A 57,671-nucleotide genomic window follows, 5' to 3' on the forward strand; every position below is an offset into this window, starting at 1 on the left:
TTATTAAAAAGCGCCCGCTTACCGAAAATCCGGTAGGCGGGCGCTTCTAGTTTATACAGAGACTTCTGTTTTTCTCTTATTACCGCTCCACTTGGTTTTCATTCTGTCAATTAAGAGATATACCAGCGGCACAATAACCAGCGTTAGTATTGTCGAAGTAATCAGACCGCCGACAAGTACCACACCCATGGATTGACGCAGTTCGGCACCGGCACCAATGCCTAAAGCGATTGGCATCATACCGAAGATCATAGCGGCTGTTGTCATGAGAATCGGGCGCAGCCGCACTGATCCTGCTTCAATTAAAGCCTCGGTAATGCCCAGGCCCTGCTCACGCAGGGTGTTGGTATAGTCAACCAACAAAATGGCATTCTTAGTTACCAGACCCATCAGCATAATCACCCCAATGAGTGACATAATATTGAGGGTTTGTCCGGCGATTAAGAGGCCCAAAATAGCGCCGATAAACGAGAACGGCAGGGATAGCATAATCGTGAGCGGATGGATGAAGCTTTCGAACTCAGCCGCCAGCACCATGTAAATCAGGGCAATGGCTAAAAGCAACGCACTGCCGATCTCCTTAAAGGAGTCCTGCATGGTTTGAGCTGAACCGACAAACTTATAAGAATAACCAATTGGCAGATTAAGGCTCGGCATCAGTTCCGTCACCTTATTGATCACGTCACCGGCTGATACGCCGATAGCATTGGAATATACAACAACCTGCCGCTGACGAGCTTCCCGGTTAATCTCGTTAGGTCCGGCCGATAGCTTGATATCAGCAATCTCACCTAACCGGACAAAGCTGCCGGTCTTGCCGGCAATCCGCAGGTTAGCCACATCATCCATGCTCATACGGCCCTCAGCCGCTACCTGCACGCGGATGTTGTAGTCACTGTCACCAGCGTTGTAACGGTTACGGGTAGTTGAACCCATAAAGGCCATCTGCACTGTATTCGCGACCGTGGCAGCATCTAAGCCAGCGTCACTGACTCGTGTAGGATTAAGCTGCACTTCCACCTCAGGCACCGACTGTTCTGTAGAAATGTCAACATCGGTCGTGCCTGGGATTGATTTAATCTTTTCAACAAGCACCTGAGCATTCTGCATCAGTACATTCAGATCAGGGCCGCGCAAGGCTACCTGCACCGGGCGCGAATCACCCCGGCCCACACCCTGTCCGGTCTGTACGGCAATTTTTAGGTTGCCGACAGTCTGGACCTTGAGACGGAGCTCATCCATAATTTTGTTCATCGAGCGCTTGCGTTCACTGGCAGGTTTAAGGCGAACCCCGATAGTAGCTTTGTTTGTCTGGTTGCCTGAACCGATAGTGATATAGGAGCTTTCCAATTCGGCAATTCCCAATACGTCCTGCTCAATCGGGATTGTCAGCTCCTTCATCTTATCCAGCGACGTGCCAGGTGGCGCTGACAGCACCACGCTAAACTCACCTGAGTCATAGGTGGGTTGGAACTCGGTTCCTAAAAACGGCAGCAGCAGGCCATTGATAAACAGAGACAATACCGCCAGTGCGACCAGCTTTTTAGGACGCTCAAGCGCCCAAGTCAAGGTCTTGCGATACCAGGCCTGGAGCGCCTGGAAGGCTTGTTCAAATCTGGTTAAACCGGCTTCCAGCCAGCGTCCCGGGCCTGAAGAAGCACCAATTCCATGTCCTGACTTAAGCCAGTACGCCGACAGGGTAGGTGTTAAGGTAAAGGCGACAAACAGCGAAAACGCAACCGCAAAGGCAACTGTCAACCCAAACTGCTTAAAGAATTGACCGATAATGCCGGTCATACTGCCTACCGGCACAAATACTGCCAGAATCGATAAGGTAGTCGCCATAACAGGCAGAGCAATCTCACTTGTACCATCGCGTGCGGCTACCAGCGCCGGCTTTCCTTGCTCCATATGACGGTAGATGTTTTCGATGACAACGATGGCATCGTCAATCAGGATACCGACCGCCAGGCTGAGCCCCATGAGCGACATGTTGTTAAGCGTAAAGCCCATTGTTTTCATCATGAAGAAAGTGGCAACAACTGAGGTCGGGATGGCTATCGCGCCAATGATGGTGGCGCGGATATTTTGCAGGAACAGAAAGGTGATAACAACAGCCAAGAGACCGCCGAAGACCAGCGACATCATAACGTCATGCACACTATCATTGATATACGTTGAGCTGTCACGGGTAATCTGCACCTTAATATCGGAAGGCAATGTTGTCTGCAGGTTGTTGATGGCCTTTTTTACCTTAGTGGCAACGTCAACGGTATTAGTGCCAGACTGCTTCTGCACCGACACCAATACACTGGGCTCGCCGTTGGCCCGGGCAATTGTCCGGACTTCCTCCCAGCCATCAACAACTTCAGCGACATCATTAAGCTTAATCAGGCGCCCATCCTGGTTGGCAACAATAATGTTTTTGATATCGTCAATGCTTTTATATTTACCTAAGGTACGGACTGTAAGATCCATGCCTTTTTCGATAACGTGGCCGCCAGGGGCATTAAGATTCTGGCTATTTACAGCATCCAGCACCTGCGGCATGGTAATCTTGTAGGCTTCCAATTTCTTATGGTCAAGTTGGATCTGAATTTCACGACCAGCCGCACCGTAAACACTAACATCGGCCACGCCGTCAATCCGCTGCAACTCGTCTTTGACAACATCAACCGCCAGCTTACGGATTTCGCCCGGACTTTTGGTGTCAGACGACAAACTCATAAACACGACTGCCTGTGCGCCAATGTCAAACCGTTGAATGACCGGTTCGTCAATCTGGTCAGGCAGACGTTTACGAACAGTAGCGACTTTTTCACGCACTTCGTTGGCGGCCAGCTTCGGATTTGTGCCAAACTCAAACTCAATGACAACCTGGGATACGCCCTCACGAGTAACTGAAGACAGGTTTTTAATCCCAGACAGTGAGCTGACAGCATCTTCAATTGGTTTGGTAATCAGGCTTTCCACCTCTTCTGGTGAAGCGCCGCTATAGCTTACAGATACTGTAACAATGGGAAAGTCAACATCAGGGTTGAGGTCAATACCAAGTGATGGGTATGCCTTAAGACCGAATACCACCAGCAGCATGACCAGCATGACGGTAAATACCGGCCTCCTGATAAAGGTGGCAATAGCGTTCATTACTTATCACCGCCTTGTACCGGCGTAATCGACATACCATCCTTAACCTTATTCTGACCAGCAACAACAATGGTCTCACCGGCACTAACACCGTCAAGCACCTCGGCCCAGCCGTCGCCCATATAGCCTAACTTGAGCGTCCGTTGTTGGACTTTGTTATCAGCGGTTACCACAAATACTGTTTTTTGATCTTCTTTGAGCACTAATGCACTTTCAGGAACGGCCACCACACCCTGGTGTACCTTAGCTGGCGCGGCTACTTTCGCAAACATGCCAGCCTTAATACTTCCCTGGTCATTAGGGATGGTAATTTCGGCAGCAAAAGTACGGGCCGGGGTAGATGCTACCGGTGACAGACGGGTAACCGTACCGGAAAACTCCTGACCGCCTAAGGCATCCACTTTCACCTTAACCACGGCGCCTACTGTCAAGTCATCGATTTGTGATTCGCCGACAGTAGCTTTAGCCAGCAGTGTGGTAGTATCAGCCACAGTAACAATGGCGGAACCAGCCCGGACGAAGGTCCCGGCCTGGAAAAAACGTTTAGTTACTACACCATGTTTGGGTGCAGTCACAGTAGCGTTACCTAGCTTTTCCTGTAGCAGCATTACATTGCCTTCCGCAGACCGGACCTGACCTGCGGAAAGGTCGCGCTTGGTACGGGCGGTGTCAAGCATCTGCGCAGATACAGCGCCCTGACCAGCTAGCGTCGAATAGCGCCAGTAATCAAGTTGTGCCTGCTCCAGGCTGGACTTAGCGGCCATCAGATTGCCCTCAGCCTGTACCACTTGAGCAGCCAGTTCACTGGTGTCAAGCTCGGCGATAACAGCGCCGGCCTCAATAATATCGCCTTCATTAACAGAAAGCACGTTTATCCGTCCGTCAACTTTTGCCGAGATATCAGCACTCCACACCGGCTCCAAGTTAGCAGGAAACACTAGCAAAGGCGTAATGTCCCGCCGGCCAACCGGCGCAACCTCAACGGCAGCGGCTTGTACCTTGGTCATTTGGCTGGCCCGGGCTTTATTGCCGGCAATATTAGCATAGATGCGATAGCCGACAACACCAGTTAACGCCACAACAACGGCTAGGCCGATGGCTAATCGCTTATTATTTGCAAACAGCATGGTATCATCCTTTCGCTATAATTTGTAAGGCAATCGTCAGACAAGGGCATCGTCCCCATGTCTTGCATTAATCAGGCTGACTATCCAACCAGATTTATAGTATATCAATTTATTACGAAAAATGATATACAAAAATAAAGAAACCGCTATACTAAATCAGCGGTTTCTTCTAGCATATATTATATTTTTTGTTAATGGCGGTATAATTCTCCATTCAAACACATACGCCATATAGTATAAGTGTCATTCGAGGGTGAGTAGTCTGTGAAGGAGAGGGGTTACCATGGCCATTATTACCAATACTTGCACTAGTACCTGCGATAGCACCAGTTCTACCTCTGACACCAATACTAGTAGCAGCAAAAGCACCAGCACCAGCGCCACTACCAGCACTACCACTGATAATATCTCACTCATCAATACCCTTTTAGCTGACATCAACGCCGTTATCCCCAACTATTCCTCACTTGTCGCTTCATACCGGCTGCTGGTAGGGGCATCCGAAGAAGTTCAGCGCACCCCGGGCGTACCGTTTGAAATATTCGAACGGGCAGTTATCCGCTATGACCGGGCCGGCACACTTATTGACATACTCAATGAGCTGTTATGCTGTAAGATAGCATTCAGCAGCGAGCTTTTAAGTATTACATGCGCCCCCATTGATATAGTAAAAATTGTGACTAACTGCATTACGTCATCAGCCGATGACCAGTGTGCCACTGCCGAACAGATTGTAGTGCTTGAAGCGCTCCGTCAAACATTGTTCCGCCGCTGCAACGGCACCTCCTGCTTCGGCCCACCGCCTGAAGGTATTACGCCACATCCTCCGCCTGAGAAGCGAGACGCGCCGCCACAAGCTACGCCTAGGCCTGTAGACATCGAAAGTGATCTTGAAACAACTGAGAAGCTTGAAACAGAAGTTACCCCTGTTTCCAAACCGAACAAGCTGCACAACGCTTCACCACAAGCAAAACCTCCGTCTGTCGACACCGAAAGTGATCTTGAAACAACCGAAGAGCCTGAAACAGAAGCTACCGCCCTTTCCAAACCGAACAAGCGGCACAAAAGCCCTTTAACCCGCAGGCACATATAGTCTTAACCAGCAGCCTTGGCCGCTCGGATAGTCCGCCAGCCCGCCATTAACCGAGCGAATACCGCATATATAGCACCTGTAATAATCATCACCGGCACTGTCGCCCCAACAACTAAGTCCAAATTGACAAACTGGTAATACATAACAACACCTACTATCCAAACAAGGACCGCGCCCCAGTTGACCAGCAATCCAGTGTCAACCTGCTGACGGCCTAAGAGAAAATAGTCGGTCAAGAGTATGGCAAACAACGGAGCAAACACCGAGCCAATGGCATATAAGAAGCTTTCATACTGCTCAATGTTAATGACAATCGCCAGTGCGGTTCCAACAACAGTCATGGCCAGCGCCATTTTACGTTCACTGGCTTTAGGCACAAGATTGGTGCAGGACACCCCGGCAGAATACGCATCAAGAAAGGTTGTTGTTACTGTCGACAATATAACAATCCCCAGTGCGGCCAGACCAAGGTTAGCCGCCAGCATCATACCCGCCGGGTCTGAGTCGCCAGTCACAATAGCCGCCCCCAGGCCAATTAGGTACATCCAGCAGCTGCCAGCAAAATAGCCGATCCAACTGCCCCACGCCCCCCCGGAGGTTGTTTTGGAAAAACGCGTATAATCGGCAATCAGCGGTAGCCAGGACAGCGGCATAATTACACTTAACTCCAGAGCCCCGCCAAAAGTCATCTCGCCTGCCGGCTGTTTGGTGAAAAGCTCACTATTAGTAAACACTACACCGCTTAAGATAACAGTAAGAGCAAATAACAGCACAACAGCTGCCGAGTTAAGCTTCTTCAACCCGTCTTTACCGGCGGCTATCCACAAAAAAATAAGTGCGCCGATCACAAGGCTCCACAGTGTCATATGATCAAACGACCATAGCATTTTGGTAATCTGGTTGACCGACCTCCCACCAGCCACAATCATAACTGCGGTCCAGCCGATTAACTGCATAATATTTAAGATAGCAAACAGATAGGAGCCATATACACCAAACGAAATTCTGGTCGTCACGATAGCCGGCAGCTTGGTCTGACTGCCAATAATGCCCCCCAAGACTAAAATTGTCGTACCTACAAGATGGCCAAGCACTATGGCAGCCGCCCCCTTGGCAAAACCCAGCGGCGCGAAAAGGCCTCCGGTAATAATCTCTGCAATTGATACTGCCGCGCCAAACCACAGCAGCATATAATTTATGCTAGTCATCTAACATCCCTGCCTTCTTGTATAAACTATAAAAATGATGGGTAGGCCCTACTCCCTTACCGATAGACAGCGAATGTTCAATCGCCACCGTGATGTACTCTTTGGCCGCCGTTACCGCAGCTGCCACCGGTAAGCCCCGGCCTACGCCGGCGGCAATGGCCGACGACAGCGTGCAGCCTGTACCATGAGTATTTTTTGTGGCAATCCGGCGTGATGGCAGATAAGTAAACTTTTCTCCATCAAATAAGATATCTGTCGAATCGCCGTTTAGATGCCCGCCTTTCATCAGCACACTCTTAGGGCCTAGTGCAAAGATAGCGCGCGCCGCCACTTCCATGTCGGCCAGGGTGGTAATTTTTTGTCCGGTGATGACCTCTGCCTCAGGAATGTTGGGGGTCACAATGGCTGCAAGCGGCAGCAGCTCCTCAATAAGCGTAACCTCTGCCGCCGGATTCAACAGATGATAGCCACTTTTGGATACCATAACCGGGTCAACAACAATATTTTCAGCCCCATATTCCCTTAACTTAGCGGCAATCGTTTTGATAGTTTCAACTTGGGACACCATACCGATTTTAACGGCAGCCACCTCAATATCATCGAAAATAGCGTCTATCTGTTTGGCAATTACCTCTGGCGTAACATCCTGCACAGCAAATACCCCCTGGGTATTTTGCGCAGTAATGGCTGTAATGACACTCATACCAAACACACCATGAGCAGCGAACGTTTTGAGGTCGGCTTGAATGCCGGCGCCGCCGCTAGAATCTGAACCGGCAATTGTTAATACATTTTTCATATCCTCACCTCACGACAAAAATAGGCACAAGTATATCCGTATAGGAATACTTGTGCCCTCGATACTGATGACAGCAAATTAGCTTCCCTACGCTGGTATTATCCAGAATCAGGTTAAAGGGTCAAAGATATCAAAGGATCTTTATCTCAGCTGGCCTATCCAGCCCCCCTAGCCCAAGTTATTAAGTTAATTGAATTTTAACATATTTTTCCTTAGAAGGCAAGCTTTTGCGGTTACCTATTCAGACATATAATCGGGGCTAAACTCGGTAACATACTGCCAAGCCTGTTCAGTAAAGCCTTCATGGCCAGCTTGCTGGGCTTCGCCCATAAGATATAACCAAACATAGTCCGGTGCTGTCATAACGCTCTCGTTAGCCATAGTGTGCCCTCCTTTTCTCGTAGGAAAATAAAAAGCCTTTGCATTTTTGCAGAGGCTTCATTGCCACAACTATTTAATTTGTTTTATTATATGTCGTTTCTTGTAAATATTCCACGAAATTTTAATTATTTAGAATTTCTTTTCCCTCTTTTACAAAAAGTGTCAGTATAAAGCCAAGTACCGGCAGGACAGCCAAAATGTCAAATACCACCGGCAGCGCCCAGATATCGGCCACCCGCCCCAAAGCAAGCACCCCCATTGAGCCTAAACCGACGCTAAAACCAAGTGTTAGGCCTGAAGCCATCCCAACATTACGGGGCATCATGCGCTGAGTAAGTACAAGGCAGCCGGCAAAGGCCGCTGAGAGTAAAGCGCTGGCAGCTGCCAACAGGGCAAAAACCACAGACCCTGAACTTATATTAAACAGAGCTAACAGTAAACTAATTGGCAGAATCGAATAAAGCATCACCCGCTTGCTGCCATACTTATCACTTAGCACGCCGCCAGCAAGCGTACCGGCTGCTCCGCCTGCTAAAAATATGGTAAGTAACCAACTGGCATAAACAGGATCACCATGTAGGTATGATACATAATAAAGCGGAATAAATGCTCCAATACTAGCGCTTACCGTGGCCCTGACCAGAGTAACACCCAGCAGGGCCATTAACGGCAAGGAGATCATCCCAACAAGATTTCCTAACGGCTGAGCCGGTTTACCTGTAGGTAAAGGTAAGCTCGCGGCCAATCGATACAGCGGCCAAACTGTTATCAAGCAGGGAATAATATACAGTCCTAACATTGCATCAGAACCAGTGGCTAACAGCACACCCATGATTAATGAGCCGCCAGCAAACCCGGCATTCCCCCCTACCACAAACATACTAACGCCCTTGCCCTTGGCCTCGCCACTCAGGCGATTCACCGTTTTAGCACCTTCCGGATGGAAGGCGGCAATCCCAAGACCAGTTAACGCAGTAGAGAAGACGAGCAGCCAGTAACTTGTCAGCATTAATGAAGCCAGCATACCCAGCCCAGAAATCAGACAGCCTGCCGCCATGAGCCAAGGGCGCGGGGTGCGGTCACTTAAGTAGCCGAACAAAGGCTGTATCACCGAAGAAGCGAGGTTTTGCGTTAAGGCAATAAGACTTACCTGGGTATAACTCAAGCCAAATTTGGCTTTAAAATAAGGCAACGCTACTAACAGCGCACCCTGAGAAAAATCAGTCACCATGTGGGCAGCTGCCACAAGTAATACCGCTTTAGGCACTGTTCTAAACATATTCAAGACCTCAAAACCTCCTTTGTGAACCAATTTCTATATAGTTTCCAATACAGATTTACAGGCGTGCTGTTAGCATAAGTGGAAGTCAAACGCCAGCGGTTGAGCGTTAAACAGCCCACCAAAAGCAAATCTTAATTAATTTCATATAGTTTATTTATAAATTCAGCCGGCGGCAGAGGCCGGCTAATCAGATACCCCTGAATGATATCGCATTTTTCCTGTGTAAGATATGATAACTGGCTCTCAGTCTCTACTCCTTCAGCAACAACAATCAATCCTATTTGATGCGCCAGATCAATAATACTACCGGTAATGGCCGCATCAATACCGCCGACGGCAATATCGTCAACAAAGGCTTTATCCATTTTGAGAACGGTAATAGGCAGCCTTTTTAAATAAGTCAGCGATGAGTAGCCGCTGCCAAAGTCGTCAAGGGCAATCCGTACACCCATGCTTCTTAACTCACCCAACTTGCGGACATTATCTTCGAAGCGCTCCATCAAGACACTTTCAGTAATCTCAATCTCCAGATGCTCAGGAGGCAACCCGGTCTCTGCCAGCACCCCAGCCACTATGTCAACAAAATCATCTTGAATTAACTGGACAACTGACACATTTACAGACGCCCCTAGCCTTGTTTGACTGCTCACATAAAGCTCCTGGCTAAACGCGCAGGCTGTCTTGAGCACCCACTTGCCGATGCCCACAATCAAACCGGTTTCTTCGGCTAATGGAATAAACTTAAACGGCGGCACTCTGCCGCACTCAGGACTTTCCCATCTGAGCAGTGCTTCAAAGCTCTCAATCCGGCCGTTTGCTATATTATACTGCGGCTGATAATGCAGCCGCAGTTCTTGATTAGCGAGGGCCTGCCTTAAACTGTCCTCCATGCGGGTCTTTTCAGCTACAGCCTCATACATTGTCTGATCAAAGAATTTATAGGTACGTCTACCGGAGCTTTTGGCAGAGTACATGGCCGTATCAGCATTTCGGAGAAGTTCATCAATGCTTGTTCCGTCCTCAGGGTACATCGCAACGCCCGCGCTTGCTGTAGCATAAAAACGACGATTATTTATGGCAAAAGGCTGTTCAAATACCTTCATTAGTCTATCGGTAAAATCGCTGACAACCGTCCGCGCGCCCATACCGTGTAAAAAAACAATAAGCTCATCACCGCCCAGTCTGGCTACAACCCCGCACCCCTCCACCAGCGACGATAGCCTGCCGCCGATCTCGATCAGCAGCTTATCGCCCCAGGAATGACCATATGTATCATTAATAACCTTAAAATTATCAATATCGATAAAAATAAGCGCACCTTTAGTCCCGTCAAGCTCGCTTGCGGCTAAGACCTCACAAACCTTTTCCGTTAGCAGCGTCCGGTTCGGCAAACCAGTGAGAGAATCATAGTATGCCATTTGCCTGATTCTTGTTTCCTTCAGCTTGCTGTCGGTAATATCGGTAAGCGAGCCGGCAATTCGGACCGCCTTGCCATCATAATCAAATAATGCCCGGCCCCGTGCTAAGACCCATTTGTATTCACCACAGGCTGTTTTTATCCGGTACTCGGAAGAATAATAAGGCGTTTTGCCCTGCAGGTATTCTTCCAGCTTTGCTATCGATACAGCAGCATCATCCGGGTGGAGACGGGCTTGCCATCTTTCCAATATCTTTACAGACTTACCAGCAAAACCAATAATCTCATGACAGCGGTCTGACATTATTCCTATGCCGCTATTCAAATCAACATCCCACAAACCATCATTAGAGCCCTCGGCAACAAGGCGATACATCTCTTCATTTTGCCTGATTTTTTCCTCATTGAGGTAGAGTTCATTAAAATTTTGCCTCAGTTCTTCTTCCTGTGCAGCGAGCTCTTCATGAACGCCTGTCATCGCTTCATGCTGCTGCTGCAGCAATCGCTCTGTCTTACGGCGCTGACTGATATTGACCAAAAGATAGATCACTGCCATTACAAGGAAAAGGATTAGCGCACTTACGCCAATAACATGCTCTCTATCTAGTTCGTAAAAAGAGAACTTCTTCTGAATGATGACACTCTCAGGTGTCAACACTTGCGCCAGCGCCGGCTGCATTGAACCCAAGGCCAGGCAGGTGAGAACAGCTATAGATACCCGAATTGACAACTTACAAAACATTGTGCACCAGCTTCCCGTAATATTGTGCAATTGAAATGTCGCATTTTGTCTCCAGATACCATTATACAATAATTCACATCTTTGTTTAGTCAGTTTCTTCAGCTATATTAATTAAATTTTCTTTGTAATTTCACAAAGTCAATTAAGGTCAAAAAGTCAGTAAAGGTGAGTGCGGCTACGTCCGCTTTATTTAATAGCCAAAAAATCAGCCTACCAGGCCTAAAATCACCTGTTATTGCCATTAATCCGACTCCAATTAAGAACAGTTTTCTGCTAATATTTAACTGTAGACTTTAATAATGCATATCTCTCCAGGTAACCTCACATAATTTTTCTAAGGAGGTATAAATCATGAACAGCGAAAAATATACGCAGAAAGCGGCCGCTGCCATACAGGAAGCGCAACAATTGGCCGCCTTACACTACCATCAGGAACTAACAGCCAAACACCTTGCCCTTGCACTTGTCAAAGAGGCAGAGGGCATTATGGCTTATCTCCTGGCCCAGTTATCGATTGATGTCCGTTTGCTCACCGTTAAGCTTGAGCAGTTATTAAAAACCATTCCGTCTGTACGCGGCCAGGATAGCGGCTTACGGATGAATACCGCCATGGTGCGGGTGTTGGCTTTAGCCGAAAAACACGCCAAAGCCATGAGGGACGAATATATTAGTGTCGAACATTTACTTATGGCGATCACTGACGATGGCGATGCCGATTTGGTGAAAGTCTGCCGCGATTTCGGTCTGACTAAAAACCGTATCCAAGAGGTTATTGCCGAGTTTCGGCGCGGCCAGAGCATTACAACCGATAACCCTGACGAAAACCTGCAGGCGCTTACAAAATACGGCCGAGACCTAACTGAACTGGCCCGCCAGGGCAAACTTGACCCGGTGATCGGCCGGGACGAGGAAATCCGCCGGGTTGTCGAAATTCTCTCCCGCCGCACCAAGAATAATCCGGTACTCATTGGCGAACCGGGTGTTGGCAAAACAGCCATTGTTGAGGGATTGGCCCGGCGCATTATCGCTGGTGATATTCCTGAAACCCTGAAAAATAAGGCTGTGTATTCGCTTGATTTGGGAGCTATGCTCGCCGGCGCTAAATACCGCGGCGAGTTTGAAGAACGCTTGAAGACAGTATTAGGTGAAATCTCCAAATCCGAGGGCAAGATCATACTGTTTATTGACGAATTGCACACGGTTGTCGGTGCCGGGGCTGCCGAAGGCGCCATGGACGCCGGAAATATCCTAAAACCAATGCTAGCCAGAGGCGAACTCAGGTGTATTGGCGCAACCACGCTGAATGAATACCGTAAGCATATTGAAAAAGATGCTGCACTAGAACGCCGCTTCCAGCCTGTCATGGTAGACCAGCCAAGTGCCGAAGATACCATTTCCATTCTACGCGGCTTGAGAGAACGCTATGAGGTACATCATGGCGTAAAAATAAAAGATGCGGCGCTTGTCGCTGCTGCGGTTCTGTCTGACCGGTATATCTCTGACCGGTTTTTGCCTGACAAGGCCATCGACCTAATCGATGAGGCTGCTGCCAAACTCCGTACGGAAATCGATTCGATGCCCACCGAACTGGATGAGGCGCTCCGCCGTATTATGCAGCTTGAAATCGAGGAACAGGCGCTCAAAAAAGAAACTGATCCCTCATCAAAAGATAAACTCGGCCGTATCGGCCTGGAACTGGCTGGACTCAAGGAACAAGCAGACGCCTTAAAGGCCCAGTGGCAATTAGAAAAACAGGCCATTATCCGTCTGCGCGACCTAAAAGAAGAAATTGAAACTGTCCGCACTCAGATGGAAGCAGCCGAGCGGGCTTATGATTTAAACCGGCTGGCTGAACTCAAATATGGCCGATTGCCTGAACTTGAGAAGAAACTCAAAACTGAAGAAGAACAACTGACTCACAACCGTTCTCATAAAACCATGCTCAAAGAAGAAGTCGATGAAGATGACATTGCCAAGGTGGTCAGCCGCTGGACTGGTGTACCGGTAACCAAGCTCATGACCGGCGAGCGGGAAAAATTGGTCAACCTTGAGGCCATCCTCCACCACCGGGTCGTAGGCCAAGATGCTGCCGTGACAGCCATCAGTGAGGCGATCATCCGGGCCCGGGCCGGTATCAAGGACCCTAACCGCCCGATTGGATCTTTTATCTTCCTGGGTCCAACCGGCGTTGGCAAAACCGAATTAGCCAAAACCTTAGCTGAAGTACTGTTTGACGATGAGCGCAGCATGATCCGCCTGGACATGAGTGAATATATGGAGAAACATGCTGTTGCCCGCCTTATCGGTGCCCCGCCTGGTTATGTCGGCTATGACGAGGGCGGCCAACTGACTGAAGCTGTCCGCCGGCGCCCCTATAGTGTCCTCCTGCTGGACGAAGTAGAAAAGGCCCACCATGATGTATTCAATGTCCTGCTGCAGATCCTGGACGATGGCCGTCTTACAGACAGCAAAGGCCGTACCGTTGATTTCAAAAATACCGTTATCATCATGACTTCCAATATCGGTTCTCACGAGATTCTGAACAATGAGTTTACCGCCGCCAAAGAACGCGTGCTGGAACTACTGAAACACAATTTCCGTCCTGAGTTCTTGAACCGCATTGACGATATCATTGTGTTTAACGCCCTTACCGCCGCGCAGGTGGGTTTCATCGCCGCCATTATGCTGGAAACCCTCAATAAACGCCTACAAAAGCAGCTCAATATCAGCTTGTCCTGGGAGGATAGCGCCCTGGAACTGTTGTCCAGAGAAGGCTATGATCCGCAATTCGGTGCAAGGCCCCTAAAACGCTTAATTAGCCGCCTGGTTGAAACCGAACTAAGCAAGATGATTATTAAGGGTGAAGTACCTGAGGGCAGCAAGGTTAAGCTAAGCACTAACGCTGGAAAAATAACTATTAAAGTCCTTTCATAGACACCCACTATATAAGCACCTTTAAATCAGTTCTACTACAATCCCCGCATACGCCGGGGATTTTTTTCTAGGACTTTTGCACTAAACCACCATGACTTTAGGCTGATTGCATTCCACAAAAATCAACTTTATACTTATATTGCCAATTGTATGGTTTTTTTACTTATATTAAAGGGAGCTGGTAGTGTGTCAACCAGGATGATCGCCGTCAAAGAGTTGGTTTCCGGCATGGTTATCGGCGAACCAGTCCTGTCGGCCAGCGGCAAAACCCTATTGGGGAAAGATGTGGTTATCACCCCCCGCACCATTTCATTGTTGCTCATGTGGGATGTCAACAAAATCGTTGTCGTCGACGAAAGTACTACTCCTACATCTGAAAGCACTCAGGAACAGCCTGCTGCAGTTGCCGATCAGGGCAGTGTGACGGAAGAGTTCATCACCTTCTTTAAAGAGTATGACAGCGTGGTAACAACGGCCACCCAGTCTTTTGATTTCATCCGAAACAAGAATCAGATTCCGGTACAGGAACTTAAGGATACCTCCTTTAGCATCTACTCTACTGTACTTTCTACAGGCCCGGCTATCATGGACTATCTCTTGGTAAGCGACTACAATCTGGCCGACAAAGTGGCCCGCCACTCGGTTATGGTAGCCTTTATCAGCAGCATCATCGGGCGCAAACTTAATTTGGCCGACGAACAGATACATGTGTTGATTCTGGCCGGTCTCCTGCATGACGTAGGAAAACTGGTAATTGCTAAAGAGGCTGACGATCACCCCCATTCGCATGTCATAAACGGCGCCAAACTTCTCCAGCATGTACCGTCCATGCCGCAGGAAGTCCTGCTGAGCATCTTACAGCATCATGAATGTATGGACGGCAGTGGTTGTCCCTTAGGCTCCGTCGGGGATAAAATCCACCCCTATGCCAGAATCATTGCTGTTGCCGATTTCTTTCACCAGCAGGCCTATACCGGCGAACACGCTAATCCATTCCCTGTTTTAGAGTCAATGTCCAAAGAAATGTTCGGTAAACTTGACCAAGGCGTCTGTCAGCCATTTATCGGCCACGTCCGCGACTGCCTAATAAATTCGCCTGTACTCTTAAGCGACGAGCGCACAGGCCAGGTAATTTTCTTTAATGCCAATAAACTTGACCAGCCAGTAATTAAAACCGATACCGGCACAATCATTGATCTTGCCGCAACCAAACATATTTTTATCAAACGTCTCGTTAATCAGGAGTATTTAGCCAACGCCAATTAACACCAAGTGAGCATAACGCAAAAACGCAATGCCTGACCCCACACAACAAAAGGTCTGTTCTGACCAAAAAAACTCAGAACAGACCTTTCCTTATACCAATTTTCTATTATCTACAACTCGTTTGGCTTTACCTTCACTGCGTTCAATGGTACGCGGTGGCACCATCCGGACGTTGGCCTTAATGTTTAACACTGCCTTTAATTGGTTCTGGATTGTCTTTTCCAGGTTACTCAAGCCAGCCTCACCTAATTCTACATAACCCGCTTCAGTAGGTTCTACGAGAACGGTCAGTTCATCTAAATTGTTTTTCCGCTCAATTATCAACTGATAGTGCGGGGCAGTAGCCCCCATTTCCAGCAGAACACTCTCAAGCTGGGACGGGAAAACGTTAACACCGCGAATGATCAGCATATCATCACTGCGCCCGGTAACCCGTTTCATCGTCACTCCGGTTCGGCCACACGCACACGGCTTGCGCTCGATGGCTGTAAGGTCACGGGTGCGGTAACGCAGCATGGGCATACCTTCTTTAGTTAACGTGGTAATCACCAACTCCCCTACCTGCCCGTCAGGGAGTGTTTCGCCAGTCACTGGATCAATGATTTCCGGATAAAACAGATCTTCATGCAAATGGAGACCCTCCTGTAAGCGGCAATCGGTTGCTACGCCTGGACCAATGATTTCACTTAAACCATATACATCATAGGTGTTAACGCCAAACGCTTTTTCAATCTCCAGCCGCATACCGTCTGACCAGGCTTCAGCACCACAAAATATCGATTTTAGCGACAGGCTGCGCGGGTCGATCCCCTTTGCCTGCATTGCCTCAGCCAAATGCAACGCATAGGACGGCGTAACAACGATCGCCGTAACACCAAAGTCCTGCATCAACATGGCCTGCCGCACTGGATTACCCGACGAAGCCGGTACGATAGCGGCGCCTGCTTTCTCCGCGGCATAATGCATACCCAAACCACCGGTAAACATACCATAGTTAACAGCAACCTGAAAAACTGACTCGGGCTCCAGCCCACCGGCTACCAGCGTTCTGGCTAACGACTCTGCCCACATATCTAAATCGTTTTTCGTATAGGCCACAGCGGTAGGCCGTCCGGTAGTGCCGCTTGATGAGTGAAATCTGGCAATTTGTTTAAGGGGAACGGCGAGTAGACCGTAAGGGTAATTATCCCGCATGTCTTGCTTGGTCATCAGGGGTAGTTTTGTAATATCAGCAAGCGACTTGATATCTGCCGGCTTTACATCCACAGCTTCCATTTTTGCCCGGTAAAACGGAACATTGCGGTACACCCTGGCCACAAGCTCCTGCAACCGGCCAAGCTGTAGCTCCCGCATGGCTGCCACAGGCATTGTTTCTATCTCTTTATTCCAAATTGTCATTTACTAATCCCCTCTTCCTTAGATTTACCAGGCAGCCCTCCTAATAGCGCGGTCACCGGATAATAGAGCGCCTGAGCAATGACGGTGTTGGCTGCCGCCACGGTCAATACGACCGGCAGCATACCATAGAGATATACCGTAAGCGGTAGTCCAAGAATGAGTTTGGCCAGTGTTATAAACGTCAGGCCGCTGGCCAGTGTTCCACATAGAGCGCCAACCGCCGGCCGCAAATCCATACGCCCCACTTTCATGCTAAACGGCAGGCCAACGATAAGGGCGCACACGAAAGCGCCAACAGGTTCACTGATCAGGTTGCCATAAGGAAAAACTGATTTGGATGTAGCTAAGCACAGTGCTCCCGCCACCAGCCCGATGCTCATAGCCCGCCCGATAGATGGCCGGAACAGCACAATGGCCAGACAATACATAGCAATAATCCAATTAGGCGAAACCCCGGCAATGCTCGGGCTAACCAGCCTGAGAATTGCCCCAATGGCCAGCAGCATCGCCGATACCGCGGCCCACCGGAACCGCCCCTCCTGACCTGTTGTGATGGTTACCATTTCTGATTGCTTGTTTTCCACTCTAACTCCTCCTCGCAATTTTAAATAATGAACTGCCGGAATTGCAGAGAAGTCGTCAGCTGCTAGGCGCACTCGAGGACGGTCCGCGCGGCGTACAGGGGACGTACGTAAGCGGACCGCCCGGAGAGGGCAACAACGCAGATGGCGGCTTATCTGTAATTCTAAAATATTAGGCACAAAACATAAAAGGGGTGGTACGCTGAATGAAGCCCGCAGAAGCGACAACGCAGATGGCGGCTTATCCGCAATTCTAAAATATTAGGCACTAATAAAATATAAAAACCCCGTCTCTTTAACCATGCCTCAACATGATCAAAGGGACGGGGAATAACCCGCGGTGCCACCCTCGTTGGCCATGACAAATCATGGCCCGGCTTATCTAAGTACAGGATGAACCATCCGATACCCGCTTCCTGATAACGGCGGAAGAACCCCGACAGCTCCTACCCCGCCAATGCGGCTCAGGCTGTATCTCCCAGGCCCATTCAACATACCGGACGGCGCCAAACTCTCACTGTCATTGGCTCGCTGCAGCTTCCTGCATATGTTTACTCTTCCTGGTCATCGATGTTGGTTTTATCAGTATTTTGTATATAGCATACCAAGGGATAAACACAAATGTCAATAAGGAAAATGCAGGCAGGTGTTTTTATTTTGAAAGCGAACATTGTTTCTTATCTCCACTAACTTTAAAGAGGTGTAACCCATGCCTGTATGTATGTCTTTCTTTACCCTGCTAGTTGCTATTATGTTGTTATTCTCCCCAGCACAAGCGTCTGCCAGTATGCCAGCGACTCTGCCGGAGTCAGACGCACCGGTAGCGTCTGAGCTAAAGCTCTTCCAGCTAGACTATAAAGATGTTATCGCCATTGCTGTGGAAACACGGCTCCCGGCAGACAGTACAGCCGACCCCCTTACCTATAAACTAGAGCCAACGTACCAGGTAAATCAGCAAAGCGGCTTAGTTGAAGTAACACTGGCTGCACAGCCTACCCTCCCCGAACTAACAGGACAAACTACTTTCACTAAGACTATAGCTTCTCCCCGGTTAAAGCAGTTGACAATCACGGCTACCGCCGCCAACGAACTTAAAATAGCAGCTGCTTATAATAGTCAAACCACTAACGTACAGGTAACAACCGTAAAACGCAAACAGGTAAAACATCCTGACAACACTATCACATTTCGTACATACCTTGTTTTACGCTTTATCAATACCGCCCCCGGCACACCGCCTAAAACCATCGTTCTTGATCCAGGCCATGGCGGCACGGCATTAGGCGCAACCAGTAATTTTCTCTTTGAAAAAGAACTCAATCTTGACATCGCCCTCTTAAGTCGCGATCTATTCACGCAGCACGGCTATGATGTATACATGACCCGCACCAACGATTCCAATCCTAGCCTGCTTGACCGGGCTGATGCCGCGAATATCTTAGATGCTGATGCCCTAATCTCAGTCCATAACAATTCGATGCCTACAGACATGCCTGATGCTGCCAAGAAACTGTACCGGGGCACTACCGCGCTCTACAATTCATCTGCCCCCAAGCCGGCAAAAGAACTGGCTGCCCTCATCGCTGATCAGGTCGCCTGTACACTCCGAATCCCGCAGTACCCACTGCAGGATCGATCAGGCTTGGTTGTACTCAACTCAACCTGGGTTCCGGCTGTAATTGCCGAAATAGCCATGATGCCTCATCCACAAGACGCTAAGATGATTTCACAGCGGGTCTACCGCTTAGAAGCCGCTCAGGCGATCGTTAAGTCAACTGATACCTATTTTAAAATTAAAAGCCCCCCCCTGCCGGCCGGAACTCCTGCTACTGTGACTAACAACAGCCGTGCCGTGTCAGATGCAAACGGCACTCTTTATTACCTTGACTTAGCTGGTGATACCTATGCTAGTGCTGTGGAAAAAATTTACCGTCTTAATCCAGGTGAAAGTACCCCCACTATACTTAACGACGACGAAGCCTGGAACCTAAATATTTCCGGGAAATACTTATACTACAGTAATTGGTCTGATAATCACCGCATCTATAGACTGAGCCTTGACGGCACGGAAAAAACCAAAATAACCGACGCCCCCGCTAACCAAGTAACAGTAGCTGGCGAATGGCTGGTCTATATAAAATGGACCAACAGCCGGTCAGCGCAAGACAATAATATTTATAAAACATCGCTGGACGGCAGTATAACACAAAAAATCAATAGCGACCAATCAGAAAACCTCAGTATTATTGGCGACTGGGTATATTACCTTAATGCCTCTGACGGCTACAAAATGTACAAAGTAAAGCTTGACGGAACCGGCCGCACTAAAATTTGCGACGATCAGGCAGTGTTTATGGCGGCTGCTGGCAACACCCTCTATTATAGTAATTATGATGACGGAGAAAGACTGTATGCGATTGGCACCGATGGCCAGAATCGCGTTAAACTAACCGATGACAAAGCAGGTTTTATTGCCGTTGCCAATGGCACTATCTACTACACCAACACCTCTGCTAATCATGCCCTATATAGTATAAAAGCAGCCACTCAAAACCGGCAGATGATTTGTGATTTGGGTGTGGGACCACTCCCGATTACTATCGTAAATAATACCCTTTACTATAATCGATTGTTTTTTCGGCCTTAAGGCCGATTCTTCAATATTACATTCCCAAGGAGGACCCTTCTCATGTTTTGTACCCGTTTTTCCAAACGCTTGCCGGCAGTGCTGGCAGGCATAACACTGGCAGTAGGCTGCTTGACTCAGCCTGCTATGGCCAATCAGCCAGAGTCGTCACCCGGCTACTTTGCTCTTCAACCGTATAAGCTGCCTGCCAAGCCCACTGCACTTGATAAAAAACTGCTGGCTGCTATGGAGGAGTACAAGGTTGTCGGTCTGTCGGCTACAGTATTTCGCGATAACAAAGTTATATGGAGCGGGGGTTACGGCTGGGCTGACCTCGAGACCGGGCGTACAGTAGCGCCTGATACCTTGTTTAGGATGGCTTCACTATCAAAGATGGTAACAGCTACTGCCCTCATGCAACTTTACGATCAGGGTAAATTCGGTCTTGATGACGATATCAGCAATTACCTTGGGTATCAGGTAAGAAACCCCTTGTATCCTACTGTAAAAATTACATTTCGCCAACTCCTAACTCACACCTCAAGCATTATTGATAGTGGGGCTTATGACACCATCGTCGAATCAACCCCGTCCCTGCTGCAAGAGCTTGATCTCAAAGACATACTTGTCCCCGGGGGACAATATTATAGCTCAGCCACCTTTGCCGATTATGCCCCCGGTTCATGCTTTAGCTATTCCAATTTTGGTACAGGGATCGCCGGTTCGCTTGTTGAGAAAATTTCCGGCATACCCTTTGACAAGTACTGCAGTAAATTCATTTTTAAGCCGCTCAATATGGATGCCAGCTTTGAACCTGCTGACATTAAAAACTGGAAAAACATCGCTACTTTATATAGACCGGACGAACAACTTACTAATTTCCGGCCAACCAAAGACGCTTACGGCGGCGCCAAACCAGCGCCAACGGCAATTACCGCTCCCCTGGGTAGTGCACTCGGCCGCTCTCCTGCCGGCGGACTACGTTCCAGCACGACTGATTTCTCCAAGTTTATGCAAGCCCATATGAACGGCGGCACCTATAACCGTACCCGCATCCTTAAAGCTGATACCGCCGATCTTATGCATAGTATGCAGTGGTTTGGCTACAGCATGGACGGCTTTTATAAACAAAAGGGGTTGAACTTTCACATTACCGATGACTTAGTGCCAGGTAAGCGTTTGGTCGGCCACTCAGGTGAAGCGTACGGTCTTTCAAGTGATGCGTATTATGATCCTGACAGTAAATTTGGTGTAGTATTTATGATGAATGGTGCTAATCTCACTGACGCCAATCCGTATTACAGTGTCGAGAATTCAGTCGCTAAAACCTTATTTGATACCTTTGCCCCTAAAGGCAGTAATAAACCCAGGCAGATAAAGGCTAAAGCAAACGCTGGCTTTATTACTGTCAACGACCGCAAAATATTGCTGCCGGTTCCTGTTGCCATTACGAAATCAGGCAAGTCCCAGAACCTTTTCCTGCCAGCCATCTCTACAGCCGATGCTCTTGCCACCGGTATTAATCAGCAAGGCAACACAGTTACTTTTACATATGGACAAAAAAAAGCAGTCCTAACGGTAGAACAATCCTGGATAACAGTAAACGGCACAACACTTGCGCTGCCGCAGCCCCCCTATAAGCAGAACGGACAGATACTGGTTCCTGTCCGCGAGCTGGCTGATGCTCTTAACATTAATGCAAAGCTAAGCCTATAACAACACAATACTACTTGTCCCCCACCTGCCAGTTTACCTGGCAGGTTTTCTTTTTCTATTATGAACCTATACAACGCGCTAAAGTATTTTGCAGGCGGGTGGTGTGTTGGCAAAAGCGGAAGTCAAGCGCCAGGGTGGAGCGTTGTTAACACACCACCGGCCTGCGCCTGCAAACTTCTTTACTTCAGAATATATAGGCTCTTCATAACCTGTTTTTCAAATTCCGTGAACACGTATAACACGCCGCCAGCCGCAACGGTCAGCTTTTTTAGAAAACCGTCATCAGTGTCAAGTCCAATACACAAAAAACCGTAGTTTGACTGTTTAATCTCACTCGCAGCAGACATCGCCTCAGTCAGCGGATTGGCTGTTTCCTCATATTTGCGGCTGGGTATGCCGTCAGTAATGAGTACCAGCAGCGGTTTTTCAGCCTGCTGTTCCCTAAGATAATCCAATGAGCGCCTTATCCCCAATGCCAAAGGGGTCGCGCCATAAGGCGTAATCGTATCAAAAGCACTAAGCGCTGCCTGCCTGCTGACAGTAAACGGTTTAAGCACCTCTGCCCGGTTATCCTGAAATGTAACCAGGCTAACCCTGCTGCAGCCGCCGCGCATGATTTCCTCGGCCAAGTATTTGGCAGCTGCCAGTCTCGGACCGGCCATACTGCCACTGCTGTCGGTTAGAAGGCAAACATCATAGGTGCGACGCGGGCGGCGAGTCACAAAGCGAAGATCAGCCGGATGAATGCGCAGCCGGCTTTCCCGCCCCTCAGTGATCAGGCGTGATGCGGCCGCCGTAACCGTAGCCGCTACATCAAGCCCGGCTGTACAACAATGGTTATCCCCGGCAATCAACTTCCCGGCTGAAGACTGATAGTGCTGTGTGATCCTGCTATTTTTCGCAGTACTCTGCCTGTTCCTTACGAAGGCGATGGCCTGCTTCAAGCTGTCCGACAGACCTGGTGCGTAAAAGCTGCTATGCTGCGGTGTTGCGTCTGCTGCTCCTTTTAATCCCCGGTCGTAAGGTTTTGCGTAATCCCCAGGATTTTCTTTGATGCTAACAAGCGTCTGACCTGTACAAAAGCTGTTTTCTTGCTTTCGCCCTACTGAAGGAAGCGGCGCGCTGTCCCGGTCAGGCGATGGTGCTTCCATACGGGAACTCATACTAGCTGATGCATTGGATCCCTTATACTGTTGCTCACCTGACGCTTGGCCGGTAAGCAGTGAGTCGGTCTGATCGGTATAGGGGCTAAGGTCGGCCTCACTGTCAGTTGAATCAACACAAGAAATTTGTTCATTACACCTTAGTTCTAAACCGGCGTTAAGTATGGCTGTTTCAACGGCAGCAACGATATAAAATAAACATACACTATGCGCATATGGCAGCTTGATCGCAAGATGAACATGGTTTTCATGGACCCGGCGCAGTGATACCTTCTGCCCGCCTGTCAATGCTCCGGTGATTCGACCGCCGCCGGCCGCAGTCTGGATATCAATCAAATCAGGGCTGACCAGCCCTCTACAGGCTACATCTGCTTGCTCACCTGCCAGCCTATGATAAAATTCCACAGCTTGACACACATACCTGGCGGCAAGTACATGATCAACAGTTCCGCACTGGTGGAAGATATCCAGGTGACAGATAGCGCCGCTGTCTTGACGGTGGTAAAATACCTGCCCTGCATCAGCATTGACCATGATCTGAACATGCTCAGGGCTCTGCGAATTAAAAGCATGTACTTTGGTACTGAGGACAGCGCTTTGCCCCAACCGTACTCCACGCCCTTCCTCAAGAGCTTGTCCCACGACAGCTGCCGGCACGGTCAACCGCACAAAAGGCAGCCGGGCAAGACTAAGGTTCAACCCCTCAGCCATGGGAATGAGTATCCCTGGTTACAAGCTGGTCGTCAGGCAAGCTGGTAATAGGTATGGCAGGCTTAGGCGGAGCAATGATTGTAGTGTCAAGCGGGTCTACTATACGGGTTGTCCCGCTCGATCCACTGCCACTACCACTCCCAGTATGTTCGCCGGTGGGCATATAGGGCCATTTCCCCAGCATGGCGGCTAACCGCATTTTAAAGGCTGTCCAAAGTTCTGTCCAACGGGATACTGTCCGCGCAACAATCGGCATTGTTCCAGCAGCTTGTTGTACCTGATGCTCCTGGTTTTGTAGTAAACCTGTAAGATACGCTATAATCGCGTTAATAGTATCGCTGCTAACCCTGTGCGCCAACGCCAATGGGACCACTTGAACCAAATCGGCCACAGTTGCGTTGGTTCGTCCACTCAGTAGTGCGATCAAACATGCAGCCGTCTCCATAGCCTGAGCCCCGCGTAAGCTCTCCAGCTTGAAGTCTATATAGATTTTTGCCAGTGCTTGCCGGAGCTCCGGGCTTACAGCGCAATCAGCCAAAGTACCCATCAGCCGCCCAGATACTGTTTCAACCGCTAATTGATTGTTTCGTCCGGCCAAAATGTCAACTACAGCCTGGTAATCATCAGGCCGCCCCATTACCACAGTTAAGTCAAACCGGTCGGCAAGCTGTTTTCTAATACGGCTGAGAGGACCCGGATCTTCATCAGGATTGGATGCCGCCCATATACTCACCGAGACCGGCAGTTCCACAACTGGCAAACCGGGCTCTTCAATCTGGATTCGCCCGGGTCTGGTTCCCATGACGTCCAACAATACATCCGCGACTTCGGGCGCAGTATCGGCAAGCCTGTTAATTTCATCAATAAAAATAATGCCCCGATGTGCCTGTGGGATGGTACCCGGCAAAAGTGCCGCCAAAGGATTCACCGGATCTGTTAGCTTGGCAAGGTCAATACTGCCGACAATAGAGCCCACTTTTGCTGCCTGTGATATTTCAAGAAAAGGACGGGGAACCGTCTCTTCCCCGATCGCTTGAATCTCCGCCTGCGACAAATGGCGGTGAAAGGGGCAATGCGGTATCGCAGGATCGCAATTATACAGGCAGTTCTTTATGCGTTTAATCGGCGGCAGCAGTTCCCGCGCCGCCCGGATGATTGTTGTCTTGCCTGTGCCGCGCAGCCCTTCGGCCTGAATATGAAACGGGCGGTCATTTATCAGCGCTGCCACCGACATTTCAACCACCCGGAATAAATCCTGATTACCGCTGTGACGGATAAGCCGATAATACAGACTCATACCACTTCGCCCCCTAGGTTTTTTTCTTATTATGTATTGTTCCCGTGGGGCAGACTTGCATGCAAAAAAAGAGCGAGTCTACCAGCTACCGAGGGTAGTGACCAAAAAATTCGGTCCTTGCGAAAAGGTACGATGAGGTAAACAATAAGGTACTCTTTTTACCACAAAAATACACCTCTCATGTAACATAGTTTTACTATACGACATAAGAGGTGCTTTTTCTTTTCTGTCCCATTTCATGGTGTCAGACTACAAGGTCTATACCTTCTTTAATTATCTTCTGCCCACTAGAACGACGATTCGATTGCGCCTACCGGGCACAGGCCGGCACACGGGCCTATTCCAACACATTTTTCAGGATTGATCTCGTATTGGGTTTCGCTTGCAAAAACCGCATTGTACGGGCAAATTTCGGCACATTTACCGCATTTGATACACTTGTCATTTATCTTACGGGCGACAGGTAGCCCAGCCAATCTTCTTTGTACACTTTTCCAGGCATCTCCATATTCCATGAATTCACAGGCTTTAAAAAACGCCTCTTTTCCAGATACCTTATAGACGATATGCAACGCAGCGTCGATCCCGGCCGATACCCCTGCAGCCGTAATAACGCTGCCGTTATCAACAAACCGGTCACTCTTATTAAGAGTAATAGTGGGTTCAATTGCAAGCAAAGACTCATAACACATATGATGGGTAACCGCAGGCAATCCTGCGAGCAACCCTGCTTTGGCAATAAGTATGGCCCCACTGCATACAGAGAGAGTTATTTCTGCGTTCTTACTCTGTGCCTGTATCCAATTGATTAGATTCGGATTACCCAAAAGTTCCGGCGTCACATTGCCACCAGGGATAACTATGATATCTGCCTGGGGACAATCTGTGAAGCCATATTCGGCTTTAACTACTAAACCAAAAGAAGCATTAACATCGCCTTTACTTTCACTGACTGTAAACACATCATACGGCGCATAAGGAGCATCAAAATTCACAGCAGAAAACACCTCGTAGGGTCCAACAAAATCCATTGGTTCCACACCAGCATACAACAGTATTCCAACTTTTTTGGTTAATCCGGTGCTATCCATTCTCGAAGCCTCCATCATTAATATTCATCCGTGCACGTGATAGTTATATTACACCATACAAACTGCCATTAGAAAAAGAGCCAGATTTCAATGAGCGAGGGAGGCCAGATGTTACAAAATCGCAGTAATAACAGTAAGAAAATTTCCTACTAATAAATCAGATTATTCCCGCTTCTGTGAAAAATACGTTTATGCGATAATGTGAATGAACATATTCATATACATAAAGGGGTGATTGTTTAAAAAGGTTCCAGTAATCTGCGAGTAACTATCGCAGGAGAGTAAGACAGAAAAGGAGTTATATCATGTTTGATTTTATGCAACCGGCACCTCATATCAAGCGCCTGTCTGACGCTGAAATTGCTTCGCAGTACCCCAAGTACCGACTGCAAGTATTTCTTAGTATCTTTTTTGGTTATGCATCCTATTACCTAACCCGTAGCAATTTCCCGCTGGCAGCGCCTCATCTCATCAAACACCTGGGCTTTACGGTCGCCGATATCGGCAACGTACGGGCTGCGCTTGGCCTGGCGTACGGTCTAAGTAAATTTGTTATGGCCACTTGGTCTGACCGATGCAATCCCCGCTATTTTATGGCTATCGGTCTTATTATGTCCGGCATTGTAAATTTTTTCTTCCCTTGGGCTACTACAGTATCCGTAATGTGGGTTCTCATGTTCCTGAACGGCTGGTTCCAAGGCATGGGCTGGCCGCCAAGCGGCCGTACCATGACTCATTGGTTCTCGGTAAGCGAACGTGGCACCAAAATGGCCATCTGGAACTGTGCTCATAACATTGGCGGCGGTCTCATCGCCCCCATTGCGCTGTTTTCTCTCAGCACATATGGATGGCAGGGAATATTCTATGTACCTGGCCTGATCTGTATCCTTTTAGGTTTTGGAGTTATGGCATCGCTACGGGATACACCACAGTCAGTAGGTCTGCCGTCCATTGAGGAATACAAAAATGATTATCCCTATGTCGCTAAAGATGTCGACATCGAAAAAGAACTGACTGTAAAAGAAATCCTCTTTAAGTACGTTTTAAACAACAAATATGTATGGCTGATTGCCATCGCTAATGCCTTCGTATATTGTGTTCGCTACGGTATCCTCGACTGGTCACCAACCTATCTTATGCAGGTCAAAGCAATGTCCTTTAAAAATAGCGGCTGGGGCTATTTACTTTATGAATTTGCCGGTATCCCCGGAACCTTGCTGGCTGGTTGGATGAGTGACAGATTCTTCCACGGCCGCCGTTCCCCTGTCAGCATCATCTTCATGGTAGGTGTACTGATTGCCACCTATATCTACTGGCAAAATCCGGCCGGCAACCCGCTGGTTGATATCATCTGCATGATCTCGATCGGTTTCCTTATCTATGGACCGGTTATGCTAATCGGGGTCAGCGCCCTGGACATGGTACCCAAAAAAGCCTCAGGCACCGCAGCCGGATTTACGGGTTTGTTCGGTTATCTGCTGGGTACAGTAGGCGCTAGCTCCGGCATGGGCTATATAGTAAAAGCCTACGGGTGGAATGCTGGTTTCTATCTGCTAATGGCCTCTAGTATCATAGCAATTTGCTTCCTTGCCTTCACTTGGAACTTCAAACCTACTATTGAAGATAAGAAGGCTGTATAAAGACCCTTATCTTCATTAAAGCCACTAATAAACTCCTTTCAGAATCCTAAAACCCCTTGGTTTAACCGCAACGGCTACAACCAAGGGGCTTTTTGATATTACCGGTTCATACTAGGCTATGTTACAATAAGATCACAATTTAAGGTGCTGCGGAAGTAACAAAACTCTGGAGGTAGGGGATATGATGAATCATAGCATGAGCTATAACATAGTCATCTGGCACAGCAAGAAAATGCCGAATGAGCAGGAAGCCGCAACAATTTATGAAAAAATACTACAGGGCAATCAGGAAGACTTGGAACCATCTAACGATATTGACACTTTTCTAAAGGAACTTCAAGAAAAGTACCCAGCTTTTGAACAACTGCAAAATGACGATATGGAAAAATGCCCTTGGGAAGGCCCTTTCATTACATCGGACTGTTATGTTATTTTGCCATTAAAGAGAGAATGGGGTCAATTAGTAAAAATGCTAGTAAGCAGAGCTCTCAAACATAACCTTATTTACTACGATCCGCAAAACAAGGTAGTGTATCATCCGATTGCTGCATTCTCTTGGTTAAAGAAACTGCGTCAGCATGTAATGCCGTGATCCTGAGCTTGGCTGGTACATAAGTTTCCTTGTCTTTACCCTTATAGTAATAACAAAGGCAAAACACAGGGTTGCCTTTATTTTCGAACAAGCCCTTTGCTTATTGCAAAGGGCATTTTTAACAACAGAAATGTATACTGAATACATTTTATCCATAAAAAGGATAATTGTGACTAATAAAGAATAAATATAAATAGAGAAATATTACAAGGAGGTTTTACCCATGGCAGATATCTTTTACAAATGTGTGGAATGTGGTTGGCTTCTTGAGGCAGCGGAAGGGAAGAAACCAGAGACCTGTGAAAAATGTGGCGGTAAAGCTACAATTGTTTCTGTAGCTCAACAACCAGGACAGTTTGGATGTGTTGGTAAATAAGTATACTATCTTCTTCAGAATGACCCTTTGCTAATTGCAGAGGGTCATTTTTAGCATACACTTCCCATTCACCTCAGGCTTCTTTTCGCCGTGTTTGATTTACAATCCTACCCTTTTGAATTTCGAGAACCATATCCACATCCCGGATGGTATTTAACCGATGCGCGATAATAAACGTGGTCCGTCCCTGCATGATCGTCCGCAAGGCTGCCTGGATATGCCCCTCGGTCCGGGTGTCAATATTGCTGGTAGCTTCATCCAGCACCAAAATAGAGGGATTAGCTAAAATGACCCGGGCAATGGCTAACAGTTGCTTCTGCCCCTGGCTCAGATTGCTGCCATTTTCCATCAACACTGTATCATATCCCTGGGGAAAGCGTTCAATAAAACCTGCCGCATTAGCCTTCGCTGCCGCGGCCGCCACCTCCTGGTCTGATGCTCCCGGCCGGCCATAGCGGATGTTATCCCGGATGGTACCGGAAAACAGGTAGGTATCCTGCAGTACAATACCAAAGCAGCTTCTCACGCTGTCCCTGGTATATTCCCGGATATCGCGGCCGTCAATGGTAATGGCCCCGCCGGTAACATCATAAAACCGGGTTAACAGGTTGACGATGGTAGTTTTGCCGGCACCGGTCGGTCCGATAAATGCAACACTACTGCCAGCCTCGGCAACAAAACTGACCTCATGTAAAATCGGCTGGTCCGGTCGATAGCCAAAAGATACTTTTTCAAAGCTCACCTGTCCCCGGGGCTTGTGCAGCACTACCGCCTGGGGCAGGTCCGGCGGTTCTTCACCGATATCCAACAGCTCTAAAACCCGCTCTGCGCCGGCAACCCCGGAATGGAGCATATTAAAGGTATTGCCCAGGTCATTGAGCGGCCGGACAAACTGGCGGGAGTACCCTAAAAAACTGGCGATAACGCCGACGGTAATCCCCTGGTGCACGGCCAAGATACCGCCTCCGATGGCGATAGCGGCAAAACCCACGTTATTGATCACATTCATGATAGGCATCAAAAAACCGGACCAGATTTGCGCCTTAAGCCCCACCTGGCATAACCGGTCATTGATCTGGTTAAATTCCGCGATGGCTTGGTCTTCATGATTATAGGCCTTAATCACTTCAATGCCGCTGATGGTTTCCTCAGCATGGGCATTTAAACGACCAAGCTGAGCCTGCTGCTCCTTAAATAACTGGCCGGTCTGCCGGGAAATTACCCGGGTCAGCAATACAACGAGTGGCACGGTAATCATTGCCGCCAGCGTAAGCAGCGGACTAAGGCTCAGCATCATGGCCAGCGAACCGAGGATGGCAATAGAACCGCCCATTAACTGGCTGGAAGAATGGGAAACAGTCATGCTCACTTGATCAATATCATTGGTAAACCGGCTCATAACTTCTCCATGACCCTGGGTGTCCAAATATACCAGCGGTACTTTCTGTAGTTTGGCAAACAGTTCCTGGCGCAGGCCAGTCACCAGTCGCTGGGACACCCCCACAATGAGCCAGCCCTGACCGGCGGCCAGCACCGCAGTACCGGTATAGGCAGCCAATAACAGGTAGAGAACTTGCGCCAACTGGTCGGGGGGTTCGCCGCGACCATAGGCGGCCACAGCATCCACCGCCACACCGATAAGATACGGGCCCAATAATGCCAAAGCTGCTTCCAGCAGCACCAGGCCAAAAATAAGGGCCAGTTGACCTTTCTCTTGACTCAGATAACGCCACAGCCTGCCAAGGGTTTTCCAAAAATTCTGCGGTTTGACGACAGTCCCCCGGTTGCCCCGGCCCAGTCTCCTGCTGCCACGGAAGGAGCCGCTATAGGCACTTGGCTTGGGAGTCTCCTGCCGGTTTTGCTCTGTCATCAGCAGCCCTCCTTGCCTAACTGGGATTGGCAGATTTCCCGGTAGACGTCACAGCTTGCCACCAGCTCCTCATGCCGCCCGGCCCCCACCAGTTTTCCCCCATCCAGTACTACAATTTTGTCTGTATCCATTACGGAAGAAATCCGCTGGGCAATAATAAAGCAGGTTAATTCCGCCGTATAGGTTTGCAAGGCTTGTTTGATCCGGGCCTCGGTGCCTAGGTCCACCGCGCTGGTGGAATCATCCAGAATTAGAATGGCTGGTTTGCGCACCACCGCCCGGGCAATAGCCAGCCGTTGTTTTTGACCGCCGGATAAATTTACACCGCCCTGCCCGATCCGGGTTTCATAGCCTTCCGGAAAATCAACGATGAAATCATGGGCTTGAGCGATACGGGCCGCAGCTTCAATTTCTGCCTGGGTTGCCCCCGCTTTTCCCCAGCGGAGGTTATCTAGTATACTCCCGGAAAATAAAAGAGCCTTCTGAGGAACAATCGCCATCCTTTCCCGCAGCCTCCGGGGGTCCAGCCTGCGGATATCCTGCCCGTCCAGCTTCACCACCCCGGCAGTAGGTTCATATAAACGGGGAATCAATTGAACCAGACTGCTTTTCCCCGCGCCTGTCGGCCCAATGATACCTATTGTTTCTCCCGGCAAACAGGTCAATGAAATATTGTCGAGAACAAGTGCCGACCCGTCATAGGCGAAGGAAACCCCTTCAAAGTCAATCCTGCCCTGAAAAGAGCCAGGTTGTTCCTCCCCTGTATCCTCATCCGGAACCCCTTCTGCCGCTAATACTTCACCGATGCGCCGGGACGAAACCCGGGCCCGGACAAATACATTGAAAACCAGAGAAATAATGACCAGGGCGTATAAAATTTGCGTCATATAATTAATAAAGGCAATAATATGGCCAACCTGCATCTGACCGTTGTGAACCCCGCTGCCACCCAGCCAGAGGACGGCCACGATTCCCAGATTCATAGTCAGGGCGATACTGGGCCCGAAAACAGTCATCGTCCGCATAGCGGTAACTGACCGCTCCTGAAAGCTGGTATTTACGTCCCTGAACTTAGTTTGCTCATAGACAAAACGGTTAAAAGCCCTTACCACCCTGACCCCGGCAATCGTCTCTCGCACCGCCCGGTTCATCCGGTCTAACGCCTCCTGAACCTGCAGAAACAAGGGATAGCCCACCCGCATATTGATAAAAATCAGCAACCCCACCACCGGTACGACGATGGCCAGCACACTGCCCAGGCGGGGGTTTAAGCTGACCGCCATAATCAGACCACCGATACCAAGGAGAGGAGCCTTCAGAGAGATCCGCATCATGCCATTCACCAGAGACTGGATCTGAGTTACATCATTGGTCAACCGGGTTACCAGGGCAGCCCTGTCGAACTTGTCAACCACTGCAAATGGCAGTGTCTGAATCTTTTCATATACCTGGCTTCTCAGCTCTGTGCCCACCCGTTGGGAGACTGTGCTGGAAATAATATTGCGGGCGGTAGCCGCCAAGGCCCCTATCGCCGTAACCAGCAACATGACCCCGCCCAAATAAAGTACATAATCAATGTCCCGGTTGGCCACCCCGATATCGATAATGCTGGCCATAATAGTCGGCTGCAGCAAATCGCACAATGCCTCCAGCATCACAAACAAGGCCGCCCCAGCAAAATGCTTCCAGTGTTTTTGCCAGTAACTCTGCCAATACTTCATGCCAATGCCCCTTAGAAGAATTGTTGTATTATATTATTATAGCACAAAGATTTTTACTCGTTTTTGAACAGCCTGGGGTTTATCCACAAGCAAGAAGGTATAGATCAATAATCTATACTTCTTATAATCTTCCGTGCACGTAATAGTTATATTACACCATGTAAACTGCTATTAAAAAAGAGCCAGATTTCAATGAGTCCAAGGAGGCCAGCTATTTCAGAAGGGGGGAACCTGAATGCAAAAGAACCTTAGAACCTCTGCCTATTTCAATTGGCAGGGCCAACTAATCACCAGCCGCTCCATTCTCCTATCGTATTTTGTCGAATTAATTAATTTCTTGACAAATTTATAATATAAGTACTAAGATATAAAGTAACACCAATTTACAAAAAAGCTAATAGTTGGCAAACTTATCGAAAGGTAAGGACGCAAAGCTATGGGTCTAAGGACATCGTCTATGACTGCCAGGTTGCAATTTAATTGTAATTCGTTTATGGCATCAGTCTGTCCGCAGATTGATGCTATTTTAATTTATGTGAAAAAGCGGTTACAGGCGAAGTGATATGCTGAAAGAGTATTCCATCCTTTTACTATAGCTTATAAATAAGAGAGGCGGGCCTATGCAAAAAGTTTCTGTCAAAAATTTAACCGAAGGAATGACTACATACACACGCCTGTGCACTGCAGACGGTCGGGTGCTGTTGGGCAGCAGTATCCGTCTGAGTTCGAGTTATATCAAAAAAATACAGAATTTTGGAGTTCTCAATTTATTTGTAACTAACCCAATTATTGAACGCATTGGCTTAGTCTATGAGGAAACTCTGCCTGAAGATAAAAGAACGGAAGCGATCAGCATCCTGAAAACCTCTTTTGACAATGCCAAAGAGGGAAAACTCATTGATGTACACAGTATTTACATTATGGCAAAGACAATCATTGAAACAGTAAGAAGCAACCAGCTCATCCGGTTGGATACGACAGTCACCCCTGACGATTATGTTTACAGCCATTGTATAAATGTGGCGGCACTGGCCGCGGTTATCGCCAGTGATATGGAATATAGCTCAGCGAAAATGCACGAACTTGTTATGGGCGCCTTACTGCACGATATCGGCAAAGTTCTGGACAATGGCAGTGCCAGCGATGAGGACCATCCGAGAAAAGGCTTTGAATATGCCCGAAAACTCCGGGACTATTCCATCGTTGCGAGTCATGTGATATTTCAACATCATGAGAAGATTGACGGAACAGGTTATCCCCGGGGGCTCAGCGGGGATCAGATACATGAATATGCCAGAATTACGGCAGTGGCAGACGCCTATGACACCATCGTGTCCGATTTTCAAAAAGGGCCGGCACTTTTGCCGCATCAGGCCTATGAAGCAATCATGTCTATGAGTGGAACTTATTTGGACAAAGAAATTGCCGATATATTCTTAGCCAAAGCACCGCTATATCCGCTGGGCACGTTTGTTGTCCTTGACAGCGGCTTTATCGGCGTAGTCACCGAAGCCAGGCCAAAACTGCAGGCAAGACCGACAGTAACGCTTATTACCGATGCACAGGGAATATTCCAGGATGAATGGATAGAAATTGAATTAACAAAGAACTTAACGAGCTTCATTAATTATGTGATGTCGGAGAAAGAAGTAATCGATCTGACAAAACTATATGAAAACAGGTCCTCTCACCGCAAGTAGTGGTAAGAGGACCTGTTTATTGTGAGGGCCTGTATGTATTAGAGAGTTTTATCGCCGGGGTGCCAGTCAATGGGGCACAGACCGCCGGTTTGCAGGGCACTCAGTACCCGTATCACTTCCTCTACGCTGCGTCCCACGTTCAAATCACTGACAACCTGATAGCGGAGTATGCCTTCCGGATCGATGATAAACAGACCTCTGAGGGCAATTCCTTCCTCTTCAATCAGAACACCGTAATCACGGGATACCCGCTTGGTAATATCAGAAGCCAGCGGATAGTTAAGATAACCGCCCAAACCGCCGTCCCCCCGGGAAGCCTTGATCCAGGCCCGGTGCGAATACACGCTGTCAGTGCTCACACCAAGTACTGAGGCCCCCAGACTTTCAAATTCAGCCAGCCTTGTGTTAAAGCCCAAAATTTCAGTTGGGCAAACAAAGGTAAAGTCAAGCGGATAAAAGAACAACACCAGCCATTTCCCCTGGAAATCCTCCAGTTTGGCAACCTGGTCAAGGGTTTCCATGTTATAGGTAGTTGTCATAGCAAAACCGGGGGCTTTTTGACCAATTTTAACAGACATACACTCACGCGCCCTTCATTGATAATGTTTATTAGTTAAATAATATTATTAATTTCCAGTTTTGTCAATTGCTTCTTCAACTATTTTAACCGGTATCCCGGCGACAAATACGCTCGCTCGCACACCTGTCGTAGCTGACGCTGCTGGCTCTGTTCTGTTGTTGCCTGAGGACTGGGATATTGGGCAGTTATTGGTAGATCGATCAAACCGAACGGTTATTATTTTTTTTAAAAAAGGTAGTAATGAGCGCAGGAAAATTTAGGTTATCGTAGAATTATTATTAAATAAGATTAAATCATCCACAATATGATGATATTTAATCAAGATTTGTTGGATAAAGTCAAAGAAATGCTGTTACTTAACGAAATAAAGAATTTAGCGAGAAAAAAGAATATAATACACAGGAGGCTAGATACTATGAAACAGATTACTGTAGGTGATTATGCGCCCGACTTTGTGCTCAAAGACAATCGTGGTCAGGAAGTGCGATTATCTGACTACCGGGGAAAAAAGGTATTGTTATCCTGGCACCCGCTTGCCTGGACTAGAGTTTGCGCCGAGCAGATGAAATCTCTGGAGGCTAATCATGAAGAAATGGAAAAATATAATACAGTGCCGTTAGGGTTAAGTGTTGATTCTTATCCGAGCAAAAACGCGTGGGCTAAGGAACTTGAGATTACCCGGACCAAACTTCCTGCCGACTTCTGGCCGCATGGCGAAGTCGCACAGACATATGGGCTGTTTCGCGATGCTGAAGGGTTTTCCGAACGAGCCAATGTCCTGATTGACGAAGCAGGAAAAGTACTTTGGGTAAAGGTGTATCCGATTCCCGAACTACCGGATATCAACGAGGTGCTTGCCGAGATTAGGCGTTAACTATAATTTAATGTTTTGTACGAAAGAAGACCTGGAATGTAACCATTCCAGGTCTTCTTCGTTTTGGGGTCACATTAACTTAATGCAGGTAGTCACTACGCCTCACTCAAGCGCCTGCTTCCTTTGTACAAACCAAGAAAAAGAACTCCCAATCAAAATAATTAACAAGCTTGCTGCCATGCCGGTGTACAGCGGATTGACAGAAAGCGATAAAAGGGAATAGCCGGTAATAGCGAACAGCGTACTCAGTACCATCGAGGAAATCGCCCATTTTTTCTTTAAAGCGCCTGGCAGGAACACTGCCAGCGTTAACGGTAAAAATACGCCTGCACCACGCAACGCCATCGACAAATAGTTCCAGCTGAGCACAAATGACTGCAGGTTAGCCAGTGCTGTCAGCATGGCGCAAAACGCCACCACAACAATGGTGGTTCGATTGATCCATAGTAAGCTGCGGCTGTCGCTAACACCAAGTACCCCATGGAAGATATCACGTGCAACCATAGTGGCAATTCCTAGCAAAAGACCAGCAATCGAGCCCACGACCGAGATTAAGAGCCCGGCAAGACCAATACCACCAAACCAGGCCGGCATATGATTCAGCATATACATTGGCAGCGCATCAATCGGCAAAATATCAGGATAATTGACCCGCATGAACATGCCAACCGCGACAGACGGCAATCCCACCGGAATGGTTATCACTGCCGCCGTACACGTTCCAATTAGAGCGGTCTGCGAATCACGCGCCGCAAATATCGCCTGAATATAAGTCTGGGTACAGACAATACCGACAACAAGCGAGAATACATTGCCAAGACCACCCCACACATCAGCCCCAAACAGGCTGAACCACGTAGGTGAGGGAAAAGCTGTCTCGAGGCTAGGCAATTGCTGCAAAGACTGAAAAGCACACCAGCCTGCGGAAAACAATGTTACATAGATGATAGCCACCTTCATCAGACCGGATAGGCCTGTTCCCTGCATACCACCCCAAAAAACATAAGCCGCAACCAGAAAAACGGTAACAACCGCCGCTTGCCATGATGCAAAACCAAAAAGGGTTGTTAACAAATGAATCCCCGACAAACTACTTGCCACTATGCTGAAGAAGATCCCAACTGACGAAATAACGCTGGTCAAAGGTCCCATCGGCCGGCCATAGTTCAGGACAAGATACTGGGAAATGGTTTCAAGCCCCGTATTGCGCAGCGGGCTCGCATAGAAAATTCCCATCACCAGAAAGCCGATACCAGACCCAAGCGTAAACCACCAGGCTGATAAACCTGCTGAATACGCAAGCTGCGTCGTGCCGATGGTAGCGGCACCGCCAATGATTGTACCGGCAATCGTTCCCGAAACGATAGCTGGCCCTGCCGAACGTCCGCCGAGAGTGAACGATTCTGCTGACTTTACCCGGCGCGCCGAATAGATGCCAATCGCAAAAACTATTATTATCGTGGCCAAAAAGCCAAACAAATGTACAGAACTAAAATTCATGCAAACCCCTCCGAAAAATACCGTTGACTAAAGGCACAGTTCTTGCGTATGATTGTAACAAGTCTACTACCATACGTAAAATACTAAATATAGTCACTTACTATACCTTTCAGGTATGCCGGAGGGTTATCATGAATATCCAAGACATGCAGTACTTCCTGGCCATTGTCGAAGAGGGAAGTATAACCGCAGCTGCCAAACGCCTGCATATCGCGCAGCCACCGCTCAGCAGGCAAATGAAACAACTGGAAACACAGCTTGGCGTTCAATTATTCGAACGCGGCAGACGCAGAATAAAAGTAACCGAAGCCGGTAATCTGCTGCGGCACCGGGCTGAGCAGATACTGGAACTGACGACTAGCACAATCAAAGAATTAAAAGAGTTCGAGACAGGGCTGCGTGGCACCCTGTCAATTGGTGCTGTTACCTCCTCCTGGGTCACACTTTTGCCTGATCTTATCCGGGTATTCCAGGACCGCTACCCCCATGTGCTGTTCCGTTTGCGGGAAGGAGAAAGCCGCCGCATCACCGAACTCCTCGACAAAGGTATTGTCGACATCGGCATGGTACGGGTTCCGTTTGATACTGAGATCTATGAATCCATTGAACTACCACACGAACCCCTTGTCATTGCCTTCAAAGCAGGGCATAGAAATAGCTTTGACGGCGACTCACCCGAGGTCAACCTAGCAGAGTTGACAGGTAAGCCACTAATGATTCATCGCAAATACGAAAAAATGCTGACAGAGAACTGCCACCAAGTAGGTTTTACGCCTGAGATTCTTTGCGAAAGCGACGATGTTCTGCCCCTGTTAGCTTGGGCCGCCGCCGATATCGGCATTGCAGTAGTACCGCGCTCGGCAGTCAGCCTTGTTCCAAACACCAACCTAGTCACCAAAACCATTGTTAATCCTTCGCTCAAAACAGCAGCCGCCCTCATCTGGGTTCGCAATCGTTTTCTCTCGACAACGGCGCGCCACTTTTTATCGTTATTTGCTTCCATGAAGGTGTGAGGTACAGCATCAGAATACCCTATTCAAAAAAAGTGAGATTACCGCGTTCACGTGGCAATCTCACTTTTTCATTTTTAATAGGCTTACCTTGATTTTAATCCGTTCAATAGCTTCCTGGGTACTTTCCTGGCTGCCGAAGGCGGTAAGACGGTCGGTATTGGAGGCATAGGTTGCTGTACTTTCTTGTTTGAAAATAATACTGTCGGATAAACTATTACAGTATAAAAAATCAGCCAGAAAGGCGTAATAGAAATGGAGAACTAGCTAATGAATCATGGAAGCAGCAGAACCGTCCCCGTGCTTCGACGGAGGGCTGGGTCATGAGCTTTAGTGTAGAACAAATCATTATTTTCATATCAGCAGTGATTACTCTGTTGCTGCTGGTTTTCGCTGTAAATTGGCGGTATTTCCGGGATTGGATCGTCGTTTTCTTATTTAAAAGCATGCTTGATATGATAGTAGGCAGTCCGGTCGTTGAGCTGAAGCTTTTGGAGTATCCTGTGCGACTGTTGCCTAAATATTATGATACAAGTATATTATTCGAGTTATGGGTATTCCCCGTCCTGTGCATTTTGTATAACCAAGTCACAAGGGAGCGAGGTTTCTGGCCGATAATCTATTATGCCTTACTATTCAGCGCAGGCATTACCGCGATAGAATATCCGCTTGAGGTTTATACCGATTTGATTCATTACATACATTGGACCTGGTTAACTACTTTTTGTACGTTAACGCTTACATTTTTAGCATCCAGGATCTTTATTGCATTTTTTCGGTGGGGCTGTAACCATTTTGGTCAGAAATAGATCATAGGTAAACTAGCCTTGCATTCAAAAGGGAGATTGCCGCAAATTGTGTGGCAATCTCCCTTTTTATTATCTATAAGCTTAACTTGATTTTAATACGTTCAATGGCTTCCTTGGTACTTTCCTGGCTGCCGAAGGCGGTAAGACGGAAGTAACCCTCTCCGGCCGGGCCGAAACCGGCACCGGGGGTACCGACAATGTGGGCATCTGTTAAGAGTTTGTCAAAGAAGGACCAGGAGTCATAGCCTTGCGGTGTTTTAAGCCAGATATACGGCGCGTTGACACCGCCAAAAACGTCCAGACCAATGCTCTTTAAGCCTTCGCGGATGGTCTTGGCGTTAGCCATGTAGTAGTTGATCAGTTCTTTGATCTGCTGCTGGCCTTCCGGTGTGTATACAGCCTCAGCACCTTTTTGAATAATGTAGGGTACACCATTAAACTTAGTGGTCTGACGACGGTTCCACAGTTTGTTTAGAGAATACTGACTGCCATCAGCAGTGAACGCCATAACGGTTTTCGGCACTACGGTAAAGGCGCAGCGTGTGCCTGTAAAGCCGGCATTCTTAGAGAAGGTTCTAAACTCAATGGCAACATCCTTGGCGCCTTCAATTTCATAAATGCTATGCGGTACACCCGGTTCCTGAATGTAGGCCTCATAGGCGGCATCATAGAGAATGATAGAACCGTTGGCCTTTGCATAATCAACCCATTTTTTCAGTTCTTCTTTGGACAGCGTGGTGCCTGTCGGGTTGTTGGGATAGCAGAGATAGATGATATCTACTTTTTCTTCAGGCAGCGCCGGTGTAAAGTTGTTCTCGGCATTGCAGGTGAGATAGGTAACACCGGTAAATTTGCCGCCGCTGATCTGACCGGTACGGCCAGCCATCACGTTGGTATCAAGGTACACAGGATATACCGGGTCAGTAATGGCTACTTTGTTATCAACACCGAAAATCTCCTGGATATTACCGACATCACTCTTGGAACCGTCGCTTACAAATACTTCGTCTACATCCAGTTTTACGCCCAGTGTTTCATAGTCAGTTTTAATAATTTTTTCAATCAAGAAGGCATAGCCTTGCTCCGGGCCATAGCCGCGGAAGGTCTTGGCGTCAGCCATTTCATCGACAGCTGCATGCAGACCTTTAATTACAGCCTCAGGCAAGGGTTTGGTTACATCACCAATACCAAGTCTGATGATATTTGCGTTAGGATTGTCGTCTTTAAATTTGGTTACACGCTTTGCTATTTCAGCAAATAAATAGCTTCCAGGCAGCTTTAGATAATTTTCGTTAATTAGGGCCATGCTTTGAGACTCCTCTCTGGTTTGAATAATTTGGCAGATTTTTAATTGTTCCCCAAAATACTAGGGTCAATGCAGCTAGCAGGTAGTAACTGATATTTGGTATTATATTCTGCTAGATATATATTTTTCCTTCATCTTATGTAAAAAAAATCGCTGCTGCCGCTGCATCTACACAGTGGCAACAACGACATTTATCGCAGAATCGCCAGCCCCACCGTAAGTGCCAGCATCAGGGCCATCGCGGCGTAATCAGGAACACCCAGCGCCACATCGGCAGTAAACTGCCTGCGGCTCCGGCTGCCAAACCCCCTGAGTTCCAAACTCATTGCCATCGTTTCCGAACGTGATACCGCCCGCAGGACAAGCGGCTCTACAATGGCGACATAGTCTCTAAGCCGCTTGAGGGGATTGCCGCGAAAAACATAGCCACGGCAGGCCTGAGCTTCGCGGACAGCCTGACTTTCTTCGAGAAAATCCGGCACAAAGCGCAGCGCCGAGGTAAACATAAACGCATACTCGTAAGGAATCCGGCACTGGCTGACCAGGGCAGCCGTCAAGTCTTGCAGCCGGGTAGTTGCTAATAAGAATACAAAAATCAGCGACATCGCGAACATCTTCAGACCTGACATCAGTGAGAATTCCAGCGTGCTGCCAAACACATACTGAAGGGCGGTTAACATTACGGCAAACACCGCCAAACCAAGAGCCGCCTTAAAATGCTTGCCTGATGGGCGGTAGAGAGCCAATAGCAGCAATTGTCCGCTACACAAGGCGACCTGACCTGCCAGCGTGGGAATAATTAGTGCCCACACCGACACAGCAGCAGTTAAAATAAGTTTCGTAAGCGGCGCCAGTTTAGGCATGGTGTTCCCTCCTCCGTTTTATCGCTAAGCCAAGCAGATTGACTAATTCCTCAGTACTTTGGGCTTTTACTCCGGTAAGCTGTTGGCTGAGAGCCAGCGCCGCCGGTGGCATTAGGCCCCACGCCCCAATATCCTGACTGCCGTCAAACAGTTCATCCGGTGTCCCGTCAAAAACTTTACAGCCTTGTTCGAGCACAACGGCCCGCGCAGCATACCGGGCAATAAGCTCCATATCGTGTGTAACTAAAATGATGGTAATGCCTTGTTTATTTAAATCTGTTAAGAGTTCCATCAGGCTTTGGGCTTCCCATGGATCCTGGCCGCTTGTTGGCTCATCAAGAATAAGTACCTGAGGGCGCATAGCAATGGCTGAGGCAATGGCCACCTTTTGTTTCTGGCCCCGGCTTAGTGTTCGTGGAAAACTGCCGGCTAGATCTGTAAGTCCGGTCATAGTCAGTGCCCAGGTAACAGACTCGTTAAGAGCCGCTGGGGCAAAACCAAGCTGTTCAGGCCCATAGGCCACTTCGCTCAGCACCGTCTCCCGAAAGATCTGCCTATCGGGATTTTGAAACACATAGCCGATACTACGGGCCATGTCGGCAGGAGTCATGCCAACCGTATTCTTTCCCTGAAAGTGAATACTGCCGCCAGCTGGCTTTAACAGTGCCATCGCCAGCCGGGTGAGTGTTGTTTTACCACTGCCATTGCGTCCGGCCAAGGCCACAAACTCGCCAGCTGCCACGGTAAAGTCCACATTATCCAGTGCCCGTTTACCGCTGCTGTAGGTATAAATGATATTGTGTATAGTTAAGAGTTGTTCAGGCACTTTTGGCAACCCCTTTTGTAGTCGTTAAGATACTACGATTGATTTCTTCAGCTGCCTGACTTTCCGACTTCCAAGCGCCAAACTTTAGACCGGTCTCCTGCTCAAGCCTCAGCTTAATCCTCCACAGTGCTGGTACGCCCAGTTTGAGGCCAGTGTCCTGCCACATAAGCTCAAGCGTCTGCTCCAAAGCACCAGTGAATTTAAGGCTTCCGCCCTCCATCACGATAACTTGGCTGGCGTACGGCAGAACCCGTGCCAACTGGTGTTCCACTACAATCACTGTTTTCCCCTGACGGTTAAGGTCGTACAGTAGCTCATAGATGCCAGCTGCGCCTTCAGGGTCAAGGGCGGAAGCTGGTTCATCAAGCACTAGAATATCAGGCGACATCACAAGTACCGAAGCGATAGCGAGCCGTTGCTTTTGGCCGCCTGACAACCCGGCTACCTGACATTCTTCTAATCCGGCAAGCCCCACCTTCGCCAATGTTTGGCTAACCAGCTTGGTAATTTCGCTACGGCTGAGCCGAGAAGTCTCCAGACCAAAAGCCACTTCTTCAGCCACTGTCATGGCCACTAACTGGCTTTCGTAGTCTGCCAGCACTGTACCCACTTGTTCAGCCAGTTCACCCATACTACTCTGAAAGGAGTTGATACCGCCCACTCGTACACTACCGCCCTGCCGTCCACCAAAATAATGGGGTACAACACCGGCAACAGCCAATGCCAAGGTCGTCTTGCCAGCGCCGCTGGGACCGGTAATGACGGTAAACGAGCCTTGAGGAATTGACAAACTAATATTATCAAGCACGATAGCGCTGCCAGGATAGGCGTACGAAAAATTCTCAAATTCGACTGCTGCCATAGTCTACTCCTCCTTGCCGCCAAACATCTTTTTCGCCGGGAAGTACAGCAGTTGAGTAATCGCCATGTTAATGGCTGCAACCGCCATAACAACAGGCAGCATGCCATAAAGATATACTGCCATCGGCAGCGAGAGAGCAAATTTAAGAATGGTAATAAAGGTAAGTCCACTGGCAACAGTACTAATTCCTGCAGTTATCGCCGGGCGCAGATTTATTTTTCCCACAGTCAAGCTCAGTGATGCATGGACAAGCAACGCGCAGACAATAGCACCCACCGGTTCGCTGATGAGGTTGGCGTAAGGCAAGGCTGCCTTAGAGGTTGGAATGGCGATCGCACCTGTTACCAGGCCAATACCAGCCGCCTGTTTTATGCTTACCCGGGTAAGATTTATCGCAATACAGTACATAGCAATCAGCCAGTTGGGGGTAATACCGGCAATCGCCGGGGTAACTAATTTTAAAATAACTCCGATAGCCAGGAGCAGCGCCGTGACTGCCACCCAGCGGAACCGGCCCTCTTGTCCTGTCTTAATTGTAATCATCTCTTGTTGCTGTTTGGTATTCACGTGAACTCCTCCTCTTTTTTGTTATGTACCCTTCACTACGGCCAATCAGAATAGTAGGCCTAAATAAAATAACAAAACCCCGTCCCTTAAAGCATGCCTTCGCATACTTTAAGGGACGGGGTATTATAACCCGCGGTGCCACCCTAGTTGGCCAGATATACTCCGGCCCGGCTTTCTGGGTACAGGACAAAGCGTCCGATACCTGCTTCCTGGTAACGGCGGAAGAACCCCGACAGTGCCTACCCCGCCCTAGCGGCTCAGACTGTATCTCCCAGGCCCATTCGACATGCTGAGCAGCGCCAAACTCCCACTACCGTTGGCTCGCTGTGGCTCTCTGGCCATGTGTACTCTTCCTGGTCATTGACAATAGCAATATGTATTTGTGCAAAGTATAGCAAAAGACAGGTCCCTCTGTCAATCGTATTTTTAAATTTTGTGTTTACAGTTTTTACTTACTACGGATGGTAATATCTTCAACATCCTCATTATTTTCGGCAAAAATAACCTTGCCACTGACTTTTTTTCCTTTGAGCACTGCCGGTAGCCAATAGATGTCATCTGCCCACATATCCTTGTAGGGTATATCGGCTACATCAAACCATACCGGCCTCATCTCAGGAGTTTCCACCGGTTCGCCCTGCCAGGTATGTACTACATACAGCTGTACATCATGGTCAAGCTCCGGATTGGCTGGAAAAACAAACAGTAATTCCCCCATATTCTCAAGATCAGCTTCCCTGGCTGTTATACCGCATTCTTCCGCCAACTCGCGCACAGCAGCCGCAACCGGCGTTTCCCCATCCTCAAATTTTCCACCAAACCCGTTATACTTCCCACGGCCAAACCCCGTCTTTTTTATCCCGAGCAAAATACGCTCTGCCGGGCTGCCTTGAACAGGCAGGCATAATGTCGTTGAACGCATAATAGTCCCCCCTTACGACAACCGGAAAACCTTAAGTTTATTTGTCACAGTTGAAATAGCAAGCGGCAGCATGGGCCCTAACTCCCCATCCAAATCGCTTTCTACCGGTTCATCGCATTCTATATAGATTTCGGATGCCTGCATATGCCGGATATGGCTGCTTGATGTATGCCTTCCGGCAAAAATACTGATGAACAGACCCATAAGTTCCGAGATACTGCACTTATTGACAATCAGCAAATCAAGCTTGCCGTCGTCAATCTTGGCTTCAGGTGCCAGTGTGGGAAAGCTGCCCACCATGCCGCTATTCATTACCAAAAACAGCAGGATATCATCGTTGAGAACCTGGCCGTCTGCCGTGACCTTTACATGCAGCGAACGAAAACTGGGCAATTCTCCCAGGCCTTTAAAATAGTACGCCATCCGGCCCAGCGTGTTTTTAAGCGAAGTATCCACACTATGGGCAACCGAGGTCAACAGGCCGGCGCTGGCCACATTGAGGAAATATTCACCATTAACCCTGCCAACATCAACCGTCCGCCACTGGCCGCCAATCACAGCACTCAGGCACCTTGGCAGGTCTTTGCCAAAATTTAAATGACTGGCGAAATCGTTGCATGTTCCACTGGGGATAATACCAAGCGGCACCTCAACCTCCTCGGTCAGCATGGCGTTAATGACCTCATGCACCGTGCCGTCGCCGCCGGCCACAATAAATCCGTCGGTGGCAAACCCCTTGGTTTGACTGACAAATGGCCGGATATCACCTTTAACCCTGGTGCGAAAAGGTAATACCATGCCGCCGGTGACTTGCAAATAATCAATTACCTCATCCAGTCTGGACTTGAATTTTGCATCGCCAGATACCGGATTATAAATAAGCACATACTTCTTCATATATTACCCCTCCTGGGGCCAAGTTAACAATCCAGCCATTGGCCGTCATCGGGAACTCGCACCCTGTTGTCCAGGCCCTCCTGACATAAAAATTCCTTGAGTTCAGCCCGGGTCAAAAGACAATGATTGATGGCCTCCATATGCATAACTATTATCTTAGCGGCTGGTGCATGCCGGCATACCTGGTATATATCCTGTGTCCCCATCGTTATTGGGTCACCCTGATTAAACCTTGCGGCGCCCCCATTCAGCACGACAACCTCAGGGTTATGTACTGCTAAGGCTTCTGCCACCTCCGGGCACCAGATGGTATCGCCGGCAATATACAGCGTCGGCTCGCCGGCAGCTTTTAGCACATAGCCTGATACCGGGGCCATTTTTCGTGCGATTTCCCCTGTACCATGCTGACCACCTGTACGCGTGATGGTTATCTCCTGCCATGTAATAGAAGGATTTACTGCCTGTACGTCTTCAAAGCCCAGTTGCTTTAGTTTATCCAGATCTTCAGGCTGACAAAACACCGGCAGCGTTTTCGGCAGAAGCTCACCGGCCACACTGTCAAAATGGTCCCGGTGCATATGGGTAACAAGACAGCCGTCAACCCGCATTACCTCACCTGCATTAATTGGCAACTCGACTAAGGGATTGCGCCGCTGATTGGGCGAATTATCAATCGGCGTCATGCCTTCAGCAGGACCTAAAACAGGGTCAACCAACAAGGTCAGACCATGTATATGTAAGTGAAACGTAGCATGCCGTAGGTGCCTGATTTTCATTAATATTTCCCCCTATCGAAACTATTGGCATTTGTTATCCAGATTATACCACATCACTGCATATCATTGCAGCGGTGGGGTAGGCTATTATAATAAAAAATATCGCCACTTCCTGGTTGAGATCACCCATCCAACGACTCAAACATAGCCCGCGACCTCTTGATAAATATGACCGACACTGCTGCCACTCCCAGCAACAGCGCTTCGACGATAAAGATATTAAAATGCAGGGCTTGCCATAAAGCCGCCGGAAAGTCGACAGCCGCATGAGCGGCAATCGCGTAAATCAGCCACACTGTCTGCTTTGTGCTAACACTGTACAGCACCATGATCGATAGTGCAATCTGAAGCAGCAGCGCAGCGATCCGCTCAATCCCGCCGTTCCTGCCGTCTCTGCAAAAAAAAAATCAGCAACGGTGCCCCTAAGGCTAACACTATCTGAACAGCAAGTAAGGTTATCGACATATTGCTAACCATACGTACCCCTCCTTTGTATCCCCGATTATATTGTAACCGGCTATATGGTGAAAGAACCTAATCTACTCCGGATTAGGTTCTTTCCATTTATTGATACAAATAATATTGCTTAGATAGCTCTTTAAACTGCCCGGCAGCGTCATTCCACTGACGTAAGATTTCGGCTAAAGGCGCTCCCCCGCGCACATTACTGTCACCGGTGTAAATGTCAATCGTTGGCGCAGCGTCTGTGGCCGACTGGTTAAAAGAAAACTTTCCTTCGCTCATTTCATTGATTACATACATGAGCGTCAGACCAGTACGCACCGGACGAAAGGCCTGCCTGTCAGTAACATGAATCTGCACCCCGCCGCACAGCCGCCCCTGATATTTGACATCCACCTGGCGAGGCGTAAAATACACCGGACGGAACACCACGCCCGGTAAACCGGTGGCATTCATCTGCCTAGCCAGTTCATCAGCCTGTATCCAGGGTGCGCCGACAAGCTCAAACGGCCGGGTGGTGCCAATACCTTCAGATATGTTAGTACCCCCGAGAATTCCTGTCCCGCTGTACGTTAATGCAGTATCAGGGGTTGGAATATTGGGCGAAGTCATCACCCATGGTAATCCTGTGTCGTCAAAATACATACTGCGCTGCCAGCCTGTCATAGGGACCACAACCAGGTCACAGTTAATATTATATTCCCGGTTCATCAGCCGGGCCAGCTCGCCGATTGTCAGACCGTGCCGGGCCGGAATGGGATACATGCCGATAAACGATTCATAGCCAGGTTGAATAATATTGCCTTCAACCACTTCCCCGCCCACCGGATTAGGCCGGTCAAACACGACAAAGGTCTTGCCGTTTTCTTTGGCACTCTGCATAGCATAGGCCATGGTGTACATGTAGGTATAGAACCGGGCACCGATGTCCTGCATGTCAAATGCCAGAATATCGATGTTGGCCAGCATTTCCGCGGTCGGTTTCTTGGTTTGACCGTACAGACTATAGACAGGGGTGCCGGTACTTTCGTCAATATAGCTGCTTACCGAAGCACCCGCCGGAACATGGCCCCGTATACCGTGCTCAGGTGAGAAAAGCGCAACCAGCTGCGTCTTGGCTTTGAGCACATCAATGGTGCTTTGAAAATCGCTGGTCATCCCGGTCTGGTTGGTAATAAGCCCTACCCGTTTTCCCTGGAATAATGTTAGATGCTTGTCAAGGTTGTCGATACCCAACCGTACTTTAACGGTTGGCGGCAACTCTCCTGCCTGTTTTGGCGGTACCGGAGCAGAGCTGCTATGCGCGGCTGCAGTAATAAGCAGAGTAATGACAAAAATACTAATGATTTGTTTAAATTGCACAACTAGCCTCCCTTCGATGTTGTACTACTATATATCTTTACTTGCTGGCTATGTTCAGCGCCTGTTATTTCTAACTCATAAACTGCAGGCTTATCAAACAGCCTGCTTGATAATTCAAGCGTAAACTTACCGGTCATCGGCTGGTCTAAATTGTAGCGCAGATAACGCCCCCCTTGGTAGGCCTGCCACACCTCGCCACCCTTTGTTACGGTGTATTCCAAATCGGCAATATCCCCATTTTTCACCCTGACAGCAACAAACGCTGCACCACTGTCCATTTGCTCCATGCTGGCTGACAATGCTTCCAGCCGGGGCAGCGAGGCAAAGGTCCACTCACGCGTCAGAGGAGCTGTCCTGCCGTCAGTCATCAGGCGCACGGCCTCAACCCGCACGGTATAGGCCACACCCGGGGTAAGTAACGTTTGCGGAATAATAAACACATGCTTTTTCCAGGAACTCTCTTTGCTGGAATCGACCAGAAAAAAGGGGACAGCCAGACCTCCAGCTGTTGTAAGCTGAGCCGATACAACCTGAAGCTCCCTGGTTGTGCTGTCATGCACACTCAAGCTAATGGGATAGCCGACATACGTATCCTCCTGACCGTAGGCAGCTAAGGGATTAGGGCTTTCAACAGCTTTCCAGCCAATTTTAGCATCTGTTTGGCCTGGATATGGATACAGTACCACTCTGCCATCTGTCAGGCCCTGCGGCGCGCCGTAGTTGATAACAGTGCAGTCAGGCTGCAGGGTAAAGCCCATACCGGCCTCAGTGAAGTTGGGGTCAATATGCGCCAGCCGGTGGTAGGGAGCATCCATCAGGCTGTCAACACCCATACCGCCATAGGGGGCTACAGTAGACAAGCCCTCGCCTACCGGTAAGTAGTACCCGAACAGTTCGGCCCGGTCTTTTACGGTTACGCCGGCAAAGCCGGGATGCGCCTTATCCTGGTAATGGCTAAACACCTTGTTGCCTGCCAGATAATCGGCGTGGGCCTGGGCGCTTTGCGTAAGCTTGGGCTGCTCGGTTATTATCGGCAAACCAAGCGCCACCCGGTAACTATTGAGCACTTTAAGCCCATCGGCGAGCAGACCGGTCTTAGCTACCGCTGTCTTGGGCTGATAGCGTTCACCGTCAACAGTAAAGCTGCTGGTGATTTCGACCGGCTGAAAACCGGCAAGCACGAAGGTCAGCTTAAGGTTATGCCTGCCAGACACAAGTTCAGCTGGTGGCTGACCACTAATCAGGCCAAGCGCCGGATTGTATACAGCAGGCATTGCCTGGCCATCAAGGTAAAGCTGGTAGGACTCCAGCTTTTCTCCACTCAAGGTAAGCTGAAACTGAATCTCAGGTTGTTTAGCCTGAGTAACAGCCCCGTTTTCCGGAGTTACCCGGTAAGTAAAAGAGGCCGCACTGGCTGTACCGGTGCATTCTCTGATAAACAGGCCTGCGCCTAATGCGGTAATCACCAGTATGGCTAAGCAAAGAGTGAGTATCCGAACCGCCTTGACAGACATGACTACGCCTCCTCAACACGCACGCGGCTGCCGCGCCCTGCCGGTTCAGCCGGTTCCACAACCAACCGGTGCTGCATGCGCTGTTTTAATTCAGACACATGGCTGATGATTCCGATGGTCAGACGCTCGATATGCAGCTTTTCCAGTGTGGACATGGCCACATCCAGTGCATGCTGGTCAAGCGAACCAAACCCCTCATCCAAGAAAAAGAATTCGAGCGGGTACTTGCCTTTAAGCTGAATCTGTGCCGACAGCGCCAATGACAGTGCCAGTGCTGTCTGGAAGGTTTCGCCGCCTGACAGCGTACTGACAGGGCGCTTAACGCCGCCGTTAGCATCATCCCGTATCAGAAACCCGCCGTCAGAGTTAAGTTCAAGCGCGTATCTGTGCTGGGTTATCTGCTTTAAGCGATCTGATGCCTGCCGGGCCACCAGTTCCATCTGCTCCTGTGCCAAAAACTCCACAAAGACATTGCCACGCAGCAGTGTTCGCAGCGCCACCAGACAATCTTTCCGCTCTTTAAGCGTAAGCCGCACAGCCTCAAGCTCCGACCAACGCTGGTGCTTCACCGCTAAATCCCGGCATTCCTTATCAGCCTCAACCCTATCCCGGGTAGCCATATTTTTCTCATTTTCCGTTTGTGCCAATAATTGTTTACTTTGTTCCCAGTCAGCTTCGGTCACGTCGCGGCCTTTCAGTGCCTCCAGCAGTTGTTCACACTGGGCGGTCAGCCGCTGCTCTGTTTCAGCATAGGTCTTAAGCAGGCGGCGGCCTTCTTCTTGACGTGCCGCTGGCAGGCGCGCTGCTGCCATAGCGCTAACATCAGTAAAACCTTCCTCGCGTAGCTTGGCATCAAGCCGTACTTGGATGGTCTCCCGGCGCCCAACCGCTTCCAGCCAGCTGGTTTCGGCCCGAGTCCGCGCCTGTTCAGCCACGGCCAATGCCTCTGCCGCCTGCTCATCACGCTCTTTAGCCAGTCCTTCCTCCCGGCGAACAGTCTCAAGCGCCTGCGCTATCCGGGCCAGGAGTTGGCTGGCCGGTATCCCCTGCGTGATCACAACAAGCTCCTGTTGTTTGGCCGTTACATGTTCGTTAGCGGCGCTCACCCTGGCAGTAATCGCTGCCAAACCGGCCTCAGCCTCTTGGACACTCTGTTGCAATGTATTGATTTCAGTCTGGCAGCCATCGTACTCCTGCCGGTGGCTAATCAACTGCTTTGTCAGTGTTTCCACTAACGTATCCTGATTACTAATATATTCGGCTAATTCCCGCACATGCTTAAGGACGGCATCAGCAGTCATTTGACCGGCAACGGTCTCATCTGCCGCCTGAAGCGCCTGAATCAGTTGTTCGCGCACAGCATTGGCCGCATCCCGGGCTTCTACATATTCAGCTCTGACCTTGTCAAGTTCGGTTACGGCTGTCGCTGCCTGCTGACTAAGCGCCGCGGCTAATGCCCCGGCTTCTGCCAGGTTTTGACGCTCGGCTGCTACGGCTTTCCCCGTTTCAGCCAAGGTTTGTGTCAACAGGGCAATCCGCTCTTTAGCAGCGGCAATTTCCTGTTCAAAATGAGCATTACCATCAATATAGTCGTCGTTTGTGCCTGTATTTGCCGGACAAGGGTGATGGCCGGAACCACAGACCGGGCAGGGTTTACCGTCAATCAACTCCCCGGCCAGCCGAACAGCGGCAGCGCGTTTTTCGCCTGCGAGCAGCTGGTCAAGCTGAGCGGCGGCCGCTTGTAGCTGTGCCTCTGCCGCTTTAGCCTCAGCCGCTTCCAAGGTATTTAGCCGCAGCTCAACTTGCCGCCGCTTTTCCTCAGCCTGCTTGGCGGCGGCCTCTGCTGTTTCGCATTGCTGTTTACGCTGAACGCCTGCCTGCTTAATTTTTTCAGCGGCTGCCAGGTTTTGCATGAGAACCTGCGCACCGGTAATGCATTCCTGGACCTTGGTCCGCTGGGCAGCGCTAATACTCGCACCTGCTACCTGCTGTTCAAGCTTTTTTATCCTGTCGACCAAATGTTGGCTGCGCATGGCCTGCTGCGCTAGCGTCTCGCCGGCCATTTTAGCAACAACCTGCTGCTGCTTTTGCTGCGCTGCCAATCCGGCGACGTCTTCAGTCAATTGGGTTACCTGCTCTTCCAGTTGCCTGGCGGCTTCTAGCTTTGTCCGCTGTTCAATTAATTCGGGCTCTCGCTTCAGCCGGGCTTCCCTGGCAGCATTGTAGGCGGCACTTAGCTGCTTACTCACCTCAGCCAGCCGGGCCGCCTGTTCAACCGCCTGCTGCTTAGCCGCAGCCGCCGTCTGCTCGCTAGTTTGACTTGTTAAAAACTCTTCCAAAACGACAGCGGCCCGCTCGGCTTTTTCCGCCAATTCGAGAGCAGCAGCCATCTGACCTATTTCAGGCTCTCGCTGACGGTGGGCAGTAAGCTCAGCCTGCTTCCTGGCCTTTTCACCCTGCAGATTATATACCTCTTTGGCCTCAGCATACCGCTCTTCGGCCAGCTTATATGCCAGCACGGCCTGTTCTTCAGCCTGTTTGGCGGTCGCCAGCACCGTCTGCGCCTGAGTAACAGCAGCCGGAGAAGCATCACCCAGGCCCTTTTGCTCACTTTCCACCTCGATATAGCTTGTTTCGGCCGTCTTAACCCGGTCATTTACCTTATTAATCAGGACATTCCCGTACTGCTCCAGGGAAAACAGGCGCTGCAGCATTTCCCGCCGCTCTTTACCGCCTAAGTTCAGAAACTCGGCAAACTTGCCCTGCGGCAGCACGACCGCTCTGGTAAAGTCTTCTTCCTTAAGCCCTAAGAGTCCGGTTATCTGCTCAGTAACCTCGCGATCTTTATCGGCCAGCACTTCTTCTTGTCCATCCTGTACAGAAATCAGACGGCTATGCGTATTATTGACAGCCAATTGGTCTTTACGGGCATAACGGCGTTCAACCCGGTACACGCGCCGCTCGCGGCCTTGTCCCAGTGAAAAAGTAAAAGACACCTTCACATGTTTCTCAGCATGATTTAAAATTCCCTGAGTGCGTCGTCCGGCTCTGACTACGGTCCCATATAAGGCCAGCGTCATAGCGTCTAGTATGGAGGATTTGCCGCTGCCTGTCGGCCCAAAAATACCAAAAACCCCAAGCTCAGAGAGTTGGTCAAAGGGGATTTCCTGCTCTTCCCGGAAACTGTGCAGCCCAGCGATCTTTAGCGCGATTGGTTTCATAGCGCCGCCTCCTCGTTACTGCCCTGCGGGGAGTCCCCATCTGTTTCCTCCAGAATGCTCTGGCTTAACTCCAGGAACATCTCGACAAGTTTTTCATCAGGCTTAAGGCCGCCGTTCTGCTGTTCATAAAACCGGATAAACAGTTCGTTAAGCGGCATACTGTTAAGCCGGGCCGGTCCTTTTTCCAGGCTGTCTTCAAGCACATGAAACACCGGCCTGATGGTGACAAACCCCTGATGCATGGCACGCAGTTCCTGGATTTCGTCCAAGGCCAATGCCTGTCTGATTTCCAGTTCAACCTCGATCCAGGCATCTTTATCCCGCCCGGCGTCAACCCACTCCCGCACCTGTGCCAATCCGCCTGCCGCCCGCCATCTGACTAGCGGCCTGCCTGATGTCAGAGGTACTTCTCGCACTATTGCTGCCGCTCCCGGCTGGACATCCACAATGGTTACCGATTTGGCATACCCTGTCTCAGAAAAACTGTAGGCCAGCGGCGACCCGGCATAACGGCAGGGCGCCGGTGTCCCGCCTACGTACTGCGGACGGTGCAAGTGGCCGAGCGCAATATACTGGGCATTAGCCGGAAACACCAGCGGGTCTACGGCATAAGCACCACCCACCTGAATCTGGTGCTCTGAATCTGATTCAATGCCGCCGCGAACATACAGGTGGCTTACAGCCAAATTAACAGTATCAGGCCGGTACTTGGCATTAAGTGCACCAAACAGCCCGGTCAGACGGTCATTATAGCCCTGACGCAGGTCGTTATCTTCCAGTGACTGCGCCAGTATCTCCTTAAGTCTCCCCTCCGACGGGTAGGGCAAGGCAGCGATAACTGCCGTGTGGTTAACCCCTGGCACAGCCAGTTCCAACCAGGCTTGTCCACCGTTTACCCGGTACACCTTCCCGGCTCCCGGACTGGTAGGGCCCAGCTCTTCTTTAGGCAAGCCCACCAGCGTAATGCCTAAACGGCCAGCCAGTGGCGACGCGGCGCATAGCCTGTCCGGATTATCATGATTGCCAGCCACAATAACTACGCCACGCCTGCCATGGTCAGCCAGCCTGTCAACAGCATAGTAAAACAGTTCCTCAGCCGCCGCACTGGGGTTAGGACTCTGAAATACATCCCCGGCTACCAGTACCAAATCAATACGCTCATCTGCGCAAATCCCCGACAATTCTTCAACAAAGGCCACCTGCTCGGTATGTCTGTCCCGGCCTTCAATGGTTTTACCAAAATGCCAGTCGGCTGTATGTAAAATTCGCATGTATTTATTGCTCCTTTATTGACCTTGCAGCGCTACTAACACGTTTACGCATCGAGAGATTTTCGCGTTTTCTACCGTAAACTCCTGCAATACTGATGAGAGGGAATCCTATACAAAAGAGAAAATGCCAAAGCAGCTTCTCACTGCTTTGGCATTTTCTTGTAGTATCTACTTCCACCGCCGCTGAATTTCAGCAATAGCTTCAAATTCGTTTTGCAAATTCCAGTAAATACGCTCATAGATGGCGTATAGCTCCTGGTAGCGGGCGTGGTTTTCCATATTGGGCTGGTAGCGCTCTTTGATATTGATAAAGTTATTTACTTCCTTGATATCGCCAATTATCCCTAATGCATACATACCAAGAATAGCGGCGCCAAAAGCCGACCCTTCCGGCTCACCGGGAACAGTAATTACCCGGCCAAAGACATCGGCCATAATCTGCACCCATAAGGATGAGCGGGTAAAGCTGCCACTGGCGCGAATCTCGGTAACATTGCCTGACACTTCTTCCAGCGACTTAAAGATACTAAACATCCGGTAGACAATGCCTTCCAGCGTAGCCCTGACCAGATGGCGTTTACCATGATTGAGATTAAGCCCGAATAATACGCCGCGGGCGTTGGCGTTATAATAGGGCGCACGTTCACCTGAGAAGAACGGCAACATAACCAACCCATCTGAACCTGCCGGTTTTTGCTCAGCATAGCGGCTCAGTATCTCATAGGTGTCAAGCCCCAATTTCTCGGCTACACGCTGTTCGCTGCCAGCAAATTTGTCCCGTGCCCACCGGAAGGCAATCCCGCCGTTAGAGAGAGCTCCACCAAGCACCCATTTGTCCTCAGTCAGGTTGTAGCACCAAGTACGACGTTTATCGTCAGACTGCGGTTTGTCAGTAACGACGCGAACAGCACCACTGGTACCAATCATGGCAGTCACTTGACCCGGATTGACCGTTCCTGAACCTAATGTAGACAATACGCCGTCACTGGCTCCTAATATCAGGGGTATATCTTTATCAACCCCTAGGGCCTCAGCCTGTTCCGGCTTCATGCCACGCTCAATGTGGGTGGTAGGCTTGACTTCCGGCAAGAGGTCTGATGATATTCCCAAAATAGCCAGCAGCTCAGCATCCCACTCTTGTTTATGAATATTGTAAATAGCTGTAGCAGACGCTAGCGACTTATCCATAACATATCTGCCGGTTAAGCGGTACAATACATATTCTTTAATACCAATAAGCTTGCTGGTACGAGCAAAAATCTCCGGCTGCTCATGCTTAAACCACAGCACTTTTGACAACGGATACATCGGGTGCATGGGGCAGCCTGTTTTTTGATAGATCTCATTAGCGTCATACTCGGCCTTAAGTTTTTCGGTATACTGCTGGCTGCGGGAATCAGCCCAGATAAGCATCCGATAAAGCGGCATCCCGCCAGCATCGACAGGAATAAGACTATGCATCACCGCACTAAAGCATACCCCGGCAATAGCCTGACCAGCAGTACGTGCCTCCTCGGTGGCACGTTTGGTTACTTTGACAACAGCCTGAAAGATTTCTTCCGGATCTTGCTCCGCCCAAGCTGCCTGTGGCGTATAGAGCGGGTATTCAAGCGAGTGGTTGGCTACTACCATGCCATCTTGACGGTAAATAACCGCCCGGCAGCCGGTAGTGCCAATATCCACGCCAATAATGGCTTGTGAGTTCATGATGGTATTGACCTCCTGCTCCTAGCTTATCAGATAACCGTGCTGAGCATCAGAATAAAGACTAACGCTGCTACCGCAATAATTGTTTCGAGTACGGTCCAGGTTTGTAAGGTTTCCTGCACCGTCATGCCGAAATACTCTTTGATTAACCAGAAGCCTGAGTCATTAACATGGGAAAGAATAAGCGAACCGGCACCGGTAGCCAACACCATCAGCTCAGGGCTGGCGCTGCCAGGCGAAGCCGCCAGAATTGGAGCAACAATACCCGCAGCAGTAAGCATCGACACAGTGGCCGAGCCTGTAGCAACCCGGATAAGCGCGGCAACCAACCAGCCAAGAATAATTGGGTTAACATGAGCCGAAGTAGCTATCTTAGCGATTTCAGTACCTACCCCACTGTCTAACAGTACTTTATTGAAAGCGCCACCGCCGCCGATTACCATAAGAATAGTTGCCACAGAAGGCAGTGACTGGTCACAGTATTGGCTGATTTTCTCCATGCTCATACCGCGCCATAAGCCGAAAGTAAACATTGCAAGGATCAGCGAGATAAGCAGAGATGTAATCGGGTTACCAATAAAATTTAAGACTAGGCGTGCCGTAGTGTCTTTAGCCAAATTGATATCAGCGAAAGTAGAGAGCATCATTAAGAATACCGGGAAAAGAATAGTAATTAAGGTAATCCCGAAACCCGGAAGTTCAGCATCAGTACGGCCAACCTTAATGGAGCTTACCAGGTTTTCGGGCGGAGCTTTATAAATACGCTTGCTAATAAAGTTAGCAAAGATCGGGCCAGCCAGCGCCGCTGTCGGCAGACCTACGATAAGGCTGTACAAAATGGTTTTACCTACATCGGCTTTAAAGATACCTACTGCTGCCATAGCTGCCGGATGCGGTGGCACCAAGCCATGTACTACCGACAGGCCGGCGACAAGCGGAAGACCAATCTTAGTCAGCGAAATACCGGTTTCTTTGGCAATAGTAAATACCAGCGGGATTAAGAGAACAAAACCGACTTGGAAGAATACCGGAATGCCGACAATAAACGCCACACACACCATGGCCCAATGGACATTTTTCTCGCCAAAAGCCTTGATGAGTGTCCGGGCAATGCGTTCAGCGCCGCCTGATTCTTCCATAAGCTTGCCCAACATTGTGCCAAGACCAAGCACGATGGCAATAAAGCCCAGGGTGTTACCCAGACCGGCCTGGATAGAACCGACAATCTTATCCAGAGGCATACCGGCGCTAAGACCTACGAAAAAGGAAACCAGCATCAGCGAAATAAACGGGTTAACCTTGAACTTCGTAATCAGGAGTAACAAAAGTAGGATTGCTATAACTACGATACCAAGTAACATGTTTTTCCCCTCCTTAAAATTTGCGGCGTACTGCGCCCTTAGCTGACGACATAACCGATTTGCCGTACAGTCTGAGGAAACTGCTTTCCTCTTCCGGCTTTACTACAGGCTTGTACTCAGCGATGCGACGGGCTAGATCTTCGGCTTCAATATGCCAGTGGATACGGCGCTCTGCAATATTAATCTCGATGATATCGCCGTCCTTGACTAGAGAAATAGGCCCGCCTTCAGCTGCTTCCGGCGAAAGATACCCGATAGCCAAGCCGCCTGAAGCACCTGAATAGCGTCCATCCGTAATAATAGCTACCCGTCCAATTCTGCCAATAACTTCAGTTGCCCGGTGCATTTCCCGCATCCCCGGCCCGCCGATAGGACCTTCATTTCTGATGATGATAACATCACCCGCAGATATCTTGCCCTCATCCACAGCTGTCATGCAGTCTTCCTCCGACTCAAACACTTTGGCAGAACCACTGAACTCCCACATATCGTCGGCCACGGCCGAACTCTTGACCACCGCGCCTTCGGGCGCTAAGTTGCCTCGCAGTACGGCGATACCACCTTCGGCTGAAAACGGTTGAGAAAAGGGCTTAATAATTTCACCGTCAGCCTCCGGCGCATTAGCCAGGTTTTCTGCCAGAGTTCGGCCATTAACGGCCAGCGCTGTAGTATCTAAAACCGGCACAAGCTGTTTCATTATTGCCGGTATGCCGCCCACAGGTTCCAGATCAGCAACAGTGTATTCCTGACTATTGGGAACAATACGGCTGATAAGCGGTGTTTTACGGCTTATCTGGTCAAAGTCATCATAGGTAACAGCAAACCCTGCCTCATGAGCAATAGCAGGCAGATGCAGCACTGTATTCAGCGAACCGCCCATAGCTAACAACACTGCGATTGTGTTGTCAAAGGCGGCTTTAGTCATAATATCGCGCGGCTTTATGTCTTTATCGACAAGCTGCATAACCGCCCGGCCAGTTTCACGGGCAATATCTTTGCGCCGCTGACTAAGAGCATGTACAGCAGATGATCCTGGCAATGCCATCCCCAGCGTTTCAGTGACAATACACATAGTATTCGCCGTTCCCAGAAAAGGGCATACC

Annotated in this window: 45 protein-coding genes, 2 riboswitches and 2 other annotated features (1 of these 49 running past the window's edge); of the genes, 12 read left to right on the top strand and 33 right to left on the bottom strand. The window is 49.2% G+C overall.

The annotated features are described in order from the left end of the window. Nucleotides 1-51: 51 nt before the first annotated feature. Nucleotides 52-3,147 carry an efflux RND transporter permease subunit gene (locus VN447_RS07115; protein ID WP_325524255.1) on the bottom strand — a complete coding sequence of 1,032 codons (3,096 nt, stop codon included), beginning with the start codon at nucleotides 3,145-3,147 and terminating at the stop codon, nucleotides 52-54. Beyond that, complete coding sequence (locus VN447_RS07120; RefSeq protein WP_325524256.1) at nucleotides 3,147-4,274, bottom strand: efflux RND transporter periplasmic adaptor subunit; 1,128 nt, start codon at nucleotides 4,272-4,274, stop codon at nucleotides 3,147-3,149. Before VN447_RS07120 ends, VN447_RS07115 begins: the two co-directional genes overlap by 1 nt. Nucleotides 4,275-4,557: 283 nt before the next feature. Here VN447_RS07120 and VN447_RS07125 point away from each other — a divergent pair, with 283 nt between their 5' ends. Then, on the top strand, nucleotides 4,558-5,367 hold the full coding sequence (locus VN447_RS07125; RefSeq protein WP_325524258.1) for a hypothetical protein: 810 nt from the start codon (nucleotides 4,558-4,560) through the stop codon (nucleotides 5,365-5,367). Between the two features lie 2 nt (nucleotides 5,368-5,369). Here the strand turns inward: VN447_RS07125 and cytX are convergent, their stop codons facing one another. The 6 genes from cytX to VN447_RS07155 all read right to left on the bottom strand — a co-directional run bounded on the left by cytX (nucleotide 5,370) and on the right by VN447_RS07155 (nucleotide 11,438). Beyond that, complete coding sequence (cytX, locus tag VN447_RS07130) at nucleotides 5,370-6,575, bottom strand: putative hydroxymethylpyrimidine transporter CytX (protein WP_325524260.1); 1,206 nt, start codon at nucleotides 6,573-6,575, stop codon at nucleotides 5,370-5,372. Continuing rightward, nucleotides 6,568-7,374: a bifunctional hydroxymethylpyrimidine kinase/phosphomethylpyrimidine kinase gene (thiD, locus tag VN447_RS07135; RefSeq protein ID WP_325524262.1), complete on the bottom strand. Its 807-nt coding sequence runs from the start codon at nucleotides 7,372-7,374 to the stop codon at nucleotides 6,568-6,570. Before thiD ends, cytX begins: the two co-directional genes overlap by 8 nt. A gap of 67 nt (nucleotides 7,375-7,441) precedes the next feature. After that, a riboswitch (TPP riboswitch) is annotated at nucleotides 7,442-7,554 on the bottom strand. Between the two features lie 57 nt (nucleotides 7,555-7,611). Continuing rightward, the gene (locus VN447_RS07140) at nucleotides 7,612-7,755 is read right to left on the bottom strand and encodes a hypothetical protein (RefSeq protein ID WP_325524264.1); all 144 of its coding nucleotides are present in this window, start codon (nucleotides 7,753-7,755) and stop codon (nucleotides 7,612-7,614) included. A gap of 121 nt (nucleotides 7,756-7,876) precedes the next feature. Then, complete coding sequence (locus VN447_RS07145) at nucleotides 7,877-9,034, bottom strand: MFS transporter (protein WP_325524344.1); 1,158 nt, start codon at nucleotides 9,032-9,034, stop codon at nucleotides 7,877-7,879. A 134-nt stretch (nucleotides 9,035-9,168) separates the two neighbouring features. Continuing rightward, on the bottom strand, nucleotides 9,169-11,196 hold the full coding sequence (locus VN447_RS07150; protein WP_325524266.1) for a putative bifunctional diguanylate cyclase/phosphodiesterase: 2,028 nt from the start codon (nucleotides 11,194-11,196) through the stop codon (nucleotides 9,169-9,171). Between the two features lie 107 nt (nucleotides 11,197-11,303). Beyond that, the gene (locus VN447_RS07155) at nucleotides 11,304-11,438 is read right to left on the bottom strand and encodes a hypothetical protein (protein ID WP_325524268.1); all 135 of its coding nucleotides are present in this window, start codon (nucleotides 11,436-11,438) and stop codon (nucleotides 11,304-11,306) included. A 109-nt stretch (nucleotides 11,439-11,547) separates the two neighbouring features. Between VN447_RS07155 and clpB the strand changes: the two genes are divergently transcribed. Both clpB and VN447_RS07165 read left to right on the top strand, forming a co-directional pair. Beyond that, entirely contained in the window at nucleotides 11,548-14,130 is a 2,583-nt protein-coding gene (clpB, locus tag VN447_RS07160; RefSeq protein WP_325524270.1) for an ATP-dependent chaperone ClpB, read from the top strand. 186 nt (nucleotides 14,131-14,316) lie between these two features. Next, nucleotides 14,317-15,396, top strand: coding sequence for an HD-GYP domain-containing protein (locus VN447_RS07165; RefSeq protein ID WP_325524272.1), 1,080 nt, complete (start codon nucleotides 14,317-14,319; stop codon nucleotides 15,394-15,396). Nucleotides 15,397-15,486: 90 nt separating this feature from the next. Here the strand turns inward: VN447_RS07165 and VN447_RS07170 are convergent, their stop codons facing one another. After that, entirely contained in the window at nucleotides 15,487-16,794 is a 1,308-nt protein-coding gene (locus VN447_RS07170) for a phenylacetate--CoA ligase (protein ID WP_325524274.1), read from the bottom strand. Then, complete coding sequence (locus VN447_RS07175) at nucleotides 16,791-17,378, bottom strand: tryptophan transporter (protein ID WP_325524276.1); 588 nt, start codon at nucleotides 17,376-17,378, stop codon at nucleotides 16,791-16,793. Before VN447_RS07175 ends, VN447_RS07170 begins: the two co-directional genes overlap by 4 nt. 313 nt (nucleotides 17,379-17,691) lie before the next feature. Then, nucleotides 17,692-17,952, bottom strand: a binding site (T-box leader). Nucleotides 17,953-18,084: 132 nt separating this feature from the next. On the opposite strand from VN447_RS07175, the gene VN447_RS07180 reads away from it, so the two are divergent. Both VN447_RS07180 and VN447_RS07185 read left to right on the top strand, forming a co-directional pair. Then, nucleotides 18,085-20,022 (top strand): DUF5050 domain-containing protein, encoded by a 1,938-nt coding sequence (locus tag VN447_RS07180; RefSeq protein WP_325524277.1) that lies wholly within the window; start codon nucleotides 18,085-18,087, stop codon nucleotides 20,020-20,022. 42 nt (nucleotides 20,023-20,064) lie between these two features. After that, nucleotides 20,065-21,717, top strand: a complete 1,653-nt coding sequence (locus VN447_RS07185; protein WP_325524279.1) for a serine hydrolase — start codon at nucleotides 20,065-20,067, stop codon at nucleotides 21,715-21,717. A 179-nt stretch (nucleotides 21,718-21,896) separates the two neighbouring features. On the opposite strand, the gene VN447_RS07190 is transcribed toward VN447_RS07185, so the two are convergent. From VN447_RS07190 to VN447_RS07200, 3 genes are all read right to left on the bottom strand, one after another. Further along, nucleotides 21,897-23,591 carry a vWA domain-containing protein gene (locus VN447_RS07190; RefSeq protein ID WP_325524281.1) on the bottom strand — a complete coding sequence of 565 codons (1,695 nt, stop codon included), beginning with the start codon at nucleotides 23,589-23,591 and terminating at the stop codon, nucleotides 21,897-21,899. Beyond that, complete coding sequence (locus VN447_RS07195; protein WP_325524283.1) at nucleotides 23,584-24,888, bottom strand: ATP-binding protein; 1,305 nt, start codon at nucleotides 24,886-24,888, stop codon at nucleotides 23,584-23,586. The genes VN447_RS07190 and VN447_RS07195 overlap by 8 nt, the downstream gene beginning before the upstream one ends. Before the next feature lie 287 nt (nucleotides 24,889-25,175). Next, complete coding sequence (locus VN447_RS07200) at nucleotides 25,176-25,979, bottom strand: DJ-1/PfpI family protein (protein WP_325524285.1); 804 nt, start codon at nucleotides 25,977-25,979, stop codon at nucleotides 25,176-25,178. A 305-nt stretch (nucleotides 25,980-26,284) separates the two neighbouring features. Here VN447_RS07200 and glpT point away from each other — a divergent pair, with 305 nt between their 5' ends. The 3 genes from glpT (at nucleotide 26,285) to VN447_RS07215 (ending at nucleotide 28,587) form a co-directional block, all read left to right on the top strand. After that, entirely contained in the window at nucleotides 26,285-27,619 is a 1,335-nt protein-coding gene (glpT, locus tag VN447_RS07205) for a glycerol-3-phosphate transporter (RefSeq protein WP_325524287.1), read from the top strand. Nucleotides 27,620-27,800: 181 nt separating this feature from the next. Further along, complete coding sequence (locus tag VN447_RS07210) at nucleotides 27,801-28,211, top strand: hypothetical protein (RefSeq protein WP_325524289.1); 411 nt, start codon at nucleotides 27,801-27,803, stop codon at nucleotides 28,209-28,211. Nucleotides 28,212-28,434: 223 nt separating this feature from the next. Next, complete coding sequence (locus VN447_RS07215) at nucleotides 28,435-28,587, top strand: hypothetical protein (protein WP_325524291.1); 153 nt, start codon at nucleotides 28,435-28,437, stop codon at nucleotides 28,585-28,587. A 73-nt stretch (nucleotides 28,588-28,660) separates the two neighbouring features. Here VN447_RS07215 and VN447_RS07220 read toward each other — a convergent pair whose 3' ends face one another. Next, nucleotides 28,661-30,457 (bottom strand): ABC transporter ATP-binding protein, encoded by a 1,797-nt coding sequence (locus tag VN447_RS07220; RefSeq protein ID WP_325524293.1) that lies wholly within the window; start codon nucleotides 30,455-30,457, stop codon nucleotides 28,661-28,663. Further along, nucleotides 30,457-32,178, bottom strand: coding sequence for an ABC transporter ATP-binding protein (locus VN447_RS07225; RefSeq protein WP_325524295.1), 1,722 nt, complete (start codon nucleotides 32,176-32,178; stop codon nucleotides 30,457-30,459). The genes VN447_RS07220 and VN447_RS07225 overlap by 1 nt, the downstream gene beginning before the upstream one ends. A 393-nt stretch (nucleotides 32,179-32,571) precedes the next feature. Beyond that, a riboswitch (cyclic di-GMP riboswitch) is annotated at nucleotides 32,572-32,655 on the top strand. 143 nt (nucleotides 32,656-32,798) lie between these two features. On the opposite strand from VN447_RS07225, the gene VN447_RS07230 reads away from it, so the two are divergent. Next, complete coding sequence (locus VN447_RS07230) at nucleotides 32,799-33,878, top strand: HD-GYP domain-containing protein (RefSeq protein WP_325524297.1); 1,080 nt, start codon at nucleotides 32,799-32,801, stop codon at nucleotides 33,876-33,878. 38 nt (nucleotides 33,879-33,916) lie between these two features. Here the strand turns inward: VN447_RS07230 and VN447_RS07235 are convergent, their stop codons facing one another. Further along, nucleotides 33,917-34,456, bottom strand: a complete 540-nt coding sequence (locus VN447_RS07235) for a peroxiredoxin (RefSeq protein ID WP_325524298.1) — start codon at nucleotides 34,454-34,456, stop codon at nucleotides 33,917-33,919. Nucleotides 34,457-34,873: 417 nt separating this feature from the next. On the opposite strand from VN447_RS07235, the gene VN447_RS07240 reads away from it, so the two are divergent. After that, a complete protein-coding gene (locus tag VN447_RS07240; RefSeq protein ID WP_325524300.1) occupies nucleotides 34,874-35,332 on the top strand; it encodes a redoxin domain-containing protein in 459 nt (152 codons plus the stop codon). Between the two features lie 102 nt (nucleotides 35,333-35,434). On the opposite strand, the gene VN447_RS07245 is transcribed toward VN447_RS07240, so the two are convergent. Continuing rightward, entirely contained in the window at nucleotides 35,435-36,832 is a 1,398-nt protein-coding gene (locus tag VN447_RS07245) for a sodium:solute symporter family protein (protein WP_325524302.1), read from the bottom strand. A 131-nt stretch (nucleotides 36,833-36,963) separates the two neighbouring features. Here VN447_RS07245 and VN447_RS07250 point away from each other — a divergent pair, with 131 nt between their 5' ends. Both VN447_RS07250 and VN447_RS07255 read left to right on the top strand, forming a co-directional pair. Continuing rightward, a complete protein-coding gene (locus tag VN447_RS07250) occupies nucleotides 36,964-37,845 on the top strand; it encodes a LysR family transcriptional regulator (RefSeq protein ID WP_325524304.1) in 882 nt (293 codons plus the stop codon). A 320-nt stretch (nucleotides 37,846-38,165) separates the two neighbouring features. Continuing rightward, complete coding sequence (locus tag VN447_RS07255; RefSeq protein ID WP_325524306.1) at nucleotides 38,166-38,651, top strand: CBO0543 family protein; 486 nt, start codon at nucleotides 38,166-38,168, stop codon at nucleotides 38,649-38,651. Between the two features lie 73 nt (nucleotides 38,652-38,724). On the opposite strand, the gene VN447_RS07260 is transcribed toward VN447_RS07255, so the two are convergent. From VN447_RS07260 to ilvD, 16 genes are all read right to left on the bottom strand, one after another. Continuing rightward, on the bottom strand, nucleotides 38,725-39,957 hold the full coding sequence (locus tag VN447_RS07260; protein WP_325524307.1) for an LL-diaminopimelate aminotransferase: 1,233 nt from the start codon (nucleotides 39,955-39,957) through the stop codon (nucleotides 38,725-38,727). Nucleotides 39,958-40,148: 191 nt separating this feature from the next. Continuing rightward, entirely contained in the window at nucleotides 40,149-40,820 is a 672-nt protein-coding gene (locus VN447_RS07265; protein ID WP_325524309.1) for an energy-coupling factor transporter transmembrane component T, read from the bottom strand. Then, entirely contained in the window at nucleotides 40,813-41,646 is an 834-nt protein-coding gene (locus VN447_RS07270) for an ABC transporter ATP-binding protein (protein ID WP_325524311.1), read from the bottom strand. Before VN447_RS07270 ends, VN447_RS07265 begins: the two co-directional genes overlap by 8 nt. Continuing rightward, nucleotides 41,639-42,508, bottom strand: coding sequence for an ABC transporter ATP-binding protein (locus tag VN447_RS07275; RefSeq protein WP_325524313.1), 870 nt, complete (start codon nucleotides 42,506-42,508; stop codon nucleotides 41,639-41,641). The genes VN447_RS07270 and VN447_RS07275 overlap by 8 nt, the downstream gene beginning before the upstream one ends. Nucleotides 42,509-42,511: 3 nt before the next feature. Next, nucleotides 42,512-43,075 carry a tryptophan transporter gene (locus VN447_RS07280; RefSeq protein WP_325524314.1) on the bottom strand — a complete coding sequence of 188 codons (564 nt, stop codon included), beginning with the start codon at nucleotides 43,073-43,075 and terminating at the stop codon, nucleotides 42,512-42,514. A 108-nt stretch (nucleotides 43,076-43,183) separates the two neighbouring features. Next, nucleotides 43,184-43,445 (bottom strand) — a binding site (T-box leader). A gap of 78 nt (nucleotides 43,446-43,523) precedes the next feature. Further along, the gene (locus VN447_RS07285) at nucleotides 43,524-43,997 is read right to left on the bottom strand and encodes an 8-oxo-dGTP diphosphatase (RefSeq protein WP_325524316.1); all 474 of its coding nucleotides are present in this window, start codon (nucleotides 43,995-43,997) and stop codon (nucleotides 43,524-43,526) included. 12 nt (nucleotides 43,998-44,009) lie between these two features. Next, nucleotides 44,010-44,894 carry a diacylglycerol/lipid kinase family protein gene (locus VN447_RS07290; protein WP_325524317.1) on the bottom strand — a complete coding sequence of 295 codons (885 nt, stop codon included), beginning with the start codon at nucleotides 44,892-44,894 and terminating at the stop codon, nucleotides 44,010-44,012. Between the two features lie 23 nt (nucleotides 44,895-44,917). After that, nucleotides 44,918-45,670 (bottom strand): MBL fold metallo-hydrolase, encoded by a 753-nt coding sequence (locus VN447_RS07295; RefSeq protein ID WP_325524318.1) that lies wholly within the window; start codon nucleotides 45,668-45,670, stop codon nucleotides 44,918-44,920. Nucleotides 45,671-45,792: 122 nt separating this feature from the next. Further along, on the bottom strand, nucleotides 45,793-45,999 hold the full coding sequence (locus VN447_RS07300; protein ID WP_325524320.1) for a YhfC family glutamic-type intramembrane protease: 207 nt from the start codon (nucleotides 45,997-45,999) through the stop codon (nucleotides 45,793-45,795). 235 nt (nucleotides 46,000-46,234) lie between these two features. Beyond that, nucleotides 46,235-47,494, bottom strand: a complete 1,260-nt coding sequence (locus tag VN447_RS07305; RefSeq protein ID WP_325524321.1) for a DUF1343 domain-containing protein — start codon at nucleotides 47,492-47,494, stop codon at nucleotides 46,235-46,237. 2 nt (nucleotides 47,495-47,496) lie between these two features. After that, the gene (locus VN447_RS07310) at nucleotides 47,497-49,008 is read right to left on the bottom strand and encodes a CAP domain-containing protein (RefSeq protein ID WP_325524323.1); all 1,512 of its coding nucleotides are present in this window, start codon (nucleotides 49,006-49,008) and stop codon (nucleotides 47,497-47,499) included. 2 nt (nucleotides 49,009-49,010) lie between these two features. Continuing rightward, the gene (locus tag VN447_RS07315; RefSeq protein ID WP_325524324.1) at nucleotides 49,011-52,229 is read right to left on the bottom strand and encodes an SMC family ATPase; all 3,219 of its coding nucleotides are present in this window, start codon (nucleotides 52,227-52,229) and stop codon (nucleotides 49,011-49,013) included. Further along, entirely contained in the window at nucleotides 52,226-53,500 is a 1,275-nt protein-coding gene (locus VN447_RS07320; RefSeq protein WP_325524326.1) for an exonuclease SbcCD subunit D, read from the bottom strand. The genes VN447_RS07315 and VN447_RS07320 overlap by 4 nt, the downstream gene beginning before the upstream one ends. Before the next feature lie 168 nt (nucleotides 53,501-53,668). Next, nucleotides 53,669-55,207, bottom strand: a complete 1,539-nt coding sequence (locus VN447_RS07325) for a gluconokinase (protein ID WP_325524327.1) — start codon at nucleotides 55,205-55,207, stop codon at nucleotides 53,669-53,671. A gap of 29 nt (nucleotides 55,208-55,236) precedes the next feature. Then, nucleotides 55,237-56,568: a GntP family permease gene (locus VN447_RS07330; protein ID WP_325524329.1), complete on the bottom strand. Its 1,332-nt coding sequence runs from the start codon at nucleotides 56,566-56,568 to the stop codon at nucleotides 55,237-55,239. 13 nt (nucleotides 56,569-56,581) lie between these two features. Then, nucleotides 56,582-57,671 carry the 3' portion of a dihydroxy-acid dehydratase gene (gene ilvD, locus VN447_RS07335; protein WP_325524331.1) on the bottom strand. The gene runs 551 nt beyond the window's last position, so only the last 1,090 of its 1,641 coding nucleotides appear in the window; its start codon lies beyond the right edge, outside the window — the gene reads right to left on this strand; it ends in the stop codon at nucleotides 56,582-56,584.

The sequence above is a fragment of the Sporomusa sp. genome, from assembly GCF_035561155.1.
Lineage (GTDB): Bacteria > Bacillota > Negativicutes > Sporomusales > Sporomusaceae > Sporomusa.

Coding starts and splice junctions, on each gene's coding strand:
- VN447_RS07115 (WP_325524255.1), bottom strand. CDS start 3,147: ATGAACGCTATTGCCACCTTTATCAGGAGGCCGGTATTTACCGTCATG.
- VN447_RS07120 (WP_325524256.1), bottom strand. CDS start 4,274: ATGCTGTTTGCAAATAATAAGCGATTAGCCATCGGCCTAGCCGTTGTT.
- VN447_RS07125 (WP_325524258.1), top strand. CDS start 4,558: ATGGCCATTATTACCAATACTTGCACTAGTACCTGCGATAGCACCAGT.
- cytX (WP_325524260.1), bottom strand. CDS start 6,575: ATGACTAGCATAAATTATATGCTGCTGTGGTTTGGCGCGGCAGTATCA.
- thiD (WP_325524262.1), bottom strand. CDS start 7,374: ATGAAAAATGTATTAACAATTGCCGGTTCAGATTCTAGCGGCGGCGCC.
- VN447_RS07140 (WP_325524264.1), bottom strand. CDS start 7,755: ATGGCTAACGAGAGCGTTATGACAGCACCGGACTATGTTTGGTTATAT.
- VN447_RS07145 (WP_325524344.1), bottom strand. CDS start 9,034: ATGTTTAGAACAGTGCCTAAAGCGGTATTACTTGTGGCAGCTGCCCAC.
- VN447_RS07150 (WP_325524266.1), bottom strand. CDS start 11,196: ATGTTTTGTAAGTTGTCAATTCGGGTATCTATAGCTGTTCTCACCTGC.
- VN447_RS07155 (WP_325524268.1), bottom strand. CDS start 11,438: ATGGCAATAACAGGTGATTTTAGGCCTGGTAGGCTGATTTTTTGGCTA.
- clpB (WP_325524270.1), top strand. CDS start 11,548: ATGAACAGCGAAAAATATACGCAGAAAGCGGCCGCTGCCATACAGGAA.
- VN447_RS07170 (WP_325524274.1), bottom strand. CDS start 16,794: ATGACAATTTGGAATAAAGAGATAGAAACAATGCCTGTGGCAGCCATG.
- VN447_RS07180 (WP_325524277.1), top strand. CDS start 18,085: ATGCCTGTATGTATGTCTTTCTTTACCCTGCTAGTTGCTATTATGTTG.
- VN447_RS07185 (WP_325524279.1), top strand. CDS start 20,065: ATGTTTTGTACCCGTTTTTCCAAACGCTTGCCGGCAGTGCTGGCAGGC.
- VN447_RS07190 (WP_325524281.1), bottom strand. CDS start 23,591: ATGGCTGAGGGGTTGAACCTTAGTCTTGCCCGGCTGCCTTTTGTGCGG.
- VN447_RS07195 (WP_325524283.1), bottom strand. CDS start 24,888: ATGAGTCTGTATTATCGGCTTATCCGTCACAGCGGTAATCAGGATTTA.
- VN447_RS07200 (WP_325524285.1), bottom strand. CDS start 25,979: ATGGATAGCACCGGATTAACCAAAAAAGTTGGAATACTGTTGTATGCT.
- glpT (WP_325524287.1), top strand. CDS start 26,285: ATGTTTGATTTTATGCAACCGGCACCTCATATCAAGCGCCTGTCTGAC.
- VN447_RS07210 (WP_325524289.1), top strand. CDS start 27,801: ATGATGAATCATAGCATGAGCTATAACATAGTCATCTGGCACAGCAAG.
- VN447_RS07215 (WP_325524291.1), top strand. CDS start 28,435: ATGGCAGATATCTTTTACAAATGTGTGGAATGTGGTTGGCTTCTTGAG.
- VN447_RS07220 (WP_325524293.1), bottom strand. CDS start 30,457: ATGACAGAGCAAAACCGGCAGGAGACTCCCAAGCCAAGTGCCTATAGC.
- VN447_RS07225 (WP_325524295.1), bottom strand. CDS start 32,178: ATGAAGTATTGGCAGAGTTACTGGCAAAAACACTGGAAGCATTTTGCT.
- VN447_RS07230 (WP_325524297.1), top strand. CDS start 32,799: ATGCAAAAAGTTTCTGTCAAAAATTTAACCGAAGGAATGACTACATAC.
- VN447_RS07235 (WP_325524298.1), bottom strand. CDS start 34,456: ATGTCTGTTAAAATTGGTCAAAAAGCCCCCGGTTTTGCTATGACAACT.
- VN447_RS07240 (WP_325524300.1), top strand. CDS start 34,874: ATGAAACAGATTACTGTAGGTGATTATGCGCCCGACTTTGTGCTCAAA.
- VN447_RS07245 (WP_325524302.1), bottom strand. CDS start 36,832: ATGAATTTTAGTTCTGTACATTTGTTTGGCTTTTTGGCCACGATAATA.
- VN447_RS07250 (WP_325524304.1), top strand. CDS start 36,964: ATGAATATCCAAGACATGCAGTACTTCCTGGCCATTGTCGAAGAGGGA.
- VN447_RS07255 (WP_325524306.1), top strand. CDS start 38,166: ATGAGCTTTAGTGTAGAACAAATCATTATTTTCATATCAGCAGTGATT.
- VN447_RS07260 (WP_325524307.1), bottom strand. CDS start 39,957: ATGGCCCTAATTAACGAAAATTATCTAAAGCTGCCTGGAAGCTATTTA.
- VN447_RS07265 (WP_325524309.1), bottom strand. CDS start 40,820: ATGCCTAAACTGGCGCCGCTTACGAAACTTATTTTAACTGCTGCTGTG.
- VN447_RS07275 (WP_325524313.1), bottom strand. CDS start 42,508: ATGGCAGCAGTCGAATTTGAGAATTTTTCGTACGCCTATCCTGGCAGC.
- VN447_RS07285 (WP_325524316.1), bottom strand. CDS start 43,997: ATGCGTTCAACGACATTATGCCTGCCTGTTCAAGGCAGCCCGGCAGAG.
- VN447_RS07290 (WP_325524317.1), bottom strand. CDS start 44,894: ATGAAGAAGTATGTGCTTATTTATAATCCGGTATCTGGCGATGCAAAA.
- VN447_RS07295 (WP_325524318.1), bottom strand. CDS start 45,670: ATGAAAATCAGGCACCTACGGCATGCTACGTTTCACTTACATATACAT.
- VN447_RS07300 (WP_325524320.1), bottom strand. CDS start 45,999: ATGGTGCTGTACAGTGTTAGCACAAAGCAGACAGTGTGGCTGATTTAC.
- VN447_RS07310 (WP_325524323.1), bottom strand. CDS start 49,008: ATGTCTGTCAAGGCGGTTCGGATACTCACTCTTTGCTTAGCCATACTG.
- VN447_RS07315 (WP_325524324.1), bottom strand. CDS start 52,229: ATGAAACCAATCGCGCTAAAGATCGCTGGGCTGCACAGTTTCCGGGAA.
- VN447_RS07320 (WP_325524326.1), bottom strand. CDS start 53,500: ATGCGAATTTTACATACAGCCGACTGGCATTTTGGTAAAACCATTGAA.
- VN447_RS07325 (WP_325524327.1), bottom strand. CDS start 55,207: ATGAACTCACAAGCCATTATTGGCGTGGATATTGGCACTACCGGCTGC.
- VN447_RS07330 (WP_325524329.1), bottom strand. CDS start 56,568: ATGTTACTTGGTATCGTAGTTATAGCAATCCTACTTTTGTTACTCCTG.